The 57671-nt window shown below is 34.9% G+C and carries 36 protein-coding genes (2 of these 36 only partly in view); 12 read left to right on the top strand and 24 right to left on the bottom strand.

Annotated elements, in window-relative coordinates; translation table 11 throughout:
• Positions 1 to 553 carry the 5' portion of a helix-turn-helix domain-containing protein gene (locus ABW637_RS06965; protein ID WP_367583926.1) on the bottom strand. It extends 353 nt beyond the left edge of the window, so the window shows 553 of its 906 coding nt (coding positions 1–553); its start codon is at positions 551 to 553; its stop codon lies off the left edge, out of view.
• Between the two features lie 438 nt (positions 554 to 991).
• Here ABW637_RS06965 and ABW637_RS06960 point away from each other — a divergent pair, with 438 nt between their 5' ends.
• The 8 genes from ABW637_RS06960 (at position 992) to ABW637_RS06925 (ending at position 10820) form a co-directional block, all read left to right on the top strand.
• A complete protein-coding gene (locus ABW637_RS06960) occupies positions 992 to 2002 on the top strand; it encodes a S1C family serine protease (RefSeq protein ID WP_367583925.1) in 1011 nt (336 codons plus the stop codon).
• 64 nt (positions 2003 to 2066) lie between these two features.
• Positions 2067 to 2729 carry a hypothetical protein gene (locus ABW637_RS06955; protein WP_367583923.1) on the top strand — a complete coding sequence of 221 codons (663 nt, stop codon included), beginning with the start codon at positions 2067 to 2069 and terminating at the stop codon, positions 2727 to 2729.
• A complete protein-coding gene (locus tag ABW637_RS06950; RefSeq protein ID WP_367583922.1) occupies positions 2729 to 3847 on the top strand; it encodes a BamA/TamA family outer membrane protein in 1119 nt (372 codons plus the stop codon). The genes ABW637_RS06955 and ABW637_RS06950 overlap by 1 nt, the downstream gene beginning before the upstream one ends.
• 239 nt (positions 3848 to 4086) lie before the next feature.
• Positions 4087 to 4497 carry a TerB family tellurite resistance protein gene (locus tag ABW637_RS06945; protein ID WP_367583921.1) on the top strand — a complete coding sequence of 137 codons (411 nt, stop codon included), beginning with the start codon at positions 4087 to 4089 and terminating at the stop codon, positions 4495 to 4497.
• 38 nt (positions 4498 to 4535) lie between these two features.
• Positions 4536 to 5366, top strand: coding sequence for an MBL fold metallo-hydrolase (locus tag ABW637_RS06940; protein ID WP_367583920.1), 831 nt, complete (start codon positions 4536 to 4538; stop codon positions 5364 to 5366).
• 112 nt (positions 5367 to 5478) lie between these two features.
• Positions 5479 to 6078 (top strand): cytochrome c nitrite reductase small subunit, encoded by a 600-nt coding sequence (gene nrfH, locus ABW637_RS06935; protein WP_367583919.1) that lies wholly within the window; start codon positions 5479 to 5481, stop codon positions 6076 to 6078.
• Positions 6079 to 6090: 12 nt separating this feature from the next.
• A complete protein-coding gene (nrfA, locus tag ABW637_RS06930; protein WP_367583918.1) occupies positions 6091 to 7590 on the top strand; it encodes an ammonia-forming cytochrome c nitrite reductase in 1500 nt (499 codons plus the stop codon).
• Positions 7591 to 7670: 80 nt separating this feature from the next.
• A complete protein-coding gene (locus ABW637_RS06925) occupies positions 7671 to 10820 on the top strand; it encodes a cytochrome c biogenesis protein (protein ID WP_367583917.1) in 3150 nt (1049 codons plus the stop codon).
• A gap of 60 nt (positions 10821 to 10880) precedes the next feature.
• Here the strand turns inward: ABW637_RS06925 and ABW637_RS06920 are convergent, their stop codons facing one another.
• From ABW637_RS06920 to ABW637_RS06860, 13 genes are all read right to left on the bottom strand, one after another.
• Complete coding sequence (locus ABW637_RS06920; protein WP_367583916.1) at positions 10881 to 11765, bottom strand: glycoside hydrolase family 17 protein; 885 nt, start codon at positions 11763 to 11765, stop codon at positions 10881 to 10883.
• 21 nt (positions 11766 to 11786) lie between these two features.
• A complete protein-coding gene (locus ABW637_RS06915) occupies positions 11787 to 13352 on the bottom strand; it encodes an MFS transporter (RefSeq protein ID WP_367583915.1) in 1566 nt (521 codons plus the stop codon).
• Between the two features lie 10 nt (positions 13353 to 13362).
• A complete protein-coding gene (locus ABW637_RS06910) occupies positions 13363 to 14802 on the bottom strand; it encodes a glycoside hydrolase family 30 protein (protein ID WP_445012720.1) in 1440 nt (479 codons plus the stop codon).
• Between the two features lie 59 nt (positions 14803 to 14861).
• Positions 14862 to 16148: a glycosyl hydrolase family 17 protein gene (locus tag ABW637_RS06905; RefSeq protein ID WP_367583913.1), complete on the bottom strand. Its 1287-nt coding sequence runs from the start codon at positions 16146 to 16148 to the stop codon at positions 14862 to 14864.
• Positions 16149 to 16154: 6 nt separating this feature from the next.
• Positions 16155 to 19628: a 1,3-beta-D-glucan phosphorylase, GH149 family gene (locus tag ABW637_RS06900; RefSeq protein ID WP_367583912.1), complete on the bottom strand. Its 3474-nt coding sequence runs from the start codon at positions 19626 to 19628 to the stop codon at positions 16155 to 16157.
• Between the two features lie 149 nt (positions 19629 to 19777).
• Entirely contained in the window at positions 19778 to 22012 is a 2235-nt protein-coding gene (locus ABW637_RS06895; RefSeq protein WP_367583911.1) for a carbohydrate binding domain-containing protein, read from the bottom strand.
• 32 nt (positions 22013 to 22044) lie between these two features.
• The gene (locus ABW637_RS06890; RefSeq protein WP_367583910.1) at positions 22045 to 22878 is read right to left on the bottom strand and encodes a glycoside hydrolase family 16 protein; all 834 of its coding nucleotides are present in this window, start codon (positions 22876 to 22878) and stop codon (positions 22045 to 22047) included.
• A 20-nt stretch (positions 22879 to 22898) separates the two neighbouring features.
• Positions 22899 to 24311, bottom strand: coding sequence for an Ig-like domain-containing protein (locus ABW637_RS06885; RefSeq protein WP_367583909.1), 1413 nt, complete (start codon positions 24309 to 24311; stop codon positions 22899 to 22901).
• A gap of 94 nt (positions 24312 to 24405) precedes the next feature.
• Complete coding sequence (locus ABW637_RS06880; protein ID WP_367583908.1) at positions 24406 to 27546, bottom strand: glycoside hydrolase family 2 TIM barrel-domain containing protein; 3141 nt, start codon at positions 27544 to 27546, stop codon at positions 24406 to 24408.
• A gap of 396 nt (positions 27547 to 27942) precedes the next feature.
• Positions 27943 to 30738 carry a triple tyrosine motif-containing protein gene (locus ABW637_RS06875; RefSeq protein ID WP_367583906.1) on the bottom strand — a complete coding sequence of 932 codons (2796 nt, stop codon included), beginning with the start codon at positions 30736 to 30738 and terminating at the stop codon, positions 27943 to 27945.
• A 297-nt stretch (positions 30739 to 31035) separates the two neighbouring features.
• Positions 31036 to 32226: a PepSY-associated TM helix domain-containing protein gene (locus ABW637_RS06870; RefSeq protein WP_367583905.1), complete on the bottom strand. Its 1191-nt coding sequence runs from the start codon at positions 32224 to 32226 to the stop codon at positions 31036 to 31038.
• An 81-nt stretch (positions 32227 to 32307) separates the two neighbouring features.
• A complete protein-coding gene (locus tag ABW637_RS06865) occupies positions 32308 to 33579 on the bottom strand; it encodes a DUF4374 domain-containing protein (RefSeq protein ID WP_367583904.1) in 1272 nt (423 codons plus the stop codon).
• Between the two features lie 30 nt (positions 33580 to 33609).
• A complete protein-coding gene (locus ABW637_RS06860; RefSeq protein WP_367583903.1) occupies positions 33610 to 35949 on the bottom strand; it encodes a TonB-dependent receptor in 2340 nt (779 codons plus the stop codon).
• A gap of 151 nt (positions 35950 to 36100) precedes the next feature.
• Here ABW637_RS06860 and ABW637_RS06855 point away from each other — a divergent pair, with 151 nt between their 5' ends.
• Complete coding sequence (locus ABW637_RS06855; protein WP_367583902.1) at positions 36101 to 37114, top strand: AraC family transcriptional regulator; 1014 nt, start codon at positions 36101 to 36103, stop codon at positions 37112 to 37114.
• A gap of 1 nt (position 37115) precedes the next feature.
• On the opposite strand, the gene ABW637_RS06850 is transcribed toward ABW637_RS06855, so the two are convergent.
• From ABW637_RS06850 to ABW637_RS06820, 7 genes are read right to left on the bottom strand one after another with little or no spacing between them, the layout of a single operon-like run.
• Entirely contained in the window at positions 37116 to 37943 is an 828-nt protein-coding gene (locus ABW637_RS06850) for a crotonase/enoyl-CoA hydratase family protein (RefSeq protein ID WP_367583901.1), read from the bottom strand.
• A gap of 4 nt (positions 37944 to 37947) precedes the next feature.
• The gene (locus ABW637_RS06845; RefSeq protein ID WP_367583900.1) at positions 37948 to 39060 is read right to left on the bottom strand and encodes a heparan-alpha-glucosaminide N-acetyltransferase domain-containing protein; all 1113 of its coding nucleotides are present in this window, start codon (positions 39058 to 39060) and stop codon (positions 37948 to 37950) included.
• On the bottom strand, positions 39044 to 40894 hold the full coding sequence (locus tag ABW637_RS06840) for an IucA/IucC family protein (RefSeq protein ID WP_367583899.1): 1851 nt from the start codon (positions 40892 to 40894) through the stop codon (positions 39044 to 39046). Before ABW637_RS06840 ends, ABW637_RS06845 begins: the two co-directional genes overlap by 17 nt.
• Positions 40891 to 41493 carry a GNAT family N-acetyltransferase gene (locus ABW637_RS06835; RefSeq protein ID WP_367583898.1) on the bottom strand — a complete coding sequence of 201 codons (603 nt, stop codon included), beginning with the start codon at positions 41491 to 41493 and terminating at the stop codon, positions 40891 to 40893. Before ABW637_RS06835 ends, ABW637_RS06840 begins: the two co-directional genes overlap by 4 nt.
• Positions 41494 to 41497: 4 nt before the next feature.
• Positions 41498 to 42667, bottom strand: a complete 1170-nt coding sequence (locus ABW637_RS06830; protein ID WP_367583897.1) for an MFS transporter — start codon at positions 42665 to 42667, stop codon at positions 41498 to 41500.
• Positions 42664 to 43998: a lysine N(6)-hydroxylase/L-ornithine N(5)-oxygenase family protein gene (locus ABW637_RS06825; protein ID WP_367583896.1), complete on the bottom strand. Its 1335-nt coding sequence runs from the start codon at positions 43996 to 43998 to the stop codon at positions 42664 to 42666. Before ABW637_RS06825 ends, ABW637_RS06830 begins: the two co-directional genes overlap by 4 nt.
• Before the next feature lie 14 nt (positions 43999 to 44012).
• Positions 44013 to 45515, bottom strand: a complete 1503-nt coding sequence (locus tag ABW637_RS06820; protein ID WP_367583894.1) for a pyridoxal phosphate-dependent decarboxylase family protein — start codon at positions 45513 to 45515, stop codon at positions 44013 to 44015.
• A gap of 1026 nt (positions 45516 to 46541) precedes the next feature.
• On the opposite strand from ABW637_RS06820, the gene ABW637_RS06815 reads away from it, so the two are divergent.
• The 3 genes from ABW637_RS06815 (at position 46542) to ABW637_RS06805 (ending at position 55901) form a co-directional block, all read left to right on the top strand.
• A complete protein-coding gene (locus ABW637_RS06815) occupies positions 46542 to 48152 on the top strand; it encodes an isocitrate lyase (RefSeq protein ID WP_367583893.1) in 1611 nt (536 codons plus the stop codon).
• A gap of 331 nt (positions 48153 to 48483) precedes the next feature.
• Positions 48484 to 54756, top strand: coding sequence for an FG-GAP-like repeat-containing protein (locus ABW637_RS06810; protein WP_367583892.1), 6273 nt, complete (start codon positions 48484 to 48486; stop codon positions 54754 to 54756).
• A gap of 584 nt (positions 54757 to 55340) precedes the next feature.
• Complete coding sequence (locus ABW637_RS06805) at positions 55341 to 55901, top strand: Crp/Fnr family transcriptional regulator (protein WP_367583891.1); 561 nt, start codon at positions 55341 to 55343, stop codon at positions 55899 to 55901.
• 56 nt (positions 55902 to 55957) lie between these two features.
• Here the strand turns inward: ABW637_RS06805 and ABW637_RS06800 are convergent, their stop codons facing one another.
• The 3 genes in view from ABW637_RS06800 to ABW637_RS06790 are tightly spaced (at most 6 nt apart) and all read right to left on the bottom strand, a layout consistent with a single transcriptional unit that may run on beyond the window.
• A complete protein-coding gene (locus ABW637_RS06800) occupies positions 55958 to 56812 on the bottom strand; it encodes a DUF5777 family beta-barrel protein (RefSeq protein WP_367583890.1) in 855 nt (284 codons plus the stop codon).
• Between the two features lie 6 nt (positions 56813 to 56818).
• Positions 56819 to 57208: a hypothetical protein gene (locus tag ABW637_RS06795; protein WP_367583889.1), complete on the bottom strand. Its 390-nt coding sequence runs from the start codon at positions 57206 to 57208 to the stop codon at positions 56819 to 56821.
• A protein-coding gene (locus tag ABW637_RS06790) for a YceI family protein (protein ID WP_367583888.1) crosses the window boundary here: on the bottom strand, positions 57186 to 57671 show its 3' portion. 60 nt of this gene lie beyond the right edge of the window; 486 of the gene's 546 nt are visible here — the last part of the coding sequence; the start codon falls outside the window, past its right edge — the gene reads right to left on this strand; its stop codon occupies positions 57186 to 57188. The genes ABW637_RS06795 and ABW637_RS06790 overlap by 23 nt, the downstream gene beginning before the upstream one ends.

The raw sequence follows: 57671 nt of genomic DNA, 5'->3' as shown, positions 1-57671 counted from the left end.
AAATCCTGTTTATATCTGGTTTCTTGTTCGCTTGTTTCGTATTTCTATTTTCAGGAACTCCGCTAATTTCGGTAATAGCAACATCATTTCTGATCCCATAAATGCCCATATACACTATAGCTAAAGAGAAAAGCAACATAGGATAAATATGTATTTGATCATGTGAAAATTCTGATCTAATGATGATAAAATACGATACTATAAGGCATATCCAAGTAATAAATATTGAATATAGCAAGCGCCTTAGCCAATTAATGCTGATCCCTTCAGAATATGAGAGTTGCGTTAATTGTAGTTTTTCATGTCTCTTTATTTTTCGCCACGTTAGGTATATATAGAAAGGAATAATCAAAAATTGTATAGAAAATCTAATTATTCTAATCCAGATTGTTAACCCATTAATCTGTATTTGATTAATTACCTCGGCCTTTTCTTGGGCACCCAAAAGTGTATATTGTGAAAGTACTGTGATCATGATGATGATAAAGGGTAAAAAATGGATACCATCACTCCATTCGATTTTCTTTGTTTGGGCAGAGATGTATAAATACAATAGTGAAAATATTAATGGCCCAAATGGCATCGATATGAAAAAGTATTTTGCCTTGGTAATATCGTAGTTAAAACTTGTATAAACATTGATTTGTATGAGAACAAATGACAAAATGAAGAAACAGAACAAGAGCCAATCTGGTTGATTTTTTTGCTTCTTCAAAAAAACTAAAAAAGCAAAAAATAAGGATTGATAAGAAATTATTGATAAGGTGTTTACTAAATCCATATTTGGAGATCAATTTACTAATATAAATAACGTATTATGATTTATGCATGGATAAATGTAGTTTGAAAATTCACATAACTATTCATATTGTTTTTAATTTCTTATTTTTTGACAAACCTTAAATACTAACACGCTCTAAAAGTTAAATCAGTATTTTTACGCAATAAAAGCATGTATAATACAAGAATAATACTCTTTTGAAATTCAACAATGAAAAATATACCCTTCCTTATTTTTATAGCGCTAAGTAGTTTTTGTAAGGCGCAAGACTTATCCAAACTTTATGAAGAAGTAAACCCCGCTGTAGTAGTTATATTTACCCAAGAAGCAAAATTAGAATCTAATGGTAGTGTTACCAAAACAGTTACTTCTGAAGGATTGGGATCTGGTTTTATGGTTTCAGAATCTGAAATTATTACTGCATCACATGTTGTTGATGCTGCCGAAATAGTAAGAGTTAAATTTATTGACGGAGAAATACGATCTGCAAAAGTGATTTCTACCTTCAAATCAGCAGATGTTGCTTTAATCAAACTAGATATACCCAAAAAGGGTGCTATAACGGTAACCTTTGGAGACTCAGATCAAGTAAAAATAGGAGAACAAGTGTTCATTGTTGGTGCTCCCTTTGGCTATAGTCATTCACTTTCTTCAGGGTATGTAAGCGGAATTATTAAGAACAAACTAGGTGCTAATCCATTTACTCAATCTGAGTTTATTCAAACAGATGCCGCCATTAATACAGGTAATTCTGGAGGTCCAATGTTTAATATGAAAGGCGAAGTAATTGGTGTGGTAAGTCAGATACTTACCAAATCAGGAGGTTTTGAAGGTATTGGGTTCGCCGCAACCGCAAATATTACTAAAAACCTGATCGCAAATAATAGAACACCTTGGTTAGGTTTTGATGCATACCCCCTTACAGGTAAGACTAAACGATTGTTCAATGTCCCACAAAATAGTGGTCTATTGGTACAGCGTGTAGTTTTTGGATCTGTATTGCATAAAATGGGATTATTAGGAGGTGATACCGAAGTTGTAATTGATGGACAAAAGTTAATCATTGGGGGCGATATTATACTCGCTTTTAATGATGTTATATTTGATCTTACTGATGATTCTTTGGTAAAACTTGGTGAGTTGGGTAAAAAGCTAAAGTCTACGGACTCTTTTGAACTTACAATATTAAGAGGAGGAAAAGTTATGAAGTTAAAAAGATAATTTTTTTATAAATGTAATGTTAACATATTACCCGGATCAATGGAATCAGACACACAAAACACTTATGCATAAGAACAGATACTTTAACATTCTAATCATTTTATTGCTCGTTTTTAACATAACGGTAAATGGTCAGGAAAAAGAAAATGATTCTATTGTCACTCCTTTTCGGAAAGGAAAATGGCTTACGGGTTTATCCGGTACGATCAATTCAAGCACTATTGAATTAAGAAGTGCTGACCAAACTACAACCACCAATGAATATGGGATTAATTTCACTACTGGAAAATTTATAAAAAATCGTTTTTTACTAGGAATCACAATTGCTGCTAATAGGAGCAATAACTCAGGAGTTGTAGAGAGAACTACAGAGAACTTATTTGTAGGCCCTTTAGTTTCGTATTATCTCTCAAAGGTAGAGCGTGGATCACTTTTTTTTCAAGTATCCCCTGGATATGTGCGCTATCGAGATAATACGCGAATAGAACAAACAAATGGTTTTGTAGAGGAATTAGGCGAAGGCGGTGGTTTTGGAACACTTCTTGGAGTCGGGTATTCTTATGCTTTCTTTGATCTTGTCACCTTTGATATCGGATTAAAAACCAACTTATTATGGATTAATATTGATCAAGAATCAATCCCAATAAATACGACTACCTCAGAAGATATTTTTGTGAATAGTATTTCTTTTTCGTTTGGTTTTAACATTTTAGTAGATCAGTTCTAATGAAGAAACAAATTTCAACATATATAATTGCTCTCGTACTATTATTTTCTAATGGGGTTCAGTCTCAAAGTAAAGAGACTGTATTTAAAACCGACACGATTGCAAGCACAAAAAATATTCAATTTATAGGAGTTCCTATTGCCTTTTATACGCCAGAAACTGAATTTGGTTTTGGTGGTGGTGGACAGCTTTTTTTATTAAATAAAAGCAATATCTATAATGACCGTCAATCAAACATTTTATTTAGCGGAATTTACACACTAAATGAACAGTTTCTATTTGAAGTCAAACCAGAAATCTATTTGGGTAAAGGAGATTATTTTATCGATATAGACTATACCTGGGAGATCTACCCTAATTTATTTTGGGGTATAGGTAATAGTACACCCGACAGAAATGAGGAAGTGTATAACATGACTTCGCATAAATTGAAAATGGGGTATCTAAGACGTTTACCTCCAAATCTTAATTTCGGATTTGAGTATGTCTTCGAAAACCATGAAGTTACTGAAATTGAAGAAGGAGGAATTCTAGATTCTGCCGCAGTTTTAGGTAGTGACCGAGCCATTATTAGTGGGTTAGGCGTCACCTTCAATTTAGACACCAGAGATGATGTAGGCTCTCCCCTATCTGGTCGTTATTATAAACTTAATGCTCAATTTTCAAGCGAACTTCTGGGAGCTACCCATGGCTATAATAAATTCTTTTTGGATTTACGAACGTATGAACCATTAACCAAAACGAGCATTCTGGCAATGCAAGTATATAGTGAAAACACTTTTGGAGACGCACCTTTTCAAGGTTTGGCTAAATTTGGTGGAAGCTATAGTGCTAGAGGATATTTCTATGGTAGATTTACAGACAACCATATGTATATTATACAAACTGAGTATCGATGGCGTTTTAAACCACGATGGACAATGGCTGCCTTTGGATTGGTCGGCGAAGTAGCAAGTACTCCCGAAAATTTCTTCAGTATAAGTAACATGAAGCCTAGTGCAGGGGCTGGAATACGTTTTAAGTTACTTAAAAACAAAAGTACATGGCTGCGTTTGGATACCGGATTTGGAGAAAATGGCAATAGCGGCTTTTATTTTGGAATCAACGAAGCTTTCTGATATTTTTTAAACTCTTTTAACGTGAAAGTATCATACTTTCTCTGTATTGTATAAAAACATAGTAAGTCATTTTAACCAGAGGCAATATCATTTTTTTGTTTAGTACAAAGGAACACCATAGTATACTTGCGGTGTTAAGTTGCATTGCATTTAAATTTTAAAAATGATCTCAAAAAGATAATCTTCGGCTCATTAAAATTAACTAATTTTAGTGTATAACAATTATTTACTACGATATTATGAAATCAGAGAGCACCTATCATTATCAATTTGGCGCAGTTGTTAAAATTACTTTACGAGATGGCGAAGTATCAGAAGAAGAGAAGTCTTTTTTGGATCATTTGGCCAAAATTTTAGGGATTTCGGTAGAAGAATACGATCACATCATGCAAAACTATCTAACCTATCCATTAGAACCTACCACTACTCATAATGAGCGATTAGAAAGCATGTATACTTTAACAAAATTAATTTCTGACGATCAAACCATTTCTGGAGAACAGCAAATCCTTTGGTTAGAAAGAATGGCCAAGGCAATAGGATTTACTCCGGGGAATGTTAAGTACATCGTCGGAAAATCGTTAGCCGTTATTGAGAAAGGGATAGATCAAGAAACGTATAAAGTAGAAATCATGAATATTAATAAATAATCTACTGTTATACCTACTTCTTTAACTAAATTAGATGTATGATCATAACATTTTACGGTACCAGAGGTTCTATACCTGTTTGCGAATCTGGTTTTCAGGAATTTGGAGGCAACACAACTTGCGTTGCTGTATCGGGTAAAAAAGAAGGAGAAAGTGTACTCATTTTTGATTCAGGTACGGGTATCAGAAAACTGGGAAAAGAACTCATTTCAAAAAAATTTTCACCTGGTAATAAGATTTTTCTCACCTTTTCACATTTCCATTGGGATCATATTCAAGGATTTCCATTTTTTGCTCCTGCTTACGATAGTAGTAAAGAAATTGAGTTTTTTATCATTGGAGATGATGCTCCGGAGATACATGATTTCAAAGAAATACTGGCTAAACAAATGGAGAGTACATATTTTCCTATAGGTATAGATGATATGGGGGCAAATTTTACATTTACCGTGAATAAGGGTGATAAAGTCATCTTTGATGGAGGTCAAATAACAGTTAACAAACATAAGCATCCTGGGGGAGCCTACGGTTATCGCTTAGAAGCTGAAGGAAAAGTATTTGTCTATTGCACAGATATAGAGCATGGTGATGAATTAGATGAAAATGTTGTCAATTTTTGTAGAAACGCTGATATACTTATTCACGATGCTCAATACACTCCAGAAGAACTACCAAGTCATAAAGGTTGGGGGCATAGCAGTTGGGAACAAGCTATAGAAGTTGCTGAAGCTGCAAATGTAAAACAACTATACCTCACTCACCATGATCCAGAGCATAACGATGATTTCTTAAGAAAGGTAGAACGGCAATGCCAACAACGATTTCCAAATTGCTATTTAGCACGTGAAGGTCAAGTGATCGAAATATAAAATTTTTCTATCGTAGGGATAAGAATAAAAACATACCCGAATAACAAAGCTAAATCAGTCTTTTTATTCTTTTTTTTATTAAATTTAAAAACTAATTCACACCGCACAAATCTTGGCAATAAAAGACAAAGTATTACCAGATAAAAAATCCCGATGGCGTCCTACCGCGGTTTTCCTCATAGCCGCCCTTATCGGCTTGGGATTATTTATGGCCAAAGAATCAGAAGTGGTATCGTATATGGGTGATAATCCACAAACATGTGTTAACTGCCACGTAATGACTCCGGTATATAACAGCTGGATGCATAGTTCGCACAGAGAGTGGGCATCTTGTAATGATTGTCATGTACCCCATGATAATGTTTTCAATAAATATTATTTTAAAGCCAAGGATGGTTTATATCATGCCTCAATATTCACTTTAAGAGCAGAACCTGACGTTATTTTTATGCGAGAAGCCTCTCAAGAAGTTGTTCAGAATAATTGCATTCGTTGCCATGTGCAACAAGTAACCCAAACTAAATATGAAGGTTGGGTAGATGGGCATGCTTCTGATAGAACAGACAGGCAGTGTTGGAGTTGCCATCGTGAAATACCCCATGGGCGCAGCCATGGGATTTCGACCGTAAAATATAACATAGCACCTATACCAACAGATGAAGTAGAGGCTGTTATTCCCAAATGGTTACAAAAAGAAATTGAAGAAAAATAAACATCTAGTATTATGAAAAATAAGGTATTATTCATTGTTACTATTATCGTAGTATTTTTATTGGGGTTACTGGCTTCCAGTATTATTAATAGAAAGTCTGAAGCAAAATACAAATATGTCCCAAAAGTAGATATTAGCGAGAATGAACCTCGTAATGCGGTTTGGGGCGAAAATTTTCAAAAAGAATACCAGTCCTTTCTACAAACGACTGATACAAGTTTTTCTAGCTACCAGGGTGGTTCTGCCATGCGCGATATGCTTGAAGAAGACCCCCGTCTTGTTGTACTATTTGCGGGATACGGTTTTTCTAAAGACTACAATCAGGGGCGTGGCCATTCATACGCTATCGAAGACATTCATAATACACTAAGAACAGGAGGACCAAAAGGAAAAGGTGACGGGCCAATGCCAGCTACTTGTTGGACCTGTAAAAGTCCTGATGTACCACGATTGATGAATGAGATAGGAATTGAAGAATTTTATAAAGGAAAATGGGCTGATAAAGGGCCAGAAATCGTAAATTCTATTGGTTGTGCAGATTGTCATGACCCTAAGAGCATGAAACTTCGTATTACCCGCCCTGCATTGGTAGAGGCTTTTGATGCCATGGGTAAGGATATTAATAATGCTACGCATCAGGAAATGCGTTCGTTGGTCTGTGCTCAATGCCATGTAGAGTACTATTTTGATAAAAATATACCAGGGAAAGAAGGGACTCCCTATCTCGTTTTTCCATGGAAAAATGGAATGGCTGTAGAAGATATGGAGAAATACTATGATGAGTTAGAGTTTAAAGACTGGACTCATAAAATTAGTAAAACGCCTATGCTAAAAGCGCAACATCCCGGTTATGAAACTTATGCAACAGGTGTACATGCTGATCGTGGAGTATCCTGTGCAGATTGCCATATGCCTTATAAAAGTGAAGGAGGGCAAAAATTTACGGATCATCACATACAATCTCCACTAAATAATATAGCGAATGCTTGCCAGGTATGTCATAGAGAAGAAGGAAGTAAATTAATGGCTAATGTATTTGAGCGTCAACAAAAATCGACAGAGAATAGATTAAAATTAGAGGATCTTTTAGTCAAAGCCCATATCGAAGCTAAAAAAGCCTGGGATCTTGGGGCTACCGAAGATCAAATGGATGCTATTTTAACAGACATACGTCATGCACAATGGCGTTGGGATTATGCTGCTGCTGCTCATGGTGCTTCTTTTCATTCTCCGGTAGAAACTGCTAGAGTTATCGGTGGTGGATTACATGTTGCACAAGAAGCCAGAGTAAAACTAGCACGACTACTTGCCGATTTAGGGCATAATGAACCTGTAGAAATGCCAGATATCTCTTCTAAGGAAAAAGCTCAAGCCTATATTGGACTCGATATAGAAAAGTTAGAAGCAGAAAAACAAGAATTCAAAAAAACACTATTGCCAAAGTGGTTAGAAGAAGCTAAAGCCAGAGAAGCAAAACTAGATGTGAAAACAGTTTCAATGCAAGAAGAATAAAACAATATACACTTTTATTAACAAGATATCCTCAGTTGTACACCTAATGAGGTTATCTTTCTTTTCTTAAACAATCCATAATGCATAAATTATATCGTTTTTTTTCCTCCCCTATATTGGCTGTTCTATTATTACTGCTTTTTGCAATCGCCATGGCTACGGCTACTTTTGTAGAAAATGATTTTGGTACCGCTACCGCATGGAAAATCATCTACGATGCCTGGTGGTTTGAACTGGTTATGATAGGACTCGGCATTTGTTTTGGCACTAACATCTATAAATACAAACTATGGCGAAAAGAGAAATGGCCAATCCTTTTGTTTCATGTTGCATTCATCGTTATTTTATTAGGTGCCGGAATAACACGACATTCTTCTTATAGTGGTATTATGCGTATTAGGGAAGGTAGTGCTTCAAACATTATCATTTCGGATAGTAATTATCTGCAAGCGCACATTTCTGATGGAAGCAAGACAAAAGTAATTCGAAAACAATTGAACTTCTCTCCTATCAGTGATAATGATTTTACGATAGAAACAGATTTTAATACGATACCTATACGCATTTCTCATAGCAAATTTGTTGCAGATGCTGTGCCAGAAATAGTAGATGATGTTGAAGGTGGAAAAGCACTCTTGCAATTAGTGGTGTCGTCTGGAAACGGAAGACAAACGGTATTTTTGGAAGAAGGCGAAGTAGAGAGTATTGGAAAACACCATCATAAAGTTGGATATAATGCCAAAGAAGAGGGAATCATTAATATCATAGAAAAAGATGGTGATTTTAGTGTAGTATCCCCACGAGATCTGGATTTCTTTATGATGGCTTCTCAAACTGCTGGGAAAATTAAAAAAGATAGTCTTCAGCGATTAACTTTACGTACTTTATATCGTGATGGTGATGCTTCTTTTGTACCGCTGTCTTTTCATCCTAGTGCAACGATAGAACTAGTAAGTGAATCCGAAAAACCAAAGGATAATGATAGAGCCAAAGATGATGCACTCATTGTTAATGTCGAGGTAGCCAATCAAAAAGAAAAGTCATCATTGTTATATCGAGAAGGTTTTTTACCTACAACTCATGAACTTGTGCTAAATGGATTAACCATACAGCTTTCTTATGGTGCACAAGCACAAGAAGTTCCTTTTTTAATACACCTTAATGATTTTCAATTAGAACGATATCCCGGTTCTACAAGTCCTTCGGCATATGCAAGTGAGGTAACTATTATCGACAATAACGAGAAGACACCATTTCGAATATTTATGAACCATGTACTGGATTATCAAGGCTATCGATTTTTTCAGGCAAGCTATGATACCGATGAATTGGGAACCGTACTTGCTGTAAATCACGATAGATTAGGCACCTGGGTTACCTATTTGGGCTATTTATGTATGGGGTTAGGTATGTTTTTTACCCTATTTGGTAAAACCTCAAGATTTAGGGCAATTAATCAAAAGCTAAAAAAATTAAAACAAAATCAAGTTGTAAACTTGCTTCTTTTCTTTTTTATTACTGGCTTTGCCAACGCAAATACAACCGATCCAAATTTAGAGAAACAACTTGTAGAAAACCAACAGATCGATCTATATCATGCTGAACTCTTTGGTCGATTAATGGTTCAGGATCTGGATGGGCGTATTAAACCCATTAATACTTTGGCTTCAGAATTTTTAAGAAAAATATCTAGAAAACCTTATTTTAAATACGCTGCTGGTGAAACAAATGTGCGCATGGATGCCAATCAGGCATTTTTGGCAATGCATGTAGATCCAAATGCCTGGAAGCAAATTCCATTAATTAAGATTGATCAAAAAAAAGGAGGTGTTCTGTTCAAACCTTTGACACCAAACAAAGAGGGGTTAATCCCTTTTAATGCGCTATTAGACGATAAAGGAGCATATATATTGTCTGACGCCATAGAAAAAGCTAACCTTAAAAAACCAGCAGAGCGTAATGAGTTTGATAAGGAAATCATTAAAGTAGATGAGCGTTTCAATATTTTATATAATGTCTTAATCGGAAATTATTTAAAGATCTTTCCTAACAGTAATGATGATAATAATACCTGGCATAGTTATGCGCATCATTTTAGAGATTTCCCTGCTGAAGACGGCAAGTTTGTACAAACCATTGTTCCTTCCTATTTTCAGGATATAGTATCAAAGAAATGGGGAGCAGCTACAGATAAGCTTTCGTATATAAAAACCTATCAAGACGTTTTGGGTAAAGACATTATCCCGAATGACAAAAGAGTAGCTGCAGAATTATGGTATAACGAATTGAATCTCAATTTTTGGCTTTTCCAGGTATTTTTCACTTTGGGATTCATGTTATTAGTATTTGCAATCACTAAAATTTTTGTTCAAAAAAAATCCATTGAACTGCTATGGAACATAGTAATTATCCTTTCATTAATAAGCTTTTTATTATTCACAGGAAACATATTGCTACGATGGTATGTGGCTCAACATGCACCCTGGAGCAATGGGTATGAGATGTTGGTTTTTGTAGCATGGGTATTAATGCTTTGCGGATTGATGACTTTTAGAAAATCAGACTTTGCATTACCATTAGCTACTTTATTTTCTGGCGCATTATTATTTGTAAGCTATCTCGACTGGCTAAACCCAGAGATCACTAACCTTATGCCCGTCCTTAAATCTTCCTTTTGGTTAAAAGTACACGTAGCAACTATTATTAGCAGTTATGCACCATTGGCTTTATCTGCTATTTTGGGTTTGATGGCACTTATTCTTATGGTAATCAAAACAGATAGAACAAAAGGACCTATCGATATTCGTATTAAAGAACTTACTTATATTAATGAAATCTCTATGACCATTGGATTGTTCGTATTGGCCGTAGGAACATTTTTAGGTGGTGTTTGGGCCAATGAATCCTGGGGGCGCTATTGGGCATGGGATCCTAAAGAAACATGGGCTTTGATAAGCATCATCGTATATGCTGTAGTATTACATTTACGATTTATTCCTGGATTACAAAATCGTTACGCACTCAATGTAGCCAGTACATTTGCATTTTGGTCAATTATCATGACTTCTTTTGGAGTTAATTATTATTTATCTGGTCTTCATAGTTATGCAGCAGGAGATCCTATTCCTATTCCTAAATTTGTATATGTATTAGCTTTATGTATGGTACTTATAGCAATAACTGCTTACATTCGTAATAAAAATTTTGATAGTCGTCATGTTTCTTCTTAAGAGTCCGAATATCTGAATATAAAAACATTTTACTCCTTATATTATTTTTAGTCTATCTAATTAATATTTTAATTGTTCAAGCTTATCCCAAATACCCCAATATGCACCAACATCACCTTCTGCTCCGACCTTCCAAGATTCATCAAAAGACGAAAAAAAGAATACTTCGATATTATCTTCTTCAGACCATTTTTGTGTATTGATAAAATATTTCATGGCATTTTCATAGGATGGAAACGCCCCTTCAAGGTTTGTCCCATTACTTGGCCAGCCTGTTTCAGAAATGATAACCTTTTTACCATTTCCGGCGCGAAGTGCTCTATGATACATATCTTTCATGTATAACAACGAATAATCCAGATCGCAGCCTTCCCAAAAGGGATAACAGTTTGCCAAAATAATATCGCATGCTTCAGTAATCCTGGGGTGATCAACAAACTCGTAATATGCATCAACGTATCCTACAGGAATATCGGTGACCGCCTCTTTTACCAAATGTATATTACTCAATAATTCAGCTTCTGTCAAATCACCTCTATACATTACCTCATTACCAACTGCCGCGATATCCACATAACCCTTATTACACAATTCAATAAGATTTTTCACTTCTTTACTATTAATTTCGGCATTATCACCTAACCAGGCCCCCACTAAAGTTTTGATGCCATACTCTTTTGCAATTTTTGGAATGGCTTCATTTCCATCAGTACATGAAAACGATCGTATCCATTTGGTATATGGTTTAATAATTTCTAACCTTCGATGTATTTGATCTTCGGTAATCTGATCTCCAGGTTGTTGACCTTCTATATATGGACTAAAACATAGACCATGCATACCATTGTCTAAAACCTGTCTATACATTTGCTTTAAATCTTCTGTAGTTTTGTTAGCGTACTCTAGAGTGGCCAGGGTCAAAAACTTTTCTTTTCTAATAGACATAAGATGTATTAATTAATATTATTAAAGCTCTCCTCTTCGTTCTACCAATGTGGTTTTTATTTCTCTAGCCCTCTTTTCAGTAAGGCTATATTTCCACATTACCCATATTGCTAATGCTGCAGTTACCGATGGGACTACTATGTCGGCCACCCTAAGGCCATTCATAGTTTCTAAAGATTGCTCGGTAACATTAGGATCAAATCCAACAATACTCAAAATTAATCCACCTAAAACTAATGCAATAGACTGACCTATTTTCACCATCAACCAATAAATGGCCCCAAAGGTTCCCTCTTTACGAGGCATTCCATTTTCTAATTCATCTAAGTCACATACATCTGCAGTCATGGACATCATTAATGTAAATAACCCTCCCATTCCAAAAGCAAACAATGGAATTGGTAAAAATATAAGCCAGGGTACTTCGCTACCTGGATCTATACTAAACCAGGACATTCCTATCTTATCTAGTATTGGGTTTAAAAATTCAAATATGGAGCCTATTCCAGAGTTTAATGATGTCCCTAATCCCGTTTGATTAAATTGACTATTAAGTTCCTTATCAAAACCCCACCATTTTAAAAGATAGCCTACTATTGATAAAACGGTTGAAATTATAAAAGCTTTTTTCTTTCCCCATTTATTCGCCATTCTTGAAATAATGGGTATGACAATAAATGCAGTAATTATGGCATTAATCGTATTAAACCATGCCGGCCATGTACCGGCTAACTCATAACTGCCGTTGTACATATAAAATACAATAATAAAAACCCCAAAGGCAGCGACAAGTTGAAATCCATTAAAAACCAAGAACGTTGCACCACATAATTTCATAAAAGGTTTATTTTTAGAAACTTGAATAATTCCTGCGAATAAGTCTTTCATGTTAGCAGCAAGCGTTTTGAAATTAATCTCTTTTCGATTTTCCATATGTGAAGAATCAATACCTTTACAAAATAATGCAGGTAAAATTCCGAAAACTATACACATGGCACCTACAATAAGTGCCATAGTGCGCACTCCTTCTGTTTGCGTATTAAAAGTGTTTGTATCTGGAATAATAACATACAACCATGGTACAATCATCCAGGCAATTTGTCCCATTGTGTTAGAAAATGCCATTAAACGTGTTCTTTCGTTATAGTCTGATGTCATTTCGTAGCCGAGTCCGACCAATGGAGTGGCAAACATGGTATTACCAATAAGAAATAGTAATTGAAGTACCATGACATGCCAAATAATATAGGATTGAGAAGCATTATCATCAATTTGCCACATTAAAAAGAAAAGTATTCCGCTTATGATTGCACCAACAAAAATATAGGGTCTTCTACGTCCCCACCTGGATTTTGTATTGTCTGAAATGAAACCCATTATTGGGTCTGTTATCGAGTCAAATATTCTTGGTAAACCACCTAAAAGCCCTGCCCATAAAGGATCAACTCCCCATGCTGTTAATAAGAAAAATTGGATAAAAACCCCAAGTGTTCCAGGCAATATATTTAATATAAAATGGCCTGCACCAAAGGCGGCTTTTTGACCCACCGGGACTTTATCTTTTGTGGCAGTTTTAATAGTTGACATAGTTTTAATTTTAGTTAGCGATGACTATTGTTTGAATAGCCTGTGCATTAATAGAAATATCCTTTGATTTTTCACCTAGGGTCAATGAAAACTGTTTTGCATCTTCTGTCGGGTTAAAAACAACCACTGCAATAGAACCATCTGGGTTTTTAGCAGCAGTAACCATTACTTTTTCATCTGAAATCTCGACATCAATCACTTTCGCTTCGGGTCGAATATATTTACTAAAATGTGCCATGGTATAGTACAAAGGTGTAAAGTATACCTCATCATTATCTGGATCAACAATCACCGGTGCCACACACCAATTTTTAAACCAGTTTGGACCACCTTGCTTATCTAATACCATGTTCCAATCTACCCATCCATCTACCCAATTATTCAAACACCCTATGATATCTCTGGCATAGCGATATACAGGTACGTATTTAGGGTGCAAATGCTTCTGGTGTTCTGGGGCCCAATCCCAACCCCAGTCGGTTGCTTCTTTAGACCAATACCAAGCATCATCTTTCCATTTTGGAACTTCGGCATCAACACAGGCTTCAGTTTGGATCAAGTATTTATCTGGTGCTTTTGTATGGGCATATTGCAATGCTTCAGGAAATACCTCGTAGGTGCTCTCGTACCAATGAATAGCAGTACCATCATAGTATTTAGAAGAAGCTTCATCCTTGTACATTACATCTACCCACTCTTTTATACCTTCCCTATTTTGATCATATCCCAGAATTTTAATATCTCCATTACCGTCTTCTTCTAATTTTGGACCTAAATGATTTTGTACAAAATCTGTCATTTCTTCTGGTGTAAAATGCATACTTTCCCAGTTATCGCCATTGCCATGTGGTTCATTTTCGACGGTAAACCCCCAGATATCGATTCCTTGTTCTTTGTAGGCCTCTACATACTTAGAAAAGAATAATGCCCATGTATCGTAGTATTCTGGCAGTAGTTTTCCGCCTACCCAATGCTTGTTATCCTTCATCCAGGGTGGCGCCGTCCATGGGGATGCAAAAATTTTAAAACCATCTTCTGAAGTTGCCATCGCTTCTTTGATCATCGGGATTAAATCATCTATATCCTCTTTTACCGAAAAATCTTTAAGTTCTTTATCCTCATTAGGTGTATAGGAATATTGACTTAATGAGAAATCACAAGAATTCATATGTGTTCTTGTTAGTGAATAATTGGCTCCCTCTCTTCCGAAATACCCTTTAATGATTTTATCCCGATTTTTTGTACTTAACTTATTCAATACATATGCTGAAGACTCTGTAAAAGCACCTCCAAAACCTGTAATGGTTTGATAGGTTTTTTCGGGATTTAAGGTAATACCAGCTTTTACCTCCGAAGTTGGAAACTCTGTAATTTTCGTCAACTTATTACCGCTTGCAGAAGTTTCATAAACTTCTACTTCAAGACTTTGTTTATTAGCACATGCACTCATGGTAAAAACAATTAGTAGTATTATGTATGTCTTTTTTCTCATCTTTTTTCTCATCTTTTTTAAAAGTCAACGACCGTTACTTTTTTAACAGGAGGTAGTTCTACATTCTTCATCATCTCGCTTTTATCACCATTATATGTTTTGGTCATTGGGTTACCTCCCCTAGTTAACCCTTTAAACGTACCCTTATCTACCATATCCCAAAGCGCATATTTTGCTTTACCATCAACCGTGATTAATCCAAAATGATTTTCTGAACCTTTATGATTGTGGGCGTCTTTCCAGGGTTCGTCGAAGGCTTCAAAATAAAAGCATGATATCCCTTCTTTATTGGTCCATTCTCTCATGTATTGGTAATACAATGCTTCTTTAAACTCATCTGTAGCTTTAGAGCCATTCGGTCCATAATGCCCATTAGACACTGTAGCCCAGCCTGTCTCCCCTATATGAATAGGCTTTTTTACACCTAAACTCTCAACATAATTAGACACTGCTTTGTATTGCTTTTGAGCAAACTTTAAGGCTCTTTGCATAGCGGCTTCAACTTTTTCTTCTGAAGAGAGATTTTCTTCATCACTATCTATTCCCCAAAACTCAGGGTTATAATGCGTATTATGGTATGGGTAGGTATGCATGGACACATAATCCACGACTTTGATCAGGTCTTCTAAATCTTTACCATGATAGCTTTCTTCCCCTCCTCCCCAAGACGCAAAATCATCGGATGAAGTAATCCATAGATCTTTAGAAAGTTTACCTTCTTTCTTTAAGTTCTGTAAATAATTAACCCATTTTAATATCACATTGGGTTGCACATAATAGCTGGTTGCCCATCTAATCATGGCTTCATTACCCACAGCAATTACTTTTACAATATCTGGATATTGATTGGCCAATGCTATAGCTCTATTGATCTCACCTTCATTTTGTGTGCTTTCTACAGTATGATCTGGTTCTTTATCAGTCCAAGCATTCTTACAATCAATCCAAGCACCAAGCATTACATACATTTCGAAAGTTTCATCTTCTTTCTTGAGCTGATGTATGGCTTTTAACACATTAGAAGCTTGCGCTAATTGAACATTATAGGTTCTTAAGACTTTAATATTCATAGCCTGAAGAATTTTCATATCTTCTTTTAGCTGTGCAATAGTAGGTTGAAACTCTCTAGATGATTTACGATAACCTCCATAGGATATCGCAAGATAATTTGGGTTGCCTAAAATGTCTTTTGCGGTAATACTGTTTTGGGGGCGCATAGATTGTTTAGTTTTTTGTTCTTGATTGCAAGACAGCATAAGTACGGTAAATAATAATGATAGTACTATGTTGTGTCTTAGTGTCATTTCTTTTTATTTTAAAATGGTTTTCTCGATGTTTACTTTTATACTTTCTATTTCGCCAGTTCTTTCAAATAATTTTTGACTTATAGAGGTGTCTAAATTTAAACCAGAGTGCGAAGTTATCGAGCCGTCTTGGTAGGTTATTTCTAGACTGTTTTCTCCCGATAATGTATACACAACAGGTACTTGGCAATAGGTAAAAGCCAACTCGTATCTATAGAGTTGCACTTGTTTTTTATTTTGATGTAGATCTACGTAATGGAACATTTTTGGGTCTTTCAAGAACTCTCCTATTCTTAACAGACATGGATAAAACTGCAACTCGCCATTTTTAACTGTCACGCCCAATTCTCCTATACGACTTAAGATGTCTTCTTTTACTTGCCCGGTCATTCCTGGTTGTTGCGCTCCTTTACCAGCTGGTGTATGTGAATAAGGATCTGTTGGAAAAGCGCCATACAATTCTGGCGATTTATGAACACCAATACCTTCATTAATTTCATAATAATGTTCTAGTAGTCTTCCTACTACTTCATCTGATTCTTTATGATCTATAGCTTTTAAACAACATTCTTCTACTGCCAGTAATAATTTTGAAACCATATGCCAGTAAATAGAACCTAATCCTTCATAACCATAAAATGTTCCAGAACGCCCCGTAAAGGCTTTGTGATTAAATACTTTTTCGAAAGTCTCTACTACTAAACCTCTATATTTTTCAACTAAAATATGATATCCTTTAGCTGATAGGTTTTCTAATTCTTGTTTTAGATTCTCTGCATTATTAAAACTTCCATTAAAATGGTAATTTCCTTTTACATCTTTTTCAATGATTTGTGTATTGTTATCTGCAAGTAATTGCGTTAGTAATCTTGAGTTTTCTACATACTCTTTAGGGATACTATTCTTTTCTGTAAATTTTGGTAATTCTTTATTTGGATACAGTAAATAACTGTATTGATCTGGCCTAAATAACGCACTATTCTTCATGGCATCTAAAAGGCTCAAACTTTCTTTTGATGATAAATACCCAGAACTTAACACAGCTACCTGGCCTTCGAGCATTTCATCTAAATAGGTAATAGAAATTTCGTTTTCATTATCCACCGTCATTAGATTATATGCGTGGTACATATTGTCATCTCGCTTATTCGCTTTTATTGAATGATTTAAATATTTCAATGTCAAATCAATAAATGCTTTTAAGTCACTTAGTGCAAGCGTTTCTTTCTTACCCGATAATGCATGGTCATAAATTTTAGTTCTATACTTACTTCCAGCCATTCCTAAACCGTCAAGAATTTCCTTTCTTTCTTTATTTGATAAGCTCTTGGATAAAAGCCCTTCATTGGTTTTGAACGTGTTATTTACGTTATTATAAAACTCTAAGAGTTCTTTAGAAATCTCTATATTTTTGTCTTCTGTGCTTTCAAAAATGATTTTAAAAAACTTGAAGAAACGTCTTAGGTAATAAAGCGTTACCATTGAAACCCCATTGCCTACCAAAGCATTATTGGCATCGTTCCATTCTGGTCGTTGTGTATTTAACCAAATACCTGCTTCAGGGATAAAATTAGATAACTTTGCTAAGGTCGTAGCTAATATCTTTTCAATGAAATTCACCTTATGAATAACATGGCTTTCATCTCTTAACAATACTCCATCAGCTCCAAATTCAGCACGTTTTTGTTGTATCTTTTTATCAAGATCATAATCAAACTCTATGGTATCTTTGGGGTTCTTTAAAAGATCTTCGTAAGGCTTAATTTTATAAGGTACATTCGCATACACAAACATATCTTCATTAAGAAAACTCTGCAGTTTACTAGGGTAATGATCTTGGAAAAATTCTAAAAACTTTAATAAGTAAATAATTTGATGATCACCCCAATACCCAATATAAGACCATGGATCATGTTCCTCTATAACTTCCCAATCTATACCTCCTTTTGTAATTCTATACGGATTATACCCATCAAAAGTACTAGCGTTTAAGAATTTGTGGATCATACTTTCTACAAACTCTGGGTATGAATGCGCTAAAGCTTCCCAATTCTGAAAAATATCCCTCCAGTTACCTTCGTAATCTAATATTTTAGAACCACTTACCTCATCCCTAGTATTTATTGAAAATTTATTCCATGGACGACTAGGGTCACCATGACGCCTACTAAACTTAAGTGGCATGTACTCTAAAGCCAGTCTCGTAAAATTTTTATCTTCATTTTGATGTGCTATTTCTCTAAGATCGAAAAGCGTAAAAGTATCCGGGAAATTCTCTAATAATGCTTCATTCTTACGATATACGTTTTTATTAGCTGATGCTAAGTAGTTCGTAAAATCCCATTTTTCTATTGTGTAATTAGCGTCAAAAATACCACCCCGCATAATGTTAAACAAAGTGTTTGAATAGTGCCTTGCATTTCTTCTTTTATCGGCCGTTAACTGAAATCCGTCTGATGCAGATACTAAGTTTATCAAACGTTGTGTTCCTAGTTCTATATCATCATTAACCTTTTCGATTAAGTTGTTGTCATTTTTGATTATTTCTGAAATTTCTACTACCTCAGAAGGTCCTTGATTAACATTAGCAACCATCATCCAGTCTTTACTTTCTTCTGCTGGTAAAGTGATAATATCATTTAAAAAATATGCCCCTTTCTCTGCTTTTATATCTTCTTCTTGCTGAATTGAAAGACCTTTTCGGAAAGCATCTAGTTGCAAGGACGACAAGATATACTTTGGATGTTCTAGTCCTCTAGACCAAACTATATTTGCTTTTAATGCTTCACTGGGTTCTGCACGGTCTACAATAATTGCACTAAGCGCATAAATGCCTATTCCGCTATCGTGTATAAGCTCACTTCTTTTATAAGCGTCTACCAAGTTACTCCGTATTGCTTGTAAATCCGTATTGACTCCATAGGGTATAATGTTTTGTAAACCATCTAATATTTCAATATGTACAGATTCTTTGGAATTATTTTTTAAGGTACTTTTTTTTACAAAACCATACTCATTACTAGAGTTCCACATATACGTATAGGTCAAACCTAAATCATGATGCATTTCTTCAAATAAAATCTTATTGCCATAAGCATTTTTATAAATATTTCTGGTATAGTGGTATGTCCCTGAATACCGTTCAGAAAAGGGTTCCCATATTAATAGTCTACCTTCTTTTTTTATTCTAAAAATGGATTTACTACCTGTGCTGTCATACGATTCGGTAATCTTATCATCTGTATAATAAGGAAACAATGCATTATTTGAGTCTTTTCTACCTGCAGATAATCCTCCATTACTAGATACGAACATCCAATGATTAGAATCACTAACGATACTCATAAAAAAGGGACGCATAACGTCATAGTTCGAAATCTTGTAATAGTTTTCGTCTTCGAACCAGACCAGCTCTCCTGTAATTTCCTTTTGGACGTTACTTATTTTTGAGTTACCTATATAAATATCCTTATCCAACATTAAGTGTTTTTGGTTAATTGATTATTAAAAAAATTTAAAAATTAGGTTAGCAAAAAATTGCTTTAGTACTAACCTATTTCAATTGAAGATTACTATTATTATTCTTGAGTGATAGTATCTATTTTAATTTGTATTCATAGCAAGATGAATTAGTTTTTAATTGCAAAGGAGACATTGTCAAAAAATACTATTCCCTCACAGGTCACTGCACCTCCACATACTACCTCTATTAAAAGAGATACTCCGCCACTAACATCAGCCGCAGTAGTGAATGTAAACGTATTCATGTTCCAGCTGCCAGCTGCCACATTTACTGATCCAAGATTATGTAATACAGCACCCGCACCTATGGTAGAACTTTCAGAGAATGCAAGAACATTAACTATGGCTCCATCTAAAAGTGACTCTACTTTTGAATCTAATTTAACTTCATACTCTTGGTTTGGTAAAATTATTCCTACACCAAATCTTTCCTGCTTAATACCAGGGTTGTTACTAGGACCACTTGTTATTTTAGCAGAGTAAGTGCCTCCGTTGTTGTCTGTATCTGTAATTGCAGTCGCACCGCCATTGTCAAAAAACAACCAGCCTGTAGTATCACCTGTTTCAAAATCACCATTAACGATAGATTCAGGGTTGGTACCTCCTCCAGCGAATAAAGCAAAGTCATCAATATAATAAGTCTCTGTGGTATTCGTATTCAACTCAAAGAATAATATTATCTTATCATATTTTCCACTTTCACCGCTTGCGAAGTTAAACGTCAATTCTTCCCAACCACTTGCTACACTAGTAACAGCACCAACTTCTGTACTAATCGCATTGTCCGTCTTATCTTCAAGTTTTACTAAAACATTTGTACCTGCATTAGGAGACCACACCTTTAGTTTAAACCCGGCATTAGCATTGAAATCAAATTTTGTAGTGAAATCGATTTGATTATTAGCAAATAGTGCGGCTCCAGATCTATCAATTTGACCGACTTTACAAGATTTGTTCACGTTGTTATCAAAATCCGGATTATCCACCCAAGATAAGCCAGCATCAAACGAACTTATACTCGCCGTTGGATCGGTTTGGAATGTTAAATCAAAATCTGTTGCATCTAGTGATTGACTGCTTTCTGGGGTACATGGATCTACCACCATTCCTGAAACCTGCTCGATATCATCTATATAAAAAGTACCTGCGGTTGTACCCGGACCGTCAACAAACAATACCAAAGTATTAAATTGATCTGATGATGTAAATGTAAAGTTTAGCTCTTCCCATCCAGTACCATCATGATTAGCGGTAGTTTCTATTGGTGCGACTGTTCCTTCAAACTTCAATAAGACAGGAACTGCCACTGTTGAATAAACCTTCATAGTAATGCCTTTGTCCATGGCAAAATCTACCGGAGTATCTAAGGTAAAAGCACCACCTTCAAAAGCACCACCTGCATTAACAATTTCTCCAACTTTGGAGGCTACAGAATTCACTCCTGATAGTTGTGGATTATCCACTATACTATATGATGCGCCATTAAAAGTGGCAAAATCATAGGTTATACTTGAGCAATCAAAGTCTATAGGTAATTCTAACGCGGTATCCGTACAAGGGATATCAGCTGTATTAATTTGTGAAATATCATCTATATAAAATGTCCCCGCGGTCATACCAGGTCCATCAACAAACAATGTGAATCTTGAAAATGCATCTGAAGAATTAAATGTAAAGAAAATTTCTTCCCAACCTGTTCCACCATGGTTTGCAGTAGTTTCAGCATCTGCACCTGTTCCTTCCTCTAGTTTAAGTAAAATATCTATTGGAGTATCAGACCAGAAAAGAGCTTTTACAGATTTTTGTTCTGTTACATCTATTGGATCCCCTAAATCAAAGAAGAAACCTTCAAATTCTGCTCCACTATTGGTAATTTGACCTACATTAGATGTGTTCGGATTTGCCCCCGTTGGATCTGGATTCTCTACAATTTCAAATGCTGCGCCATTAAATGTGCTCACCTCATAATTCACATTGTCATCGTCGAAACTAACCGGGAATGTAATAGGAAGAGGGATGTTTATAAAAATCTCATCTTCAAAAGTATTTTCGGCTCCTGCTGTATTTTTTGCAGTAAGCACAACTGTATAGATCCCTGTTGGAAAAGTCTTGATTGGATTAATTTCGGTAGACGTGGTACCGTCACCGAAATCCCATGTATAACTATCTGCATTTTCAGAAAGGTTTAAAAATACTACCCTCCCAGTATCTTCACTTATAGTTTGTGCAAAACTTGCAACCACCTGCGGTAAGTTAGCGTCATCATCATCTTCACAACCCAAAAAGACTACAGCCATTACTAAAAGCCAAATTGCCTTACTTTTTTTGATAAATCGTCCCATGATTTTTTATTAATTAATTTGATTTGTTTTCGTTATTTATATACACGCACATAGTCTACGACCATGGTTTGTGGAAAAACTGTTTCTTCGTTAGGCGATCCCGGAAAACTACCTCCAACGGCAACGTTCATAATGATATAGAATGGATGATCAAAAACCCATTCACCCGGAACGTCTTCTGGCGTAATTTGGTTATATAACTTATCATCTACATAATAGTTAATATAATTTGGCCCCCATTCTATACCAAAAATGTGAAAACCGGTATCAAATCGATCACTATCTAAAGTAAACTCTTTAGTTTCTGCTTCTCCTGCAGAGTACCCCGGGCCATGAGCACTACCAAAGACTACATTAGGCGAATCACCCAGGTATTCCATAATATCTATTTCCCCACATTGCGGCCATATATTCTCATCGCAATCGTTCCCCAGAAGCCAAAATGCCGGCCATAAACCTTTACCATAGGGCAGTCGTATACGTGCTTCAAAGCGACCGTATTGCTGCTCGAACAGCCCTTCTGTTATAAGTCTTGCAGAAGTATATTGAGCGCCTTCAAAAGCTTCTTCTTTAGCGGTGATCAACAGAAAACCATTCTCTACTTTTACGTTTTCAGTACGGTCTGTATAGTACTGTAATTCTTGATTCCCCCAACCGTCACCGTTTGGTCCTCTACCAATATCGTACGTCCAAATAGCAGAATTTGGTGCTCCTTCAGTATCGAACTCATCAGACATCACAAGATTTGTTATAGTAGTGACATCCTGAGTTTCGTCGGTGTTACAACCTACTATTACCAGTACTACCAACAGAAAGGCAGGAAATAGCAGGGTTTTAATTCTTGTGTTTTTATTATCGCTTTTCATCGTGCTATTATTTTCGCTCATTATTTATAGAAATAGATATTGTCTACTAAAATGTTAGATACGGTAGAATCTGAGATAAAGAAGAAAAGTGATAAACTAGAGAGGTTTACCCCTGCAAAATCTGAAAGCGGACGATCAAAGCTTATCCAATCACCTACTACTAAATCTGCGCTAGGAATTTCAACAAAAGCTTCATTTTCTGAACCATCAGGGTTTTGCGCCAATAATAAAACTCTAATAAAATCTCCAGTATCTATTTGTGCGTCTTCTACCTTTATATCGATATGAATATTTGTCATTGCAGATGCATCCACTCGATTTGCTGTCTTTAATGCCACAAAATTTAATTCTGAATAACGAATTACCTCATCTTGATTAACATCAACAACACCTCCTAATGTTGTTTGCCCGTCTGGAATAAAGAAACCATTATAAAATTCTATCGCTGCACTAGTATACGTATCACTAAATACCGATACGACATCTGCAGGATCCCGATTCGGAGGAATCGGAGCAAAATCAAAAGGTCCTATAACATTAAGCTCTAATGACCCTGATGCTGCCACATTTCCTAAACTTGCTGTTATCGTTGCTGTACCCGTATCTACTATAGAAACTACTCCTAATTCGTTAACATTAGCCACATCAATATCTGTAGAACTGAAGGTGAAATAAGACGGTGCTGCAGCAACTGTAAGGTTACTGCCCGATGCCAAATTAAAGGTTTGTGTAAGCCCTGTTAATTGGATAGGAACATCTATAAAAGCATCCTGATTTACGGTAGCACCACTAAGAATTGCAGGTTGCGGTTGAGCAACGGTACCTAGTCTTTCAAACTGTACATCATCCAGCCAGAATGTATATCCAAAACCACCTGTACTCTGTGTTCCGGTAGAATACCAAAGCATTCCTCTTTCTTCTGTAAGTTTTGAAGGGTCTGGTATTGGAATAACATACTTAGCCCAATTCGTCCCTAAACTTATATTTGCTTTGGTTACTTGAAATTTGTTCTCACCAAAGTCTTGACCAAAACCCATTTCGCCTATAGAAACTCCTTGTGAAGCTTTAGCCCAAAAAGTAAGTGCATCGTATCTGGTTAAGTTACGCCCCTCTCCATCTACTCTAAAAATTGCCCCCGCAAAATTACCTTCAGGATCATCTGCATTGGGTACATCTATACGCATTGAAGCCTCACTTTCGTATCCTTCTTGATCATCTACCGAAAAAGCTGTTGGTTTTGAGCCTAAGAAAGGAAAATAAAAATCGCTTCCAAGCCCAACAGGAGTATCTGTAAATATTTCACCCACAGTAGAAAAAGTAGCAAATTCAGCATCGTTAGAGAGGTCTCTCTCACAGCTATATAGCAATACCAAAACCAATGTTAAAGAGCATATGGTTTTTAAGTTAATATGTTTTCTATTCTTGATTTTCATCTGTTCTTTTTTATTGTTTTTTAGTTGTCAGATGGAATTCGCCATTGAACATTTTGGTTGGTATCAACGAATTGTTCTGGCTCATTTCATTGTATTATTTTCCTATGTTAATGTGTATATATGTTCTTATCTCCCATTCGTTACCGTCGTCAAATCCAACAGTACTTAATATAGGTTCTGGCGGAAATGTGTTTGGTGGTACCGCAGCTGGCGTATATCGGGGAGAAAACTCATTTAATGAACGCCAAGTCCCACGAACCCCGATTCTGGTGCTTGGTAGAATAAACCAATCGGGTTTACCAATAGATGTTGATACATCTAACATTAACTGCACAGGAAACGTTAGGTTAAAATCTCGATGATAATCATAAGGCCCCCAATCGTCTATTTTAAAAGCATGTTGAAACTTCCATTTTTTATAGATCACACGAATATCTCCTCCCATTCTATCGATTACTCGGGGGTCGCTACCATTTGCCTGACCATTACCCGCATATAGGTTTGCTACCAAGGCTAAATCTGGACTTATTTTGGACACAACACGTGAACTTGCTTCCCATAAATCCTCAGCAGGAACTGAATTTGAAAATGGCGCTCCTACACGAGAATTTTCAAAAAATCCAATGCCAGCATCCTTCGTTGTGGGTAGGTGACGATATACAAAACCAAAATTAAAGGCTAGTTTTGCATCCTCATTGCGATCATTATCCCAGGTATAGAACCAGGATCCGGGTGTAGGATCGTAAGTGATTAATATTTCACCCGCAGTCGTTTTTCTATTTACTATTACTGCAAAAGGATCGTCCTGAATATTTCTTAATCTGGCCGCACCTCCTGCATCATTTGGTATAGCATCTACCAAAGGTTCTTGCCATAAAAAATTTGGTGCTATTTGAAAATCTCCCAATGTATAGGAAAAACCAGTTAAAAAACTATTCTGATTACCGCTACCATTATCTCTTAACTTCCAACCCGTAAAGGTTTGTGTTTGGTCAGCACCTCCATTGGCTACCAAGCCCATGGTAGCACCCAATGCATACCAATTAAATTTACCTTTTGAATAGGTGATTTTTGCTTTGGCGCCCCAATTGTCATCTGAGTTGATCTCATCATTATACACCACATAATTTCCTGGGGTTCCTTCAACAATTTGGAACTTTCTACCATTGAGTGGTTCTCCTCCCCAGATACCACCGACTTGTACACCAAAGCTTCCCATTTTCTTTTCAGCTTGAAGCGTTACTCTCCTGGTTTTAGGTACTGGAATGGCAATGGATGTTACCACATCGTTAGCATTATCGATATCCTCGTGCCAAATTCCGGTTATATCGACTCCTTTTATCTTTTTTCTATATTTTACCAAAAATGCCGGGTTAGCACCCCACCATAACTGAGGACCATATACTGCCTTAACGCCATTTAACTTTGCTTTACCACTAAACTCAATACCAGAAAACTCTCCATTATATATATCTAAGTTTGGCCCATAATTCGCTTCAGGATACAATCCAAAAAAGTCACCTTCGTACCCCCAATGATAGTGTCCTGTTCTATAAAATCCTTTTATATCGGCTATTTTAGTATTCCATTCAAACTCTGCATTATATACTTGCACTGTATTTAAATTGGTAAGGTCTAAATTTCCTTCGTCTGTATTTACAGATACGGTACGACCTCTGGTTTCATAAAATAGTTGGTCTATTGGATTATCAGCCACATTACCAAGGATATTGAAGTTAACATTAGCACGCATATTTGCCGATGGTTTCCCTTCGATACCTACGTAGTATGACTCCATATTATCAAAGCCAGTATCATTTGGAAAAACCGTACTATTTGGATCTAAATCTTCTGTAGTAAGTAAACTCCCTCCAGTATTGAATGTAGTGAACTCTGCTCTTAACTGGCTAATTCGTATTTTACCACCACTTTTAGCTTCTAATGCAGCTTTATCTCCTCTCGCTCTTAACATAGCATCCATGATTTGAATGTTGTCAAAATAATTATCCATAAAATCAAGGGTCATTCCACTTTCATAGGGATTAAGCCGATGCGCATCTTTTAAAGCGTAGTAAGCAGCACGTGGATATAATTCGTAAAGTCCTCTTTCGTTGGTTGGTCCTTTGGCACAAATACCAAACCACTCTTCATTCATATTATTATCGTCTTTTTTTGCTTGATCTCTGTTATACCCTCCATTAGACCATGAAGCCGCATTATCATGAACATCTAAGTTTTCGGTTTGTTTATATTTCCACCAACCATCGCTAAATTGAAAAGTAAAACCACCTATAGAATTATTTGCTTTTCCAAGTCCTGCAGCATTTTCATAAATTTCTTTCCAATTTCCTAAGTTATAGTACGCCTGAGAGTATTGATCTTCCTGATTATCTCTTGCATTGAATGCATCCCCACCAAACTCTGCAAAAAGAATGGGCATACCTAGTTCGTCTCTAACTCTTTCAAAAGCGTCTCCAAAGGAAATACCACGATACATGTTAGTACCATAAATATCAATATCGGTACATTCTTCTTTTACTATATCTGCATATAACAGATCTCCATTACATATTGCTATTGGATGCGATTGATCAATTGCTTTTACTTCTTTTGCGGCATCATTAAATGCTTTATACAGTGCATGAGCTGCAAGCCTAATTCCTGAGCTAGTATCATTAATTGGAATATCTTCGGTTTCTGCTCCTGTCCATGATAAATGGTAATTATTTTCGTTACCAATCATGTATAACAACAGACCTGGTGTATTTTTATATGTAGAAGCCATATTTCTGGCTTCCTCCATTAAAACTTGTCTTGTATCTGGATCTGCATAATCGGTTTGTGGCACCCAAGCTCCGTTTATGGTGAGTCCGTAGGCTCCAAAAGTAATGTTGAGCATGGTGTAAATACCATAATTTTCGTAGATGTATTGAATCCACTTGGGTTTAAGGCCGTAAGTACGAATGGCATTAACGCCCATATTCTTTAATAAGGACATTTCGCCATCTATGGCTGCTTTGATTATATCATCAGACTTTGCCCATATTCCGGGATCGGTTATTGTAGAGCCAATTGGGACATAATCCCAATTCACTCCGTTGACCATGAAATCTTTTCCGTTAACTACTAATTTAACTCCCTCATCATTATTTACAATTGATACCTGATCAGTTTGTGCGACCCCTCCTATTGTAAATAAGAAAAGTATTAATCTTAGAAAATTGCTTTTCATCATATAATTATTATTGAGTTGATCTTTTTTTTGTAACGCCAAATACCATTAGTTATATTTTTCATTACAAATTATTTATCAAGGAAAAGTTCATTGAGCATATAGTTTTATCATTGAATAATTGGATAAAACGACATCAGCATGTTTCTAGGATTTCTGCTTTTCGTACTGCAATTTGGAGTGCTTAAATGTATTATGAAAAATTATGATATCGGTAAAAAAAAACTCAACGAAAAATATACATTGTAAGAATTTGAGTGTTTTTTTAACAATATAATAATTGTACAACCCTTTTGTTTAAAGGGGATTACGATCTATGAAGTCTTTTTATAAAATTTACCTAAAAATATAACCATGTATAGGTAATGTAGAGTTATGTTTAACTAATGTATAGGTATTTTAGATCTCCAGAATATAACTCACCAGGTTATCTTCATGTGATAGATTCATTTTTTTGCGAAGTCTATAGCGCTTAATCTCGACACTTCTCGTTGATATATTGAATAGTGGTGCTATTTCTTTTGAAGATAAATTTAAGCGTAAGTATGCACATAGTTTTAGGTCATTTGTAGATAGACCTGGATGCATTTTTTTTAGTTTCTTTAAAAACTTTTTATCTACGGTATTAAACGCTTCTTTAAAAGACTCCCAATTATCATTATCGCTTAAGTTTTTATCGATTATATGTATTACCGGCTCAATAATGCTTTTGTCTTGAATCTTAATAAGCCGATTTTTTATTTGTGTTAAGAGCTCATTTTTTTTTGCAACTTCTACGGTATAGGCTGCCAATTCTTTGCTCTTATTCCTAAAATCTTGTTTTAGCTGTTCGTTTTTAATATGGATAATTTCCTTTTCATTTTGGACCTTGTTAAACTCTAATTCACGCTTATTTTTTTCAATCAATTTTTGTTGTTCTTTATTATAGTACCGTTTATACATATGATGCATAAAAACTGAAAACAAAATAATAGCTAAAGCATAAACCGATAACAATACATTTGAAATGTACCACGGCTTTGCAATATTAAAAGAATACGAAGCTATATTACTAGAAATAGTATTACCAACCTTTGCCCTTACATTAAATGTGTAATCCCCAAAAGGAAGGTTTTCAAATAAAGTATGAAAATTTTCTGACCAATCGCTCCAATTATTATAAATTCCTTTGAGTTGATATTGATATTGAGTACCAATATATTTATTGTATTCTGGAACATAGAAGAAAAATTCGAGGTTATTTTGATTAGCTTTAAAATTGCCTTTCATTCTTTTATCTAATAAACTCTCCATTTTTTCATTTCTCCCCTTCTTAATACTGCCGATACGAACTTCAAAATCTTTGATTTTTAGTTCGTTTATATCGACTGTTATGTACCCTGATGTTGTCCCTATTAAATATATACTCTTATCATTATTGAGCCTTGTAATGTTTTCGTAACCAAGAATACCGTTTCTCATTTCTTTTGTTAATGGTATCCTCTTTATTTTCGGAGTATTTGTTAGCTCTCCCGGAGAGATGTAATTTATGTTAGCATCTGTAAAAACCCATAGATTATTACTCTTTTTATCTAATATTAGTTTTCCAGAAATGTATTCATCTTCGGTATATACATGACTTAAAACACTGTCCTTAACAAATTTTTTATTTATGTTATCATATTTAAAAAACCCTTTTTTATAGGCATACAACAAATCTCCATTATACTTTATAATTCCGGAATTTGCACCTTTAATTAATGAGTCAATAAAAACACTTTCTACTTCAGAAAAAGTACTGTCTACCTTTACTTTGTATACGCCATTGTATTCATGATTTACAAAAAATTCATTTCCTAGGGTTTCAAAATACCTGGATGAATTATTAAATCCTCTAATCTTATTTTTCAACCGCCAGGTATTATTTGTTTTTTCCAAAACATATATACCATCATAATTTGCCTGAAGAAGAAAATTAGGTTTATCATCAAATTTATTGATATCCCAAGTTCCTTGAATATCTGATATTTTTTTTCCTTGATTGCCCTCAATTATGAATGTTCCTGAGTTATGTCCACAAAATATTGTTTGGTCAATCTCCTTTAAACACCACACCTGTCCTTGTGTACCTCCAATAAAACTAAAATCACCATTACTTTCAAGGGGCTTATAAAAAAGCCCTTGATTTGTTCCCAAATACAGATTCCCATTACTTATCACCGAAGCATATACGCTGCCCAAAATTCCTTTATTATCATTGTATATCTTAAGTGGTGAGTTTATATTAATGTAATTGATTCCATTATCAAGACCCAACCAAATATTATTATCTATATCTTCAAAAAGAGATAAAACAGTATTATTTGATAATCCCTTGTTTTGATCAATATTAGAAATCAATTCTCCTTTTTCATTAAGATGAATTAAACCATTGGATATTGTTCCTAAAGCAAAGCTTTTATCTTTCAATCGAATCCCATCGTAAATACTCACTCTGGTTAATAATTTATTTGAAATTTGATCAGATTTTACCAGTGTATTATTTTTCGAAATATAAAATCCATTGTTCCGAGTCAGTATTAGTAACTCATTCCCGTTTTTAAAAATATTAATTACTTCATTATTCTTAACTACATCATCATCAAAAATCAAAAATTCCTCTCCAGACTCAATTTTAAATATACCCTGGTTCGTTCTTTGGAAATAAATACTCTGATCAACCTTAAACATTTTGGTTATAGTCGCGGTTGATTCTATGGTACGTATAGATTGGTCATTAGCATTGTAAATGTAGATTCGTTTTAAGGATTGAAAAACTACCCAGTCATCTATATGAATAATATTCCAGAACTCTTCATCTTCTAATAATTTAATATCCATCTTTTTGGATACAGAGGTATAATTTAAGATTTCTAAATCATTTTTCTGCCAATAACCAAACTCCATGAAACAACCTGTATAAATACGGTCATTAGCAACATGAACCGATCTCATAATAGTCTCATTTGGAGAAGAATAAAGTTTCCAACTAGCGCCATTATATTCTAATAATCCTTTATTATTAGCAACATAGATTAATTTACTTGAAGATTGAGAAATTGACCAATTTTGATTTTCGGCATCATAATCTTTAGGAGAAAAATTTTGAATAGGCGGTAATTCCTGGGATACTAACCCAAAAGAAATTATGAAGAAAAAATAAAAAATGTATTTCAAATCACTGTCTGTTCAAGACATTAATATAAAGTATTTTTCTATAGAAAACCTTAAACACAAGGGAGATTTACCCCGTAACCAAAAACAAACCATTGATTTTCAATACGTTAATTACATCAATAGGAGTGAGATGAATTCCTTCACTACGTTTCGCCCTTAAAGCTTAAAAAGGAAGCATATACGAAGATGATATTTCAATCATTTTTTATACGAGTTTTACTAAAATTCATGCTTGCAAATCGTTACCAATAGATACGTATTTTCGGTATGTAAAACTTATACACTTTAAACCCTTCTTCAAATTAGGTTTTTACTTATCTCCTGACTTCTATTTTTATTATTTAATTTTATATTTTCTTTCTTTTTATACTTCCTTCCATACCAAAGTAAAACCCCACTCATTGGTAATGAAGCACAAATTAGACTAACTAAAAAAGTAATAATTTTTCCGGCAATACCGCCTATAGCTCCAATATGAATATCATAATTCATTCGGATCACTTTATCGGCAAATTTCGCATCCTTATATTTTCCATAAATGCTGGTGGTTTCTATTTCTTGTAGTGTATTTTGATCAAAAAAGAGATAATCCATGTTATAATACAAACCTTCAGAATTACTTACCTCAACCAATACAGAAGTCGAATCATTTTCTGGATAATGTAATTCGAAAGTTTTGGCATCTTTATACGTTTTATAAAGCATTGGGACGATTTGATCATAAGGTCGATTTTGGCCCTTTTCTACCACTGCGGTACGCCTGCTTTCTGGAATGATAAATTGGGGCGCTTTATCGCCACCGGTAGCTTTATAAGCAATAAAATAAAACCAATTAAATGCCATCACACATCCAGTAAAGGCTAATATCAATCCAAAAGAAGATATATAAAATCCGATTACGGTATGCAGATCAAAGTTTTTACGTTTCCATCTGGTTTTAGAGTTCCAGTCAAACTTAAATCGTTGCTTCCAGTTTTTATTATTTCTGGGCCACCATAAGAATAATCCACTCATTAGGATGATCAAAAAAAGTAGTACAGAATATGATACAATTCTTGACCCTATAGCATCAGGTAACCACAAGCGTAAATGTCCTTTTAGCACAAAACCAAAGAACCCTGCATCATTATTGATACGAGTAATAAAATCTCCAGTATAAGGGTTTAAGAAAACACTATGATAAAATATTTCTGGTTCTGCTTCATAAAAAACAACTTCTATTGCTTCATGGGGTTTTCCATAGATAACTCCGTGAATTGTTCTACCGGGAATAGCCCCCTCAGCCAGTTTTTTTATTTTGGATGCAGGTAAGACTTCCTGATTCTGGGGAGTTACATATTTATGGTCATTATAGAAGCTTTCTATTTCTTCTTTAAATACCCAAAGACAACCCGTAATAGACACTATAAAAACTACTAAACCAGTTGTTAACCCCAATATTTTGTGGATTTTCAAGATGGTTTTACGAGTATTTTTATTCTTCCCCATAGCTATTTTGATCATTTATAAAAAAAATGACACTCTCAGAAGCAATTGGCATCCGAGAGTGTTCTTTCTCAAGTAAAATGGTTAGTTAGTTACTTTAAAAATTCCTTTTAGCCCTAAACCAAGAACTTTAGCTCCTTTAGTAGCCGTAGCCGTTTCAGGATCTACTATATAAATATGTGTTTCTGTAGTAGTGGAACTGCTAATATATGCTTTACCATCTTCTATAAACATTGGTGAAGTATAGCGATGACCGTGCGTTGGGACTCCAATAACATCGGTAACCGTTTTGTTTACAAGATCAATCACTACCATTTTAAATACATCTTTCTTGAAAAAAGCTCCCCACTCACCTGCTCCATTGGTATCGTCAATAATTATTCTGGCAATCGCTTTTCCATTACCTACATAGTCCATCCAGAATAATTTACCTCCATTGGTGGCTTCTTCTATATTGAAGAAATAATCAGTGTCAAACTCTGTTGTTCCATTATTAATTCTCAAAATTCCAGAAGGTTTAGTTGCAGCAGTGAACCCTGCACTTAATGCAGAGGTAGAAAATGAATAGATATCTCCAGTTTCTGTAACTTCTATTCCTGTACTATGACCATTAACTCCAATGGGACTCGTTCTGGAATCCTCGATAATTTTTTCTAATTCGAATTCTGGATATTTGAATACTGCTACATAAGCACGATCTACATCTGGTGTGATAAATGATCCATCTGCTAACCATTTGTGGTACGACACAAATAATTTACCATCTCTTAGTACCATTCCTGTAACCCAAGGAATTGATCCGGGATCTTCGGCAGTACCACTACCCATATCAATATCAATAGGATGTTCTACAATCTTTTCTAGTTTACCAGTATCAGCATTAACGATATGAAATCGCTTATCAGAAAGGCCACCATAGGTTAATTCTACAGCAAGTAAGGTCTTATCATCAATGGCTGCATAATTATCTAATGTAGATTGAAATGCGAAATTTGCTTTCTCTACTAATTTACCATCTTCATCCAACTCGTATGCTATACATGTATCATCATCAGAATATCCTGCAGTAAATACGGTGTTGGCTACACTATGAAAAAACCTCCATCCTTTTAGAGGTGTTCCTTGTCCTTCTACCGAGATTTCTCCTGTAGTTAATGATGCTAACGATGGTAATTCTAAAATATAATCTACAGGAGCGGCATTCCCAACCGGAAATGCTTCAAAACCGACTACATATTTAGATACCGATGTTTGACCAGGAACAACTACCCCATCATCATCACTACTGCACGAAATGGAAAATCCTGCTAAAGCAACGAGAACCATTATATTTTTAATCGATTGTATTGTTTTCATTTTTATTATGATTTTTAAAATTATTAGTATTTAGTTTGATATATAGTATCGTAGTTTGACATAAAAAGCTCTGCCCGGTTGTTGAATCTCGAAATTGTCATAGATTTTTGCATCCATTATATTTCTTGCCAATACAGATATATTATATCGCCCCTTATTAAAAGAGTAACCAAGCTGTAGGTTGTGTGAAATTTGTTCTGGTATAATATCTCTGTCTTCGGGATTTCCTTCTATAAAAGAGGTAAGCGGATAATCATGTACATAATAAGAACTCCAGGAAATATTGAATTGATCCTCTTTAGCTATTACATTTTTAAATCTCCCACCTATTCTAGCATTTCCGAACAAATAAGGAATATTGGCAATGCGCTGGTTTTTTAGAAAATCTACTCCGGCATTTTCTCCAGCATTGCGATCTATAATATTTTGATACGTGACATTTGCATCTACAAAGAATTTATCATTAAATAGTGTTCTAATCTCACCTTCAATTCCAGCACTCCTTGCATCAGCAGTATTGTAATATCTCGAGAAGATTCCTTCAGACCGAATGGCAATAAAGTTCTCTGATTCTCTCAAAAACATATTCGTATCAAGTTGAAGTTTGAAGTTATCAACCTCGGTATTGAAGAGCACTCCTAAATTGGCATTATAACTTTCTTCGGGTAACAACTCGGGATTTGACTTTAATAGGAAACCATCTCCAAATACTTCATAACCTTCGGGTATTCTAAAAGTTTTTTCAAAAGATCCCTTTGCTTGAAGGTTTTCTAAAATTTTATAGGTCGAAGCAAAACCATACCCCAATTCTTCAAAAGTATTTTCGAATTGAGTAAACCGATCTTCTTCTACATTGGTAAAAAGGTCTTCTATAATCCCTTCAGAATTGAGTACATACCCTTTAGTAAACAATGAAGTATTCCATTTAGAATCTAGTAGCTTAAGGTCATAAGAAATACCAAATATATTTTTGTTTACAATATGTGGATCCTGAAAAGCAATTCTTCCTGATCTGGCTGGATCTTCTCCTTTTCTTCGGATGTAATTTTTGGTATAACTAAGATGTACTGAATGAGATTCATTAAAAGAATATGTGACCAAAGCATTGATTAGATGTAAATTATCTTTAAACTCAAATAGTGTTTTGCTTGCTTCAAACTCGCCTAATGTCTGATCTCCTCTTTCTATAAAATTCCCAAACCAATCATATTTACGAGAAGAAGTATCTACAACTTTCTCATTATTTTGAGCAACGGATCCATAAATTTTTAATTTGAGTTTTTCTTTTAGCAGATCATTCTTTTCAAATTCGATAGCACCCGAAATGATATCATTTTCAGTAAAAACTTCACCAAATGGGTTTTGCGGATCAATAGGGTGCTGAATTTCATTCTCGTTGGCAGAAAGAGTAAATCCAATCAGTAATCGATCTGCAAACGTTTGATCGACAAGTCCGGTTTTTACATGTATCATTTGAGAATTATAAGCATCGTGAAATCGCTCTACATCTTTTCTTCGGATTCCGGTATCATTTCCTAATTCATCTCTAACTTCGATATCATCGATGGTATAGTTATTATCAGAGTAGTTATAAAAAGAGGATAATTGCAGGACAAATCCTTTCTTACCCGAGTACCGACCATTTAATGTAGCTCTATGAGTAGTAAAAGATCCTAAATCATAGGACACATCCAGAAAATTATTCTTCCGCTGATTAGTAATAATATTTACAGCTCCTCCTAAAGCATCTGCCCCAAGATAAATGGGAACAACGCCTTTGTATACTTCGGCTCTTTCGATTAGAGTTGCAGGGAAATTATTAAGAGTGAGAGAACTCCCTAAGTTTTCTAATGGAACTCCATCTATAAAAAACTTTACCTGTTTACCCGATAATCCATTAAGTGAAAAATCAAAAGCAGATCCTAAACCTCCTCTTTGGCGTACATTAACTCCGGGGATAGTTGTTAGCACCGAATTAATATCTACACTTATGTTTTTTAATTCTTTGGTTTGAATAACTTCGACTTCAAAGGCTTTTTCTCTGGTTTTCTGAGCTTTTGTTTTTCCTTTAATTAGTATATCGCTTAATTCATTAATCTCTTCTCTTAATATGATCGTAAGAGATTTGTTGCTAACACCATCCATTTTTACAATTTCTGAATGCTTTTTAAAACCGACATAACTAACCTCAAGAGTATATGTTCCTGAGGGAACTTTGATTGTAAATTTTCCATCTAAATCACTTAGTGTTCCTATAGTTTTATATTCTAATATTCTTACAGATGCATTTGATATAGGATTTGCATTTTTATCTAAAACCAAACCTGTTATTTTACCCTGAGCACTACACAATATTGTATATAAAAGCATTAAAAAAAGACAGGCTTTTTTTTCAAAATTTTCCACTGACAATTACAATTTTTTTAAAACAATTTAGTTAGATTTACAACTTTATTTATATTTAATCTAAATAAACTTAGTTACAAAATTAAGGTCTATAGAAATAGAAAAATGACGTATTATGGATAAAAAAAGACGTGATTATGTAGCATCAAAAAAGTTAACTTCTAAACAGGATTGTAAGCACTTTTGGTCCTCTATTATGACACCCATTAAGACTCATGAAGTCTGCGGTATACTTCATAAAAAATTTCAATTTCTGAACACATACGGAAACGGTAATTTTGAATTTTACTCTTTTGATGGTTTGTATATTGGAATTACTGATGTTAGCTTAAAAAGCGATCTTAACCTCTCTGGAATACGTGCTTATGAAACCTTAGAACTTTCATTTTTGATAGAAGGAGAACAGATCATTTCATTAAAAGAACAAAATGAAGAGTTTATCTACGAAAGTCAGGAATGTTATCTTTTATATCTATCAAATAATTCGGGAAACATCCGGTTTCATAAGAATAAACCTTTCAAAGAAGTTAAAATACGTATGAATCAAGATTTTATTAAAAGACATAAACTCCAGGAAGCCTATAAATTTCATGAAAATTATACGTTACAGCAGGGTAAAAAAATTTCTAAACCCATCTGTGTGAAAACTCAAGAGATTTTAACCGAATTACTATCAGATCAAAGACAAGGGTTGTTAAAACGATTATTTCTAGAATCAAAAGTATTAGAATTACTTTCTTTACAATTAGATACCAATCAAAAACCGGAGCTTGATTTTTCAAACAAAGACCCTAAGTCAATAAAAAAAATATATCAAATACAAACCATCATTAATTCTGATCTAACAGAACAATTCTCTATACAACAATTAGCACGAAAAGTAGGGCTCAATGATTTTATAGTAAAAAAAGAATTTAAAAGAATTTTTGGAGAGACTATTTTTGAATATGCACTAAATCAACGAATGTCTAAAGCTAGAAAACTTCTTAAGCATAGTAGAAAACCGATATACGAAATTTCAGAATTAGTGGGGTATAAAAATGCCACACATTTTACAGCGGCTTTTAAAAAAACAGCAGGCATCACTCCAAAAAAGTATAGGAATGCTTCTACTATTGACAAAAAATAGTTTATAGCGAAACTTTAACTTTTCTAGATTGTGCTTTTGCTAAGATTTCCATTTTTCGAAGATCAAATTGGCCAATTTTCATACATGCTTCTACCCAAACATTGGTAATTTCTAATAGCTCTTTTTTTGATACTCTATTGACCATTTTTTTACAACATACATGATGATATTCAAAATTAAATTGCTCATTTATCTTTTTTACAAATTTATGTAATCCAAGAACGGTATTATCCTTCGAAACAACATGTTCAACAAGACCCAAAGACTCTAAGTACCGGGATTTATATACTTTACCACTTCTTATGATGGTATCGGCATCTATTGTATTTAGCTTAGGATATAATAAACTATACCCCCCCATACCCGGAAATAGATTGAATTTATTTTCTGGCAATCCAAAGTGCACTTCTTCATTAGCAATAATAAAATCATGAGCCAAAGAACATTCAAAACCACCTCCATAAGCATTACCTTCAACCAATGCAATCGTAACCACAGGTAAATCAAAAGAGGTGTAGATGCTGTAAATGGCATCAATACATAAATGAGCATAACGCTGCAATTTGTCAATATCATTAGTCTTAATACTATTCAAAAAAAATGGTAAATCGCCTCCCATATTATAAATACCCTCATGTTCTGATCCCGAAACAATAAATTTTAGGGGTCTATCGGGGTGCGAGAAATATTCTTTTATCCAATTACAAAATTCTTGAAATTCCTGAAGTCCTCGTAAGCAAAAATTAGGCATCCCGGTATCTTTTATTTTCCAAAATAAGAGTTCTTCCTTCTTAAAATATTCTACAGAAACGCAATCAAACTGTCTCATACCATCATTTTTTTTGAATAGCTACTTTCTTTGTAGCCACACCTGCTTGTTTTTTATATTTTTTTGTGAACGATACTCTATCCAACACAAACTTTTGAACTGCAAGTGTTAGTACCATATAAAAAAGAATTAGCAAGAGTACACCAGTCATACCAAATTGTTGATATCCCAGAGCTCCCATACCCCAACAAATAAGTACCCATTGGATCACATAGATTGTGGTCACACGTGTACTACAATAATAAAAGAATCTAAAGATGCTATTTTCATTTATTCGAGTCACCAAAAGGTTTGCCAACCACATTAATACGAGATTAAACCCTGCTAAATACAATGTTCCTCCTGGTCCCAAGTGAAAGTAATCTCCAAAATGGTATTTAAAATCATAGTAACATAACCCCCCGCCAATCAGCATTAAAATAATTCCTGCAACACCCATTTTGCTAAAAAGATAGGTAGTACTATTTCTTTTCTCTTTATACCACATCCCAAAGAACATTCCGATAAGAATAAATGAGAACCAAGGGAATACCGCGAAATATACATTCCACTTGGCTCCCCATAAAAGATCTAATACATAGTCTACACCTGTAATCCCAAGTCGAAAACCATGCACCTCTTTGGTCACTAAAGCTATGAGTAATGCTATTAATAAAGGCACATATTTGTTTTTCGAAAACTTATTGATTATCCCCATAAATAATAAAGCAACTCCTGCCAACTGTAAGATATCGCCAGTTCCTAGCATGTAAATCATATTATCCAGAGTAGCGGGAGTACTCCATCCATAAGCCTCAATAAAATTATCGGGTACGGTCCCTACCAAAACCGGAAGCACAAACTTTAAAAAATTCATAAGATATCCTACTCCTAAAATGTAAAAAGCTCTTTTGATAGAAAGTACAATACTCTGATTACGGGATAATGTGAATGACACACCCATTGCAATTAAAAACATTGGAGTTCCTTTACCAATAAAATGAATTATTGACCCTAACCAGGTTTCAGATTGAGTGTGGACATTGCCATAAATCCAAAGTGTATGGACTATAATGACCAGCAGTACACTTATTCCTCTTGCTAGATCTATAGCTAATATTCTATTTTGCAGTTGCATGTGATGTGTTGGTTTTTGCGTTTTTTGTATCAGTTTTATAGGTAGCAATAGGATTTTTTAGAGTTCCTTTAAATTGTAAGCTGTCTACCGGGTCTGCCAGGTTGAGCATATGTTTTGTATTCAATAATTGTAACCGATTAAGGCAACATCTCTTAAATTCTGGTGCAAAAAGATCAATTCGTTGAAATTTATCTGAAAGTTCTGGATGTGCTTCTTGGTAGTTTGTAACACATTGTGCTACTTGTTTCCAAAATATGGTTTCAGAATAACTACCTTGTGTTACCAAAATATCAGAAAGGAATCTAAAAAAGCAATCAAAAACATCTGTAAAAATGGCCAATGCTTTAATATCATCATCTGCTTTAACATATAATCGTTTTGCTTTTTCAGGTAATGTTATCGTTTCATCAAAAATGGCAATCTCTTCGGTGATATCTTTCATGATCACTTTTACCGGAATATTATTTTCAATAACCATGATCAAATTTTCGCCATGAGGCATAAACACCAATCCGTATTGAAATAAACAATGTAAAAGTGGTGTTAGATATGCACGCAGATAGTTTTCTAACCAAACCTCAACAGATACTGCAGATGCTTTTATTAATTCGACCACCAATGAATTTCCTTGATTATCTAAATGTAAAAACGCTGCCATCGTCATTAACTTTTGGTCTTTGTTAATCTTAGAATATGGACTTTCTCTCCATAAGGCAGATAGCAATTTGTTATGGGCTTTGGTTTTACCTAAGGTCTCATAATATCGATTTCTATACCCCACGGCAGCAATTTCTCCCAACATGGTAAATCCTGTCTGTTGTATGAGGGTATCATGTTCTAATAGTTGAGATATCCATTCTGTGATCACAGGAGTACTTCCCATATAATAGGGGGATAACCCTCTCATAAAACCCATATTAAGTATCGAGAGGGCCGTTTTAGTATACAATTTCTCTGGATGGGTGGTATTAAATAGTGTACGAATAGATTGTTGCGCAGCATATTGATCATTTCCTTTTCCTAACAAAACGATATATTGTTGTGCAATATCCTGAGCAAAAATAGTACTGATTTTTGTATCCCATTGCCATGGGTGAACAGGTATAAAAATATAGTCTTCTGGATTAAGACCACGATCCATCAATATTTGGTTAAAAAGCTGTACCGCTTCTTTTCCCAGTTCGTTTTCTATTAAAACATTATAGGCATGCACCGATACACTATGATAATCGGCTTTAGTTTTGTGTCCTGCTATCCAAACTAAAGAAAAGGAGGTTTTTGTTTCTGGGGCGAAATGATGATACTGAGATGTATTAAATCCAATCCTACCATTATTAGCAACAAAGCAAGGATGTCCCTCGATCATTGCTTTTTCTATATCTTGAAAATCGGCTGATACTAACTCGCTGGCATTATATTTTTGATGCGCATATTTATAAGCTGCACCATGTAAGGTGCTGGTAATTTCTTCCATGTAGGTAGGCAACATATCATCAGGAATCCCAAGTGTATTTTTTAATTCTAAGATAAAATCAAGAGCGTCTAACTCTACTTCTTTATCCCTCCTCATTTTTATAATTGAAGAATGATCCACATGCTTATGATCCAGTGCTCGTTTTTTTGCATTGAAGTAATAAACAACATCGGGAGTATCTGTATACATCTTATAAATTTCCCAACCTTCTTTTTGCCCTATTAATTCAAGTTTTAAAAGTTGCTCATGGGTAAATTCGCTAATTGCTTTTCTAATTAAGTTTCTATTTACTATCTCCCAAATTTTTGGAGTTAAATGTGAGATTTGAGTTGATAGTATCAAAGTATCTGAGGTGTTCATTGGTTATATTGTTTTACATGTGATTTCTGAATTGCACTTTTATAATCTTTACGCGTGCATATTGCTAAATGTGCTCTTTTATGAGGTAATTGAACTTCTTTGAAGTACCGAAAACCGGCTTTAGCATTGAGAATATGAATCTTTTGATTCGTAACATCAGGTTCTACAACTATCCTTTTTATTTCTTGATCAGCAAACAGAAAATCCATGATTGCGGTAAATACAATCCAGGTAAATTTTGGAATCTTTTTTTCTACCGGAGCCACTAAAATATGCATACCTACATCCCCCGAAAGAACATCATAATGATCAGCAATAGTATCTTTATGCGGATCATAATATTCCATTAAAAAAATAGGTTTGCCATCTAACATCCCAATACATACATGATGATGTTTACTGTCCGTAATTTTTCGATATTCCTCTTCGAACTCTGTAATCGTAGACTCTTGCATCCCCCAATATTTTGCATAAGGCTTGGTCACCCAATGATGTATTTTCTCTGAATCTTCCTTAAAATTAAAATCGCGTACTTGTATCTCTCCAAGGCCTTCACAATACTTAGAAAATAGTATGTCTATTTTGGTTATTGTATCCATAATATTAAGTTGTCTTTACTATGGTTTTTTTGAAATTTATTTTAAAAAGCAAAACATATAAGCCCAAAGTCAAAGTAAAACCAACACATGCCACTGTAAAAGGAATTACCAATCCATATTGATCTACAAGAATACCCACTAAAAAGGAAGATATTAATACTCCTAGATTTTGAAAAAAATGTACTTTACTATAGTCTATTGCATAGGTCTCAGGAGTACTAGATTCAAACAACAATACATCAAAACGAACAATGGCTCTAAAAATCGCCCATCCATATACGATTCTACCCAGAATAACTAAAAAAGGAATTGGGATACCTTGTGCTAACAAACCAATGACACCAACACATAGAGGAATTATGATACCACTGGATTTTGTTCCTTTTCTTTTTATATCCCACCAAAGCACAAGCAATGCTACAAAGCCAGGTAGTGCATATACCGCCCCAGAAAATAGTGTACTAGAATTGGCCGTTATATACTCCCAATAGGTTGAAAAAAAGGGTCGGGTAATAAATGCGCTTGCATATAACAGTAGTGTTGTAATTCCTATTTTTAAGATGAATCCTTTCGGAATCATTTTCTTATTAGCAATTATTTTTTCCTCGGTTTCATTGGTTCTTGAGGTGTCATATTTCTCACTTTTAAGTAAATAACCGCTCATTCCCATTTGTATAAAATCACCTCCCGCCATAATTAAAAATATATAACTGGCATCAATCAAATCGACAGTAAACCCACCAATAACTGCTCCTAAAATCCCACCCAAATGGACAACTACCGATAATAATCCTATAGTACCCGGATGTTCTTTTTTGGCGATGATTTTTAGAATGTATGGATAGACCAATAAGTAACTTCCTTTAAATAATATCATGATGAGCGATACTATCCAAAAATTGATATAAGACGTAGTCCAATAGCAGTATAATGCTAATAGCCCAGCAATGAATTGTGTATACACCAAAATATTAAGTTCTGCCACTTTTTTAGAAACATACGCCCAAAACGGAAAAGCAATCATCACCATAAAACAAATAGCCGCAAAATAATACCCTACCCATTCTGGATCGGTAACACCAAAACGAGCCTCAAAGAACTGTGGGTAAAAAGGATGTAGTAAATAATCACTTACCACAGCGACCAATGTCATTATAATTAGGAAATTCTTCATATGGTAGGCTCTTGTACTTTAATTTCTTCTTCTTCGGTAACTTCAAATTGCTGAAAAGCGATTCGTTTTTCGATTGGATAATAATCTGTTCCTGTAAGCTCCTTGATGATATATGAATTTCGATAGCATGCCATTCCCAGATCAGGAGTAACAAATCCATGGGTATGTAACTCTGCATTTTGCACAAAAACATCTCTACCTTTATGATCAATGGTGTAATTACGATGCACATTATATCTTCCTTTTTCATCCCATCGAATACCATCTTTAATTCCTTCAATACATTTAGGCCGCTGATACATATAACCCGTAGCTAGCACTAACCCTTCTGTCTGATGTTGGTAATACTTATTCTGCTCGTATTGATGTATTTCGAGATAGAATTTTTCTAAAGTAGCATCATAATCTGCCTTCTTTAATTCTGAATTCGTTCTAAGGTTGATCTTAACTTTATTGGTTAATTGTTTGGTATAGATCAAATCATAAATATTGGCAATCAAATCTTGATTAATGCCCTTATACAAATGTTTTTGGTTCTTGATTAGGTCATCTCTTTTAGCAGAAGGCAAGTCATAGAAATAATCTACATATTCTGGAGAGGTCATTTCTAGTGTAAGCTTAGAATACTCTAACGGAAAGAATCTAGGTGATCTTGTGATCCAATTGAGTTCGTATCCCTTTGTATCAATATCTTGTAAAAGGTCGTAGAAAATTTCAGCCGCACTTTGCCCACTACCTAATACAGTAATCGATTTTTTAGATTGTAGTTTTTCTTTATGAGAAAGATAGGCCGAAGAATGAATAGTTTTTCCTTTCAAAGAGGTACAACATTTAGGAATAAAAGGCTGATTACCGGTACCTAAAACCAATTTTCGAGTTTTATATACTTTTTGTTCGTTTGTTTTAGTACAATTTGAAAAAACGATATAATACTTCTCTTCTTCATTGTAAAGAATTTCTTTAACTTCAGTTTGAAAATGAATATTTGAGAGTTTACTAATAGCCCATTGGCAATATTGATTATATTCATTTCTTAAAACCAAGAAGTTTTCGCGAATATAAAATGAATAGATACGCCCCTGCTCCTTGATATAATTTAGAAAACTATATGGATTTGTTGGATCCGCCAGTGTTACCAAATCTGCCATAAAAGGGATCTGAAGCGTGGTATCCTGAAGCATCATCCCAGGGTGCCAATCAAATCTTTCCTTTTTATCCAGAAATAATCCATCTAACTCAGCAATAGGTTCTGTTAGACAAGCTAATCCAAGGTTCATAGGGCCAACTCCAATGGCTATAAAATCGAGTATGGTTTCTTCTTTTGTATTCATAATCGTCTAACTAATTATTTAATCGTATAGTTTTTACCGGTTTCTTTGATCATTTGGATGATATGTAGCAAATCATCGATAGTACTTTTAGGATTGAGCAGGGTGAATTTTAAATACACCTTATCGTTTAATTTTGTACTTGCTACAGAGGCTTGACCAGATTTGAAGAGTGTATTTTTGATGAATAAATTAATGGTATCATGTTGTGCGTCGCTATTAATCCCAGATATTTTATATCGAAATACCAAGGTGCTCAATTCTGGTTTATGAGCAATTTCGAAATCCGGATCATCTTTAATACTATGATACACATCTAAGGCTAAGTAGTGAACTTTTTCCAAAAATGAACCTATAGTTTTGGCTCCAGTCATTTTTAAGGTAAACCAAAGTTTCAGAGCATCAAACCTACGTGTAGTTTGTATGGATTTTTCGATTAGATTAGGACACTCCTCATCTCTATGCTCTAAAGGATTGAGATAATCTGCGTAGTAAGACACATATTTAAAGTATTTTGTATCCTGCACCAAAAAAGCACTTGAACAAACAGGCTGAAACATCGTCTTATGAAAATCAATAGTGACAGAATCTGCCCTCTCTATACCTTTTAGTTTATGTTCATGCGTCTCTGTTAATATGTAACTACCACCGTAGGCTCCGTCTACATGAAACCAAATATCATATTCGTCAGTAATTTGGGCAATGGTCTCAAGAGGGTCAAAACTCCCAAAATCTGTAGTTCCTGCTGTAGCTATGATACCGATTGGGATATTGCCCAACTGTTTTTCTTTTTCTATTGCCTGTACCAATGCTTCAGGTTTCATTTTCATTCGATCATCGGTAGCAACAGGTATCACGGCATTATACCCCATTCCTAAAAGGGCTGCATTCTTCTTAATGCTAAAATGTGCTTTTTCAGAACAAAAGAAACGGAACTTAGAGACAATATCTGACCAACCATTTTCTTTAAGATTGAGTCCATAATGTTTAAAAGCATAATGATCTCTAGCCATTAACAAGGCCATGAAATTAGACTGTGTACCACCACTAGTAAAAACTCCATCTGAAACAGCCGGTAATCTCATTTCTGAACATATCCACCGAATCATTTCTTGTTCTATTAATGTTGCAGAAGTACTTTGATCCCAGGTTTCGATTGCAGTATTTACTGATGAAGCAACTAAATCCCCTACGATAGCAGGAAGCAATACAGGACAATTAAGATGCGCCACATAATTAGGATGATGAAATGCTATAGTATGATCTAGATATAGCTCTTTAATTTCTTTAAGTGCATCATCTATAGATAAGGTTACATTTGGATCAGCGGTTAATAAATTAGTTTTTGATCTAAGATTATTAGGTGACTCTCCACTATAAAAGTTTTCATTATTCAAGAAATTGGTAACATAATCCAATGCTTTTTGAATATATTCTTGATAGGTATATTTTGAATGAGAGTCAAAAAACTGATCAATCTTGAGATCAGTTGCCAAGTTCGTTTGTGTTTCGAGGAACATATTGTTTTTATTTGGTCTAAATAAGCATTGCAAATGTAGAGTCAAGTAAAACTAAATTCATGACGTATGTTGGATAAAAAAAGACGTGAGATTTAATTTGGAGGTTATTTAATGCTCTGGTAACACTTTTTGATATCTTAGTGCATTCTAGCCAAAGTTTACAGAAAGCCCTTGACTACTGCCAAGTTTCATTCAACTTTAATCGATTAAAAAGTCAGTTACATTCTCTATCGGCTTCAGAAGTAGCAGAAACGGGACTCGAATATCGCGTCAAGTTCGATCCAAACTCTTGCGACTTTCATGTCATGAGGCTTAAAAATAACTTAGCCCCTTGTTTATAAACACTTTGTATTATTATACTACCAATTAGTATTGTGATAAAGGCATTCACTCTTTCATGAGCGTTTGTGACAGGACTAATTATTCTTCTTTTTTCGAAAAACTATTACGGAATTTCCTTTAAAATTCTGAACTATGAGATCTCCATAATGAGCGTCAAATTTTTATCGAGTTTCAATGATACAAGATCGTTGTAAAACACATCTGATTTATCGAAAAGTAAAACAATTTCATCAATTTTCAGGATATTCTATCTTTTTTTCATTTTATAAAAATTAATTTTTAACAAACCAAAGAGCATAGATTACCCAAATGTAGAAAGTTTTTTTACAACTATCTATTCAATTGATTTTCAATTAAATAAACAACATTTCCTATTCTTTTCTTATAACCCTTAGTTGAAGATATTGGTTTTTGCGAACACGAAATATTTACATTTTTTAAAACATTCAGCGAACGTTCGCTTTTTTATTCAAAAACTTTTTTATAATATTGTCCTGTAATTAATTCACTATGAAGAATAGCAGATTATTAATAAAACAAAAAAATGAAAAGATGAAATCTCAAGTAAAGACTAAAACATTAGTTACGAATTGGGCTATTAATAATACGCTTGATTACAACTCAAAAAAATAACAGTTTAAAATAAAAATAGTAACCTAAAATAGAATTTAAAAAAATAACATTATGACTACTTATAATTCGGCTATTGATATTGTACGCAAATTAAAAGCAAAACACGGAAATACTTGGGCAACTATAAACCCAGAAAATGCAGCCCGTATTGCTGTCCAAAATAGGTTTAAAACAGGATTAGATATTGCTAAGTATACAGCGTCTATTATGCGTAAAGACATGGCGGAATATGATGCTAATAATGTAAACTATACACAATCACTGGGTTGTTGGCACGGTTTTGTAGCACAACAAAAAATGATTGCAGTAAAAAAGCATAAAGGTACAACAGACAAATCATACTTATACCTTTCTGGCTGGATGGTAGCAGCATTACGCTCTGAGTTCGGACCTTTACCAGATCAGTCAATGCACGAAAAAACTTCGGTTCCTAAGTTAATTGAAGAGATATATACGTTCTTACGTCAGGCAGATGCCGTAGAGCTAAATGACTTATTTCGTCGTCTAGATGCTGGAGAAGATGTTCAAGCAGAGATCGATAATTTTGAAACACATATAGTACCTATCATTGCAGATATTGATGCAGGTTTTGGTAATGAAGAAGCAACATACCTTTTAGCTAAAAAAATGATCGAAGCTGGTGCTTGTGCCCTTCAAATCGAAAATCAAGTATCCGACGCTAAGCAATGCGGTCATCAAGATGGTAAAGTAACAGTACCACATGAAGATTTTATCGCAAAGATAAACGCACTTCGATATGCTTTCTTAGAATTAGGAGTAGAAGAAGGTGTAATTGTTGCTCGAACAGATTCTGAAGGTGCTGGTTTAACACAAAAACTACCTGTATCTATGGAAGAAGGAGATTTGGCATCAAAGTATATGGATTTTGTTGAAGCAGAAGAAGTACGTTTAGATGAGGTGAATCAAAATGATGTATTATTTAAACGTGATGGTAAATTGGTTCGTCCTGTAAGAATGCCAAACGGATTATATAAATTTAAAGAAGGATCTAACATTGATCGTGTTGTATTAGACTGTGTTACAAGTCTTGAGAATGGTGCAGATTTATTATGGATCGAAACTCCAACACCAAATGTGAAGCAAATTGCACATATGGTAAACCGAGTTAAGGAACAGGTACCTAATGCAAAATTAGTATACAATAATTCTCCATCTTTCAATTGGACGCTTAATTTCCGTCAGCAGGCATTTGATGCTATGGTAGAAGCAGGAGAAGATGTATCTGCCTATAATAGAGCAGAACTAATGGAAGCAAATTATGATGGTACTGAATTATCAGGCCGAGCAGACGAAATGATTCGTATGTTCCAGGCAGAAGCGTCTCGTGATGCTGGTGTGTTCCATCACTTAATTACACTACCAACATATCACACTACTGCATTACATATGAATGATCTTGTAGAAGGTTATTTCGGAGACGAGGGAATGTTGGCTTATGTAGGTTCTGTTCAACGTCAAGAAATACGAAAAGGTGTTTCTTGTGTAAAACACCAACGTATGGCAGGTTCAGATCTAGGAGATGATCATAAAACCTTCTTTGCTGGTGAAAAAGCCTTAAAAGCTGGGGGGGAGAAAAACACTAGTAATCAATTTGAAGTTAAAACAACTGCTAAGGAACCAGAAATGGCTTTAGATAAATAAAACTTGCGTTGAAGTTTTTTTAGAAAGGTGACTCTATAATAGAGTCACCTTTTTTTATGGCTTTAAAAAATAAACCTATTGACAAACAAACTTACCTTTCTTAAAATTAGGTGTGCTAAGAGTAAAACAATACTAGGAAGCTTAATTGTTTCACGTATCTGTGAATTATAAATATGATAGTTTTTTTAAAAAAAGTATCAATAAAGAATAGGGTATTTCGCATACTAACTGTAATCTATATAGACAAGATGATGAATTATCTTTTTGTATGAGTAAAAGTTAATATATGTAATGAAAATTACCCCAATAGTAAATATTTATGCCCCTTATTATGAAAAAACTACTACTATTCTTAGTATCGTTAATCAGTTTTTGTGCCTATGCACAAACATTTACCGAACTCGCCACAGCAAATTTAGAAGACGTAACTCAAAGCTCAGTAGCTTGGGGTGATTATGACAATGACGGAGACTTAGACGTATTGTTGACCGGTTGGACAGGAAGCACGCGGGTTTCAAAAATATATACCAATACTGCAGGAACGTTTACTGAACTTGCCACGGCAAACTTGACCGGCGTAAATAATAGTGCTGTAGCTTGGGGTGATTATGATAACGATGGGGATTTAGACGTATTATTGACGGGCTGGACAGGAAGTACACCAGTTTCAAAAATATATACCAATACGGCAGGAACATTTACCGAACTAGCTGCTGCAAATTTAACAGGAGTATATTATAGTGCCGTAGCTTGGGGTGATTATGATAATGATGGAGATCTAGATATCCTATTAACAGGAAATACGGGAAGTACACTGGTTTCTAAAATATATACCAATACAGCAGGAACTTTTACCGAATTGGTCGCAGCTAATTTAACAGGAGTGACGGATGGAGCTGTAGCTTGGGGTGATTATGATAATGATGGGGATACAGATATAGTATTAACGGGCTCCACAGGAAGTTCGCGAATTTCAAAAATATATACCAATACGACAGGGACTTTTACTGAGCTCGCCACAGCAAATTTAGCACAAGTGTCTTTTAGCTCAGTAGATTGGGGCGATTATGACAATGATGGGGATTTAGACATATTGTTAACCGGTATAGAAGGAAGCACAGCTAGCACAAGTATTTCAAAAATATACACCAATACGGCAGGGACTTTTACCGAGCTAGCCACAGCAAACTTAACAGCAGTTAATGTGGGTTCTGCGCTTTGGGGCGATTATGACAATGATGGAGATTTAGATGTATTGTTGAATGGCTGGACACCCAGCGGAAATATTTCGAAAATATATACCAATACAGCTGGAGTTTTCACAGAGCTTGCTACAGCCAATTTACCAGGCGTTGCATTTGGTCGTTCTGCGTGGGGTGATTTTGATAATGATGGCGATTTAGATATCCTATTAACGGGAGAATTTCCTGCAACCTCAAAAATATATACTAACAATACAGTTACGCCTAATACAGCACCTACAGCACCTACGAATCCGACAGCAGTAGTAAATAAAGACGAGGTTACGGTAAGTTGGACAGCGAGTACCGATGCAGAAACTCCTAGCAGTGGATTAAGTTACAATGTATATATAAAAGATGCTTCGACAAGCTCAGCATACGCAGTTAGTCCAATGGCACAAGAAAATAATGGTTGGCGTAAACTTCCTGCTTTAGGTAACGTACAACAAAACACTTCATATACGTGGAAACTACCTCAGCAATATCATGGCACAAAAAATGACTTTACTTTTAAAGTACAAGCCATTGATCACAGTTTTGCGGGTTCTGCATTTTCTGCTGAAAGTACTTTTAGTGTAGACTTAAGACCTTTTACTGAACTTAATACAGCAAATTTAATAGATCTTTTTAACAGTTCTACTGCCTGGGGTGATTATGATAATGACGGGGATTTGGATGTCTTACTAACAGGATTAGACTCATATGCATCTAATAGAAGGTACTCTAAAATATATACGAATAATAATGGAACGTTTACTGAGCTTACTTCTGTAATCTTGCCAGGTGTAAGTTCTGGTAACTCAGTATGGGGCGACTATGATAATGATGGAGACTTAGATATATTATTAAGCGGCGCTATAACTAATACTTCATATACAACAAAAATTTACACCAATAATGGTGGTACTTTCACTGAGCTCACCGTTGCTGGTCTTTCCAATATAGGAGGTACTGTAGCTTGGGGAGATTATGACAATGACGGAGATTTAGATATCCTGTTTTTAGGAGGTGACTTAAGCGGAACTGCATTAAAAATATATACGAATACTAACGGAACTTTTACAGAGCTTGCTACATCAGGTATATCAGGTATAGGTAGTGGCTCAGTAAATTGGGGCGATTATGATAACGATGGGGATTTAGATTTCTTATTAACTGGGTATACAGGAAGTGAAGATATTTCTAAAATCTACACCAATAATGAAGGCGTTTTTACGGAATTAACCTCTGCGAACTTAATAGGTGTATCCTTTAGTTCAGCAGCTTGGGGCGATTATGACAATGATGGAGATTTAGATATCTTATTAGCTGGGTATTCAGGAAGTACAACGGTTTCAAAAATATATACGAATAACGCTGGGGTTTTTACAGAATTAGCTACTGCGAATTTACCAGGGATACAACATACTGATGTAGCTTGGGGAGATTATGATAATGATGGGGATTTAGATGTATTACTAACTGGCGTAACAGGAGGAGGTATAGGTGTTTCAAAAATATACACGAATAACGCAGGAACTTTTGCAGAGCTTGCCACAGCAAATTTAACAGGTGTACTTCAAGGTGCTGCTGCCTGGGGCGATTATGATAATGATAACGATTTAGATATTTTGGTTTCTGGTCTTCAATCAAATGGAACAGGCTTTTCAAAAATATATACCAATAATACACTTACGCCTAATACACCACCTACAGCACCTACGAATCCAACAGCTGTGGTTAATGGAGATGAGGTAACCTTAAGCTGGACTGCTAGTACCGATACAGAAACGCCTAATAGTGGATTAAGTTATAATGTGTTTATAAAAGATGTTTCGACAAGCTCAGCATATATAACTAGTCCAATGGCACAAGAAAGTGATGGATGGCGTAAACTACCGGCTATAGGTAATGCAGGACAAAACACTTCATATGTATGGAAATTGCCTGAAGAATATCTTAATACAAACAAAGATTTTACTTTTAAAATTCAGGCTATAGATCACAGTTTTGCTGGCTCTGAGTTTTCTACAGAAGGAACTTTTAGTATTGTAGATTTAAGAAATTTTATTGAGCTTCCTACAGCAAACTTAACCAACGTTTATCAAAGTGCCGTTGCTTGGGGAGATTATGACAATGATGGGGATTTAGATCTATTAGTAACGGGTAAAAAATCAATTTCCGGAGCTACTGATCCTATTTCAACAATTTATACCAATACAGCAGGGACTTTTACAGCACTAACTTCTGCTAATATAGTTGGTGTACAATCCGGAGCTGTGGAATGGGGGGATTATGATAACGATGGGGATTTAGATCTACTTATAACAGGTTTGGATATTGGGAATACTCTTATATCAAAAATCTATACCAATACTGGAGGTTCATTTACAGAACTCGCTACTGCTAACCTACCAGGAATAGCCTTTGGAGATGTGGCTTGGGGAGATTATGATAATGATGGGGATTTAGATATATTCTTAACGGGAGGTATTTCTAAAATATTTACTAATAACGCTGGCGCTTTTACAGAACTAGTAACAGCCAGTTTCCCAAGATTAAGTAGCGGTTCTGTAGATTGGGGCGATTATGACAATGATGGGGATTTAGATGTATTATTAACCGGATATACAGGGAGTTTAGATATATCAAAAATCTATACCAACAATAATGGTGTTTTTACAGAACTTACCTCAGCCAATTTAACAGGAGTATCGTATAGTTCAACTGCTTGGGGAGATTATGATAATGATGGCGATCTAGATATTTTGTTGTCTGGATATACAGGAAGCGCTAGAGTGACAAAAGTATACACCAATACAGCCGGAAGTTTCACCGAACTTGCAACAGCCAATTTATTAGGTGTGCAAGAAGGTTCGGCAGCTTGGGGAGATTATGATAATGACGGTGACTTAGATATATTATTAACAGGCTCTGGAGGCACCGCCTCAACTAGAATATATACGAATACCGCAGGTGTTTTTACGCACCTTATTACTGATGATTTACCACACATAGTGGTTAGTGATGCTGTTTGGGGAGACTATGATAATGATGGCGATCTAGATATAGCGTTGGCAGGGGTTACAAATAGTTCCTTCATTTCAAAAATATATATTAACAATATAGCTACTTCAAACACAGTACCTACAGCCCCAACGAATCCAACAGCTGTGGTTAATGGAGATGAGGTAACCTTAAGCTGGACAGCCAGTACAGATACAGAAACTCCTAGCAATGGATTAAGTTATAATGTATATATAAAAGATGCTTCGGCAAGCTCAGCATACAAAGTTAGCCCAATGGCACAAGAAAATGATGGATGGCGTAAACTTCCTGCTAAAGGGAATGCAGGACAAAGCACTAATTACATATATAAACTTCCTGCTGCTTGTACTACTAATTATACTTTTAAAGTACAAGCTGTAGACCATAGTTTTGCAGGATCAGCTTTTTCATCAGAAGGAAGTTTTAGTACAGTAGATACTACTAACCCAACAATAGTAACACAAGATATCACCGTACAGTTAGATGCTTCAGGAAGTGCAAGTATCACACCTGCTCAGATTGATAATGGTTCTACTGATAACTGCGGAATACAATCGATGAGTTTAGATAGTACATCTTTTGATTGTACCAATGTTGGAGCAAATACAGTGACCTTAACCGTAACCGATATAAACGGAAATTCTGATACCAAAACAGCAACCGTAACGATAGAAGATAAGATTCTTCCAACCGTTGTTACCCAAAATATCACCGTACAGTTAGATGCTTCAGGAAGTGTAAGTATCACTCCTGCACAGATAGATAATAATTCATCCGATACCTGTGGAATTCAATCCATGAATTTAGATACAACTTCATTTGATTGCACTATGGTCGGAACAAACACTGTGACTTTGACTGTAACTGATGTTAATGGAAACTCGGCTTCGAATACAGCTACAGTAACGGTGGAAGATAACGTAACACCAAGTATAATCACTCAAGATATCACTGTACAATTAGATGCTTCAGGAAGTGCAAGTATAACACCAGCGCAAATAGATAATGGTTCCTCAGATGCATGTGGAATCCAATCGATGAGTTTAGATACTACCTCATTTGATTGTACGAATGTCGGAACAAACACAGTGACCTTGACTGTAACCGATGTCAATGGAAACTCCGCTTCGAATACAGCTACGGTAACGGTAGAAGATACTGTTGCGCCAACGGTGGTAACACAAAACATTACGGTATCATTAGATGCCACAGGAAATGCAACCATCACTCCCGCTCTTATCGATAATAGTTCTTCGGATAATTGTGGAGTTCAATCGATCAGTTTAGACACCACTAGCTTTGATTGTACAAATATTGGAGCAAATACAGTGACTTTAACGGTAGCTGATGTGAATGGAAATTCGGCTTCAAATACGGCTACAGTAACCGTAGAAGATACTATTGCACCAACGGTTGTAACTCAAAATATAACAGTACAGCTAGACGCTTCAGGAAATGCAACCATCACTCCAGCTCAGATTGATAATGGTTCTGCAGATACCTGTGGAATACAATCGATGAGTTTAGATAGTATTTCTTTTGATTGTACTCATGTCGGAACAAACACAGTAACGTTAACGGTAACCGATATCAACGGAAACTCAGAATCTAATACAGCGACAGTAACGGTAGAAGATACTACACAACCCATGGTAGTTTGTCAGGACATAACGATTCAATTAGACGCTTCAGGAAATGCTACCATCACTGCAGCCGATATTGACAACGGTTCTAGTGATGCTTGTGGAGTTGTTTTAACCTTAAACAGAGTTCAGTTTTCGTTAGCCGATGTAGGCATCCATACAGTTACACTTACAGCAACTGATTCCTCGGGTAACATGAGTAGCTGTAATGCTTTGGTTACGGTAGAAGATAATATACCACCGGTAATTACTTTGTTAGGAGACGATCCTCAAGTAATCACAAAAGGCTCTGACTATATTGAGTTAGGAGCCATTACAAATGATGGATCTGAAGTGGTTATTGATAGTTCTAATTTTATAGATGCTACCGGTACATATTATATTTCATACAATGCAACAGATAGTAATGGTAATATGGCAGATGAGGTAATTAGAACTGTAATAGTAAATAATCCCAGTCCAATTTTAGAAGTATTTCCTAATCCTGCTTCAGATTATATAAGAGTTCTAAATTTTTCGAATCTTGAAAGTTTAGAGATTTATACTATGACAGGAAAGAAAATTCATCATTTTAATCAAGAACAATTACAGGAATATATAAAAGTTGATCATTTACAAGAGGGGATATACTTATTACGAGGGGATTTTATTCCTAAAGGAACTGTATATGAAAAGATAGTGATTAAACACTAAAGTATAAGAGAATAGATAAATTCAAAGATAAATATGTAGTAGACAAAAGGAGAGATTCTCCTACCACCTAATCCAGGCTTTTTGACTCATCGAATTCTACATCTTAATAATTAAATAAAAAAGCTCCAGAAATGTTCTGGAGCTTTTTACTTAGTAGCGCCAAGCGGACAATTATCGAACTTTTGGATCGTAGATTCTAACTTAATTCTCTCGAAACCAATTGATTTACAGAAATTCTATTTTACATAATTTTTATTGTTTTATACTAGTAAATTAAAAATAATCCAGAATCAATTCAATTCTTATATTTAATTCCTACGAATCAAACTTTTAGTCTTAATCATTAATAGGCCAAAAAAGTTTTTAGTTTAGATCAACAATATTTTGTCTACTTAATGAACTCATCTTGACTTTTTCTATTTCCTAAAAAATGACTGAAGTTCACCCATATTTCGTTACTTTTCTTATCTGTAGCGCTGGTATAGCTTTCAAAAAGTGCCTCATCTGGTCAAATTTCAACTCATTTTCGGTCAAAAACAAAAAGTCAAGATGAATTCAATGCTATTAATCCATATCTTTAAAATATGAATCCATTTATAACCTATATCAAACAATATATAAATCTGCCTTCAGAGACCGAGGAGGAAATTGTAAATCTCATATTAACGGAAAAACTTGATAAAGGAAAAGTTCTACTGGAAGAAGGAAAAACATGTAATCGCTTGTATTTTATTGTTGAAGGTACTGCCAGAACCTATTTCTATCAAAACGGAAAAGATATCACTTATTGGATTTATCCCGAAAACATGTTAGTTACCTCTTGGCATAGTTATATGTTAAGAAAACCTTCTTCAGAATATCTCGAAGTTACCGAAGAATCTATCCTTATGTCTATTACTTATGATCAATGGCAAGAGTTATATGCCAAATATCCAAGATTGGATCGCTTCGGAAGATTGGTTATTGAGGAACAAATGGCACTACTTGATGATTTTTATAAAGGGTATTACTTCTTATCTGCCAAAGAAAAGTACGAATTATTGATAGCTGCATTTCCTACAATCACCCAACGTGCCAATCTAGGGCATATTGCATCAATGCTAGGGATCTCTCAAGAAACATTAAGTAGAATACGAGGAAAATAAAGAAGACTTCCGAAATTTAGAAGCCTTCTTTCCCACAAATCATGAAAAAACTAGACTTAAAAAACGCGTACTACATTAAACCCAAAAAACACATCTCCATCATTCCAATCACCTTCTGCGTTACTTATAAAACCAGGCTCATTTGTTGATTGTGCGTTAGAGAATAACAATTGAAAAACATGCCCTCCAGTTTCAATATCAAGCCCAACAGTCAGGGGATTATTATAAATAGATTTTGATGCTCTACTAAAATTATAGACATAGTCTAGATTAAAAGACATTCTTTTGGATATTTTAAACCTTCCCCCTGCTCCTAATGCATATTGATTATGGTCTTGAAATGGTTCTAAAACTAAATTTTGTCTTACAAAAGATGGTACTAGCTCTAATGATAGTTTTTTAGTAATTCTTCTTGAAATCAATAATTGAGTTGCATAACTCAGCCTATCTCCAAATTTTAAAAAGGGAAAGCGATCTTTTCGTAATGCGGTATTTATATTGATGGTTCCATATGCAACAAGATTTAAAGGGAATTTTTCAGATTGACTAAGCAATCTTATCTTCGCCGAACCTGCATAGGTTTTACGTAAAGATTCTCTACTTATCCCCAGCTGTACTTCATTAAAAACTCCATAAACCAATTGTATTTTGGTATTGGCATTATCAAAACCAAAAAAAGTAGAAAGCCCATCTTTTAAGGTTCCGAAACGATGTGATACATACAAATAAAAATCCCCTTTCCCGGCTACTTTTGTGCTTTGCAGATTTCCAATTTTCATAGCTTTAAAAGCTGGAGTACTGAATTTCTCTTCTTCAGTCTCTTGTTCTAACTCTTTTAGTAAATCATCCTGAGCATATATCATGTTAAAACCAAACATAAAAAGGATAAGAAATATATAATTATGGTTCATGGGTTGTTATTTTATAATAATAGTTTTATCTAATTTGAGTTCTTCCAATAGATCATCATAGCCTATTACTCTGCCTTTAATGTAAATGGTTTGATTTTCTTGGATATGGAAAAGCAAATCGGGATGTATTAATTGGCAATAAATAGCGGTATTCAACATCAAACCCTTTTTGTCTTTTGAGGTTACTTTTCCTGAAATTTCCACAACCGTTCCTTCCCATTTAACAGCACTTTTAGAGATTTTTGCCAGTAAATCTTCAGAAGTACCTGTAAATTTTGCGGATTGCTCTTCAATAGATGTATGTGGTTTGTATAGTATTCTGTAGGTGGCAAACCCAGCAATTAATACAATCACCAAGAAGAATAGAAGAATTCTACTTTTTTTGAGTAAGTTCATAATCGATTAGTATTTGGGTTTTTTCTGCGATTTTCTTTTTTACAATTCCAGGTATTTTGATGTCAAAATCTTTTGGATTCACATCAAATTCGGCACAAAGGGTAATCGAATTGTTTATTCGTTTTATTTTCACTTTGGTTTCTATCTCTCTAGGCTTTCCTTTAATAGTAAGTATACCTTTTAGTATGTACTCTTTGTCTTTTTCTATCAAGTTCGAAGCTTCAAAACCTTCTATTTTTCCTTTGAAAGTAGCTTTAGGAAATTCATCAGAATCCATATAATTTTCATTAAAATGTTCTTCCATCAATGCGATTTCAAAATGAAAAGCTTTTACAAAAAGTAGTGCTGCCAACTCACCAGTATCTTCTTTAAACACTACCGTAGTACTATTATTTTTGGCTTCTACAGGTTCAAAAGCCTCTACAGAAGCTTTAAACTCTGTAAGTCCTGTCTTGGTAAAATA

This window comes from Aquimarina penaris (assembly GCF_040786285.1).
GTDB lineage: Bacteria > Bacteroidota > Bacteroidia > Flavobacteriales > Flavobacteriaceae > Aquimarina.
This window is presented reverse-complemented; position numbering and strand designations above follow the sequence as displayed.

Coding starts and splice junctions, on each gene's coding strand:
- ABW637_RS06850 (WP_367583901.1), bottom strand. CDS start 37,943: ATGAGACAGTTTGATTGCGTTTCTGTAGAATATTTTAAGAAGGAAGAA.
- ABW637_RS06800 (WP_367583890.1), bottom strand. CDS start 56,812: ATGAACCATAATTATATATTTCTTATCCTTTTTATGTTTGGTTTTAAC.
- ABW637_RS06865 (WP_367583904.1), bottom strand. CDS start 33,579: ATGAAAACAATACAATCGATTAAAAATATAATGGTTCTCGTTGCTTTA.
- nrfA (WP_367583918.1), top strand. CDS start 6,091: ATGAAAAATAAGGTATTATTCATTGTTACTATTATCGTAGTATTTTTA.
- ABW637_RS06810 (WP_367583892.1), top strand. CDS start 48,484: ATGAAAAAACTACTACTATTCTTAGTATCGTTAATCAGTTTTTGTGCC.
- ABW637_RS06825 (WP_367583896.1), bottom strand. CDS start 43,998: ATGAATACAAAAGAAGAAACCATACTCGATTTTATAGCCATTGGAGTT.
- ABW637_RS06925 (WP_367583917.1), top strand. CDS start 7,671: ATGCATAAATTATATCGTTTTTTTTCCTCCCCTATATTGGCTGTTCTA.
- ABW637_RS06945 (WP_367583921.1), top strand. CDS start 4,087: ATGAAATCAGAGAGCACCTATCATTATCAATTTGGCGCAGTTGTTAAA.
- ABW637_RS06890 (WP_367583910.1), bottom strand. CDS start 22,878: ATGAAAAGCGATAATAAAAACACAAGAATTAAAACCCTGCTATTTCCT.
- ABW637_RS06840 (WP_367583899.1), bottom strand. CDS start 40,894: ATGAACACCTCAGATACTTTGATACTATCAACTCAAATCTCACATTTA.
- ABW637_RS06885 (WP_367583909.1), bottom strand. CDS start 24,311: ATGAAAATCAAGAATAGAAAACATATTAACTTAAAAACCATATGCTCT.
- ABW637_RS06830 (WP_367583897.1), bottom strand. CDS start 42,667: ATGAAGAATTTCCTAATTATAATGACATTGGTCGCTGTGGTAAGTGAT.
- ABW637_RS06860 (WP_367583903.1), bottom strand. CDS start 35,949: ATGCTTTTATATACAATATTGTGTAGTGCTCAGGGTAAAATAACAGGT.
- ABW637_RS06940 (WP_367583920.1), top strand. CDS start 4,536: ATGATCATAACATTTTACGGTACCAGAGGTTCTATACCTGTTTGCGAA.
- ABW637_RS06895 (WP_367583911.1), bottom strand. CDS start 22,012: ATGGGACGATTTATCAAAAAAAGTAAGGCAATTTGGCTTTTAGTAATG.
- ABW637_RS06815 (WP_367583893.1), top strand. CDS start 46,542: ATGACTACTTATAATTCGGCTATTGATATTGTACGCAAATTAAAAGCA.
- ABW637_RS06855 (WP_367583902.1), top strand. CDS start 36,101: ATGGATAAAAAAAGACGTGATTATGTAGCATCAAAAAAGTTAACTTCT.
- ABW637_RS06950 (WP_367583922.1), top strand. CDS start 2,729: ATGAAGAAACAAATTTCAACATATATAATTGCTCTCGTACTATTATTT.
- ABW637_RS06910 (WP_445012720.1), bottom strand. CDS start 14,802: ATGAGTGCATGTGCTAATAAACAAAGTCTTGAAGTAGAAGTTTATGAA.
- ABW637_RS06915 (WP_367583915.1), bottom strand. CDS start 13,352: ATGTCAACTATTAAAACTGCCACAAAAGATAAAGTCCCGGTGGGTCAA.
- ABW637_RS06820 (WP_367583894.1), bottom strand. CDS start 45,515: ATGTTCCTCGAAACACAAACGAACTTGGCAACTGATCTCAAGATTGAT.
- ABW637_RS06920 (WP_367583916.1), bottom strand. CDS start 11,765: ATGTCTATTAGAAAAGAAAAGTTTTTGACCCTGGCCACTCTAGAGTAC.
- ABW637_RS06960 (WP_367583925.1), top strand. CDS start 992: ATGAAAAATATACCCTTCCTTATTTTTATAGCGCTAAGTAGTTTTTGT.
- ABW637_RS06905 (WP_367583913.1), bottom strand. CDS start 16,148: ATGACACTAAGACACAACATAGTACTATCATTATTATTTACCGTACTT.
- ABW637_RS06845 (WP_367583900.1), bottom strand. CDS start 39,060: ATGCAACTGCAAAATAGAATATTAGCTATAGATCTAGCAAGAGGAATA.
- ABW637_RS06900 (WP_367583912.1), bottom strand. CDS start 19,628: ATGTTGGATAAGGATATTTATATAGGTAACTCAAAAATAAGTAACGTC.
- ABW637_RS06795 (WP_367583889.1), bottom strand. CDS start 57,208: ATGAACTTACTCAAAAAAAGTAGAATTCTTCTATTCTTCTTGGTGATT.
- ABW637_RS06835 (WP_367583898.1), bottom strand. CDS start 41,493: ATGGATACAATAACCAAAATAGACATACTATTTTCTAAGTATTGTGAA.
- ABW637_RS06870 (WP_367583905.1), bottom strand. CDS start 32,226: ATGGGGAAGAATAAAAATACTCGTAAAACCATCTTGAAAATCCACAAA.
- ABW637_RS06955 (WP_367583923.1), top strand. CDS start 2,067: ATGCATAAGAACAGATACTTTAACATTCTAATCATTTTATTGCTCGTT.
- ABW637_RS06805 (WP_367583891.1), top strand. CDS start 55,341: ATGAATCCATTTATAACCTATATCAAACAATATATAAATCTGCCTTCA.
- ABW637_RS06880 (WP_367583908.1), bottom strand. CDS start 27,546: ATGATGAAAAGCAATTTTCTAAGATTAATACTTTTCTTATTTACAATA.